Origin of the sequence: Veillonella sp. CHU110, from assembly GCF_003992255.1 — a bacterium.
Lineage (GTDB): Bacteria > Bacillota > Negativicutes > Veillonellales > Veillonellaceae > F0422.
Window position 1 is genome coordinate 1 of the sequence record NZ_RQVA01000010.1, and the last position, 57,671, is coordinate 57,671.

Below are 57,671 nucleotides of genomic sequence, written 5' to 3' on the forward strand. Positions count from 1 at the left end.
ATACAAAGGCATTAACAATTTGAGGGAACCAACTAACAAAGGAGACTTTAAAATTACTAAACTCTGGTAGATGACTGCTTTCTACTGCTTTTAACTATAATTATATGTACCTTTCTATTATTCCTCTTTAATTTTAAAGACAATTTCTGTATAATTGATGTTAGACATATATGACTCACCCTTTCTTAATTATGTGGTTACTTTTATGATACAGTATGAGTTTGTATATGTTTATTTTATTGCAATAAAAAATGTTGGTGACTACTCTTATATCAGTAGCTCCAACATTTAGTATGGAGCCTAAAATCATTAAGGTTGTGTTAGTCTAATATCTAGATGAGAATCGTAATGTTATAGAAGGTATAAATGATAATACAATAATGAAGCGAAAAATTGAGAGGATTGCAATGATATCTAAAATAGTTTTAAATGGGGTAGCAAGTTATAAAAAAGAGGCTGTGCTTGATACTGATAAAAAAGTAAACTTGCTGTATGGATTAAATGGAACAGGAAAGAGTACTTTTTCGGAATTCCTATATGATCAGACAGGAGCAAGATTTTCACAATGCAGTATAGAGGGACTTGAAGAAAACGACACGGTACTAGTTTACAATCAAAAATTTATTCAGGATACATTTTATGAACCAGCGGGAATACATGGTATATTCACCTTATCGAAAGGAAATGCTGAAGCTCAAAAGGTAATTGATATTAAAAGTGCTGAAGTAAACAAATTGACAGAGCAAAAGCAGAAAATTGAAGAAAAAAAGACAAAAAATGAGCAAAAGCACTTAGATGAGATAGAAGAATACAAGAAACAAGTATGGAAAATCAAGAGGGAATACACCGGAGGAGATAGGGTTTTAGAGTTCTGCTTAGATGGATTAAAAGGAAATAAAGATGCTCTTTTCAAACATATTATTTCTTTAGAAAAAATGGAAGGCGAGCTTGATTATTCTGTAGATGATTTAAAGAAAGAGGCTCAGCAACTTCAGGGTGAATCTCAGAGCAGGCAGCTTTTATCAAAATTCTTGATTGATGTTGAAGATATTGAACAATCAAAATTGTTGTCTAAGGTTATAGTTGGAAATAAGAATAGTTCGGTAGCCTCGTTGATTGAAACGTTAGGAAATTCGGACTGGGTTAATACAGGAATTAAATATGTTCATATAGATGGTGAAAAAGGCGTATGCCCTTTCTGCCAGCAAAAAACCATTACACAGAATTTTCTTAATCAGATTAATGCTTATTTTGATGAGAGTTATAATCGAGACAAATCTCAGATTGAGCAGATGATTTCTAGATACGATGCGGAAATAAAGAAAGCGATTGATTTTTTTAATGCTATTAAAGATGATTCTTTTCTCGAAAAAAATAAAGCGGAAATAGAAAGTCTTAGTGCGAACCTTACTTCTGTATTGGAGCATAATCTAAATACTTTGAAAGAGAAGGCAAAGACACCTAGCATTCAGGTTTCTCTGCAGCCAATTAATCAAATTATGGAATCTATAAACAGTATTATTGAAAATGCTAACAATGAAATTAGTCTGTATAATCAAAGAATTGCAGACATAAAAGGATCCAAGAATAAAATTAGGAATAGATTTTGGTGTCTTATGCGTAAAGAATATAATTCTGTAATTGAGTTATATACTGCAAATGAAAAGGCTTATAAGCAATCGGTTAAAAAAGCCAAAGAAGAGTTACAGATAAAAACATCCAAGATTAACACTAATACTGCACTGATAGAGGAAAATCGAAAGAAAACTGTAAATATTGATGAAGCAGTAGAGAATATAAAGAATGGACTGATAGATATTGGCATTACGGATTTTACTATAGAAAAATATTCCGAGGAGGAGGCATTATATAGACTAAAACGTGAGGATTTGGATGAAGATGTCTTTAAAACATTAAGCGAGGGCGAAAAAATGGTAATAAGCTTTCTATATTTTATTGAGTTATGTAAGGGGGAATCAATCGCTGAAAAAGCTTCAAATAAGAAGGTTGTAGTGATTGATGATCCTATATCCAGTTTATCACACATTTATGTTTTTAATATTGGAAGATTAATACATAATGAGTTTCTAAGGACCGAAAAGTATGACCAACTATTTATACTGACTCATAGTCTATATTTCTTTTATGAGTTAACTAATACCAACCATACACAACGAAAGGAAACCCAGAAACTCTTTAGAATATGTAAAAATACAGAGAGCAGCTATTTTGAAGATATGAAATATGAGGATATTCAAAACGATTATCAAGCATATTGGCATATTATAAAAGATAAAAAACAGTCTCCTGCACTGATAGCGAATTGCATGAGAAATGTAATGGAATATTTTTTCAATTTTGTGGAAAAACAGGACTTTGCTCAAGTATTCCAAAGACCAGAACTACAAGAGAATAGATACATGGCTTTTAATAGGTACATGAATAGAGAATCGCATTCAAAAGGTCAAAACATCTTTGATATTAAAGAGTTTGACTATGATAGTTTTCGAGATGCATTTAAAAAAGTATTTGAAACTGAAGGTTATATAGATCATTATAATAAGATGATAGCATTATAAATATAATAGAAATTTAACAGATGTGTCATTAGAAAGCTAAGTCTTAGTTTCATACTTGTATTATGCTTGTAAAAAGTCAGATAAAGAGAAATAAAACGGATAATAAGGCTAAAACCGATAATAAGGCCAAAACCGATATAAAAAACTTGATTTTATGACGTTTATACAAAACAGTATCAATGGACATATTGAGTGGGAATAAAATAGATAGACTGAAAGCCAGCAGAACCTAGGGACTGCTGGTTTTTGTGTTTTACACAAGAAATCCCATTGCATTTTCTCCTCATTAGTCCTATAATACATTGTATCGTATTTAATTAGTATATAAGTGCGAATTAGGTGGACGATGATGAAGGAGTTGAATGTCATGAGACCTGAACATACATTGCCAAGTTATAGCTTTGGCAGTCATGAAATTTTTGATACCATAGGAGCCCATACAAAACGAATTGGTACAAAAGCAGTAATTGTCGGTGGAGATACAGCGTTGTCTGTGGCGCTACCAGTATTACAGCCAGCCTTAGATCGTGATGGTATTGAAGTGTTAGAGATTATTCATTTTGGTGGTGAATGCGCCTTTGAAGTAGCGAAGGAGATTGCTAATAAAGAATCTGCCAAGCAAGCAGATTTTCTAATTGGTGTTGGTGGCGGTAAAGCCTTAGATACGACGAAATTAACTAGTATTGAGTTAGGGGATATTCCCGTAGTTACGGTTCCAACAATAGCGGCTACGTGCGCAGCTACATCAGAGGCTATTGCAGTCTATCATTTAGACCATACCTTTGCAGATGTGGCCTTTATGAAACGCCCTGCAGTACATACTTTCATCGATGCAGATATATTGGTGAAAGCCCCAAGTCGTTATTTCTGGGCTGGCATGGGTGATACCATAGCTAAACATTATGAAACGCATATGGCCACACGTGGACGTGATCTTTCCTATAATGTACAAGTAGGCCTATCTTTATCTAAGATGTGTGCAGACCCTATCTTTGCCCATGGTCGTGAAGCGCTGACTGCCAATGAACAAGGTGAACGCAATCGTGTATTTGATGAAATTGTGATGGCTGTGATTTTAACAACTGGTATTGTATCTGGATGTATGCCAGGAGATTTTAACAGTACCATTGCTCATGCTGTTTGCTATGGATGTGCGGAAGACCAAAAAACGGAAGAGGAACATCTACATGGTGAAATGGTGGCCTACGGACTATTAATTCTCTTTGCTGCAGATCAGCAATGGGATCAATTAGAACGTTGGTTGCCTGTGTACCGCAGTATCGGTTGGCCGACGAAACTTTCAGAATTGGGACTGACCACCGATGACATTCCGATGATTGTGAAAAAAGCAGCCTCTGTGCGAGATGTGGTGATTTGTCCATACGTAGTGACAGAAGATATGTTGACCGAGGCTATTTTGAAAGTAGAAGCGCATAACTAATTTGTGCGGTTCTAGGTTTCATAATATCCAGTAATAAACTAATCTGAATGGACATGGTTCGTATATCAGTCATCAACAGGTATCTTTAGTAGAAAGCGGTATCTGTTAGTAGAATGTTTTAAATTCATAGGATTGGCAGCTACTATAGTTAGATATATGGGACGAGATAGACAGTTTGTAGATGATTGGGATACTAAGTGTTAACAATGAGAAGACAGGAGTGGTGGTCGACTATGGAACGAATAGTATGGAATGACATAGATTTTGTAAAGGTAGGAAATGCTACGGACAACATAGGGAAAACGGGCTTGACCGTGTTGCGCTTCCCCTATGGTGCAACAGGAGGGATTCACATTAGCGGTGGCGGCCCTGCTGCCCGTGAAAGTGGCGTGCTAGATCCTACGACGGCGCCTACTCCTGTGAATGCTTTGGCGCTAGGTGGTGGATCTGCCTTTGGGTTAGGGGCTAGCGATGGGGTGATGCAATCCTTGGAGGAACGTAATATAGGATGCCCTACGGCCTATGGTGTAGTGCCTATCGTCTGTCAAAGTGATATTTATGATTTATCCTACGGAAATCCGAAAGCTCGACCGACTCCACAAATGGCCTATGATGCTTGTGAAGCAACGTTTAAAGGAACTGCTCCTATATCTGGAAATGTGGGCGCTGGTACAGGTGCTACTGTGGGTAAAATTTGTGGTATGGAACGGGCCATGAAAGGCGGTATTGGCTATGGGGCTGCTCGATTAGGAGATTTTGTAGTAGGTGCCGTAGTGGTGGTGAATGCCTTTGGTGATGTGTATGACCGCAAGGGGCAACCATTAGGTGGCGTTATGGATGCATCGCGGACACATATAGTAGATACGAGTCAGATTATGTATAACCAATATGTGAATCAGGAAAAGACGCATGCTATGATTGGTGGTAATACAACGATTGGTGCTATCGTAACCAATGCGCCGTTCAGTAAGGCAGAACTCACTAAAATAGCTATGATGGCTACCAATGGATATGCCCGTTCTATTCGTCCTGTTGGTACGCTGTCTGATGGTGATACAATCTATGCCTTTTCTTCACATCTAAAAGATTGTCGTATAAATGATGATATTCTTGAGGGTGGTACAAGTACTGAAAGAAGTTCTATGGCAGCGGATGTCAACTTAGTAGGTACTTTAGCAGCAGATCTAATGTGCGAAGCTATTGAGGATGCGATGCAGTCTAGTTATGTTACCGATGATGAGTTTTTGGAGAATCTTTTAAAATTTCACGAAGTGAAAATGGAAAAGCAATAAAAAAGACTTGCATTTTATGTGAAAGTGCTATATAATAACTCTTGTATTATTCCTCGATAGCTCAGCAGGTAGAGCAATCGGCTGTTAACCGATCGGTCGTAGGTTCGAGTCCTACTCGAGGAGCCATACAAGGCCCGTTGGTCAAGCGGTTAAGACACCGCCCTTTCACGGCGGTATCGGGGGTTCGATTCCCCCACGGGTCACCATATGGACGATTAGCTCAGCTGGGAGAGCGCCTGCCTTACAAGCAGGATGTCGGCAGTTCGATCCTGTCATCGTCCACCACAGTTAAGAACCATCCGATGGATGGTTCTTTTTTTATGTCGTCATTTATTTCGCTATGCAGCCTGTGGCATTTGTAATTTATTATGATAAAGGTAAGACCGCAACATACTCCTTCTCAAACTGATCCTACGGTAGGTTTGTTCAGGAGCATGTTGCGGTCTTTTGTGTTTGTCTAATTTGGATAATAAGGAATGCCACGAGGCTGCTACTCGTAACTGCACTCCTCAGGGGAGGTTGGATAAGGGGCCTTTGTGTTTGTCTGATTTAGATGATAGGGGGTGTCACAAGGGTGCTACTTGCAACTGTGTTCCTCAGGAAGAGGCATTGAATAGCTTTCTCATAATTTATAAAAGAGATATGATAATTATGTAAGATAGTTGTTATCATTTAAAATATAAAGTTAGAATTACACGTAATGAATAAAAATACTGTTATATATCAGTATATATTGAAAACATACTTATAAAATTATAAGTTTACACGAGGTTGTTATAAGGTTGGCTATCTTTATAATACTTTATATTATACTATTTACTGGAGTGTAACTGGAAAAATATGGGGGGAGTGTTTTAATCTATTATCTTCTGTTCATTATCTATGAATTAAAAGCATAATTATTTCAAAATTGGTATGGTTTATGAAGAAAATGTGAAGAAATATATTGCACAATCAAAAGTATAATGATAATATTTATTATATAAAAGATATAATATGTGTATCTTGGTAAGGTTTTTGTGTAGGAGTTATAGAATGAATAGCAAAACAAAAAAGCAATTGTTATCATTTGCAGCAGCAACAGGTGTATTGTTCCAATTAGGTGGCACTGCGCATGCTGTACAAGTTTTTGATCTAGGTGAATTTGTGGTGAAGGCACCAGTTAATGTAGCTACGGTTGAAACACCAGAGGTAGCGGTAACACCAACTACTGTAGAAGGTGCTTATGCAGGTGGTCAAGTAGCGAACAGTAACTTGATGGGTGTATTAGGTCGTCAAAGCTTTATTGAAACACCGTTCAATGTAACTGGATATACAAACGAATTGTTAGAAAATAAACAAGCTACAGAAATTACTGATGTAGTAAAAAATGATGCGTCTGTGAAAGATGTATCTTTATCTGGTGCATCTAGTTCTTGGTCTATCCGTGGTTTCCGTACAACACAGCAAGACATGCAATTTAATGGTTTGTACAGTATTGCCCCACGTTTCTACACAGGTACTGAAGGGTATGATCGTGTAGAAGTTATCAAAGGGCCAAGCGCATTATTAGGCGGTATGGCACCAAATGGCACAGTAGGTGGTACGATTAACTTTGTACCTAAACGTGCTACGGATAAAGCAATTAATAAAGTGAAACTTTCCTATGGTAATGGCAGTGAATTTACACAACACGTAGATGTAGGACATCGTTTTGGCAATAATAACAAATATGGTGTTCGCCTCAATGTATTAAATCGAAATGGTGGAACATCGGTTAAAGATGAAGAGCGTCAAACTAGTTCTGTTGTCATTGGTGCCGATGTACGAGGTGACAAATTCCGTGCAGCTCTTGACTTGGGTTATGTATATCATGCGACATTAAATCCTCAATACCGTGTACTCTTTAATAATGGTTCTTTGAAAAATACAACAAAAGAAAATCCTTTCACACCAGTTCATATTGATAATGATATGAAATATGGCGCTACTGACACATTCCGCCGTGTTACTGAAAAATATGGTGTAGTTAGTGGTGAATATGATCTTAATAAAGATTGGACTGCGTATGCGGGTATTGGTGCTCGTTATACATCTATGGACTACAAATATAATGAGTTCACAGTGACTAATTTAGCTAAGGGTGATGCGAATATTCGCTATCGTCATAACTACCAAATTAATAAAGGAATTTCTGCAGAAGCAGGTCTTCGAGGTAAGGTAGTGACAGGTGATGTAACACATCATATTGGTTTGGCCGCGACTCGTTTAGAACAAAAAGTATATACGCAGAATAATACCTTGAATACGGTATCTGGATTCAATTATTTGAAACAAGCAACAAATTGGGGGACTGCTACAGAAACATCTTGGGAATCTCCACTATCTAGTAAGCAAATTTTAACAGGCGTTTCCTTAACAGACCGTATTGTTACAAAAGATGAAGCATGGCAGTTCATTCTTGGCGCACGCTATCAGAAAGTAAGAAGCACAAACTATGGTGCAAAAGAAACTACCTATAATAGTCATGCTGTAAGCCCAGCTGTAGGTATTGTTCATAAATTCAATGACAAAGTATCTGTGTATGCGAACTACATGGAAGGTTTAAAAACCGGGGTTTCTGCTCCAGCTGGTACGAAAAATGAAAATGAATTGATGGCACCTGTTAAAGTTAAACAAATGGAAGTGGGCACAAAAGTAGATATGGGAAAATATGCAGCTACATTGAGTGCTTTCGAGGTGCGTAACCCATCGTATACAACAGATGTTGTCACTAATGAATATGGTTTAAATAGCGAAGTTCGTGCTCGCGGGTTAGAGTTAAATGTATTTGGTGAACCTGTAAAAGGCACTCGTGTATTAGGCGGTTTAATGTGGTTAGACTCTAAATATACAAAAGATACTAGCAGCACAAAACTGAAAGGTAATAAATTTGAAGGCGCCCCAACAGTGAATGCAACATTGGGTGTTGATCAAGACATTAAAGGAGTGAAAGGATTATCTGTATCTACTCGCTTGAACTATACAGGATCTGCCTATGCAAATAATACTAATACGGTGAAAACTAGCGGATACTTCACTTGGGATTTAGGTACTCGTTATACATGGAATGCAGGTAATACGCCAATGACATTCCGTGCTGACGTGTACAATGTGCTTAACAAATCCTATTGGAATGCATTACATAGCAATGGTGTAATGTTAGGAAATGGCCGTACATTCATGTTCTCCTTAACGGCAAGTTTATAATTTAAAATACTGGTGAAAGTAGTATTTCCCAAATGATAAGAGCTGTAACGAAATACGGGATCCCTGTATTTTGTTACAGCTTCTTTTTCCTACGATGTGAAAGGATACCTAACTAGCGTATTAAATACGTGGGAAGGGTTGAATACATTGGGGGAGCTACAAAGCAGTTATTTCTGCAATATAGTAGTTTTCAATATATACAAGAAAGGAGATACATGGTACGTAAAGATATATCTTTATCCTATACATCGGACAAGAATACCTCTTTCTTTGGAAAGTTTGCAGGTCAAATGCTATTGGCTTTACTTATCCTAGGATTAGGTAGTTTCGTGTTCTTGTCGGTAGGGGCTAGATCTATTTCATTGGAGATGATCTGGGCTAGTATTTGGAATGGAACCGGAAACATAGATGGGATTGTTATCAACACGATTCGTATACCTCGGTTATTGGTGGCTTTCATCTGCGGTATTCATTTTGCCGTCGCAGGGGCGCTCATGCAAGGGATTACGAACAATCCTATGGCAAGCCCGTCAATTTTAGGGGTGAATGCAGGGGCTAGTTTTGGCCTAGCCATCGCCATGATTGCGTTCCCTATGGCGAGCTTGAATATGACTATTCTATTCAGCTTTTTAGGTGCTGGGTTGGCGACGGCTTGTATTTTATACTTAGCCAATCGAGGTATGGCAAAGGGCTCTAAGGTCTACTTAGCCTTAGCAGGTAGTGCTATTAGCGCTATCTTTATGGCGGTTACACAAGCGCTAGTTGTCTTTTTTGATGTAGCCCAAGATATGAGTTACTGGACCGCTGGTGGTATCGGTGGTGTTCGCATGGAGCAAGTGCTGTTAGTGGCTCCGTGGACACTGATCGGCGTGTTAGTTGCCTTAGCCATTTCTAAACAAATTACCTTGCTTAGTTTAGGTGATGAGGTGGTTGTTGGTTTAGGTGGAAAGTTGACTCAAATTCGTCTGTTGGCGGGTCTTACAGTATTGCTATTGAGCGGTTCTGCCGTAGCCATTGCAGGACCTATCGGCTTTGTAGGCCTTATTGTGCCTCATATGGCTCGGTATATGGTAGGTCTTAGCTATGAAAAAGTGATTCCTTTCTCTGCTGTGCTGGGAGCCATCGTGGTCATCGTAGCCGATACGGTGGCACGTGTGGTGTCGCCTCCATTTGAAGTCCCTTTAGGGGCAGTTACAGCCATAGTTGGGGTTCCTTTCTTTCTCTATTTAGCGAATCGAAAGGGGGCTAACTAATGCATCAAGGTAGACGATTTGCTATATGGTCTATTGGGTTACTACTGGCTTTGGCATTGATGTTTGTGGTCCATTTAGGAACAGGATTTTCTGAGTTCTCCTATATGGACTTAGTGCGTATTATTGCTGGCTATGGGACCGAGTGGCAAGAGCGCATTGTCTTCGACTTTCGTATGGTTCGATCCGTGCTGGCTATTTGTATCGGTGCAGGTTTAGCGTTGTCTGGAGCCATCTTTCAGACCATTACTCGCAATGAACTAGCTAGCCCGAGTGTACTCGGTGTCAATGCAGGGGCCGGTGTAGCGGTGATGTTGTACGTCTATTTTGAACCAGCCAATGCAATCACTACGATTTGGAAAGCTCCATTATTTGCCATCATTGGCGGAGGGCTAGCGGCACTAATCATTTTCCGCATGTCCTATCGCAAAGGACGTAGTTTATCTCCTATGACACTGATTCTGAATGGTATTGCTCTATCTGCTGGGATTCATGCAGTGCAAATGGTGACCATGGTGACCTTGAGTCCAGATAAGTTTAATCAAATTAATACTTGGCTCATCGGTACGATTTTTGGTAACAGTTGGAACCATGTAATGGTGCTAGCGCCGATTGTAGCGATTGGAGCCATCGTACTATATTGTTATTCCACAAAACTGAATGTGCTGAATCTGAATGAAGAAACGGCTATCGGCTTAGGGGCACGCATCACGAAAGAGCGAGTAATATTCCTGTGCATCGCCGTAGCCATTGCGGCCTCTTGTATTGCGGTGGGTGGTAGTATTGGCTTTATTGGGCTAGTGGCTCCACATATTGCACGGCGCCTAGTGGGTGTGAACCATCACTATTATTTACCAGTTACCCTATTGTTGGGGGCCCTATTGTTGCTTTCAGCAGACTGGTTAGGACAAGTCATCATTGCTCCAGATGAAATGCTAGTAGGCATCATCGTGGCATTGGTGGGTGCACCCTATTTTCTATATGTATTGGCACGGACGAGAGGATAAACTATGGCATTTGAATTACAACACGTTTCTACTGGGTATGAACATAAGATTATCAGTAAGGATGTAGATATTAGGATTCCTTTGGAAAAGGTAACGGCCTTGATTGGATCTAATGGATGCGGTAAATCCACTCTGTTGAAGACGATTTGCCGAATCATTGCACCTAAAGGGGGTGCCGTTATTTTAAACGGTGAGGATATTCATAAAAAAGATACGAAAGAATTGGCGAAACAGTTGGCAATTTTGCCGCAGAACCCGATGGCACCAGGGTCATTGACGGTGCGTGACCTCATCAGTTATGGTCGAGCTCCGCATAAATCTGGTATTTTGCAACGTGAAAGTCAGCAGGACCGTGACTTAATCGATTGGGCTATTGACGTGACAGACTTGCATAATTTTGCGCATACACCGATTCAGAATTTGTCTGGTGGTCAACGTCAACGGGCTTGGATTGCCATGGCTATTGCCCAAGATACAGATATTCTATTCTTGGATGAACCTACTAGTTATTTAGATATTTCTCATCAAATGGATGTATTGGAACTAGTGGAACGATTGAACCAAGAGTATAAGAAAACGGTGATCATGGTTATTCACGAATTGAACCAAGCGGCTCGGCATGCGGATCATATCGTTGCTATGAAAGACGGCCATGTACACTTTCAAGGCACACCTCATGAGGTCTTAACAGAAGAGATGTTGAGTACTATTTTTGGAGTAGACTCCATCATTTTGAATGACCCACGAACCAATCGTCCGTACTGCATTGCCTACACCCACGCATCGGTGGAAAAAGCGAAACAAGCAGGTGGTGGAGTATGATGGGACGTCGTATAGGAACCTATCTTGGTTGGGTGGCAGTACTTGCTATCATTGGAGGCCTTGTATATGGGCTCGTGAGTGGGGCTTTCAGTACTTGGGGCGCCCCTCGTGTGGGCGAAGGTTCCGTGGTGAAAGAAAAACGGCTCGACACTGATGAGGCCATCACGAAAGAGATGAATGCTCGTTTCAAGAAAGTAAAGCAATCTGCAGAGAAGCTGATTACCAATGAAGATGGGAACATGGTATTGCATCATAAATATGGGGCCACAGTGATTCCTGACAAGCAGGATCGCATTGTGGTCATCCGTATGGAAGACCCTATGTATGCCTTAGGTGCGCCTATGGTAGGGGCTTACAATCGAGATAACTTTTACTTGCATGATGAACTAGAGGCGCAAGGTGTGCAGCACATTAGCATCAATGAGGAAACAAAGACCATCAATTTAGAGCAAATTGAAGCCTTAAAACCAGATTTGATTATTATGCGTGACTCCTTCACTCGTAGCACCTTTGATGCATTGAGTAAAATTGCACCAACCGCAGCGTTTGAACTGCAAGATGCGGAACGTGCCCTACTCACATTGGGCATGGTATTACATCGTGAGAAACAGGCAGAGGCACGATTGCATAAGTATTACGACCATGTAAAAGAGGCTCGTATAGCCATAAAATCTCGTATTGGAGATAGCCCTCTGGCCTATATTCGGGTTATGAAAAAAGAAATACGGTTGTATCCGTATTCCTCCAGTGTGAATAGTCGATTCATTTTTGATTTGTTGAACATTACGCCGGATACGGAATCTTTGGTATTGGACGGTAAAAGTAATAATGCCGTATCTTATGAGATGTTGCCAGATATTGATGCGAAATATTTATTAGTAAGTACAGCCTTTGGGGCAAGTACTCGAACTACATCAGATCAGGTAGGAAAAGAGCTTCAAGATATGCAGTCCATGGAGATTTGGCATACGATTCCAGCTGTGCAAGAAGGTCATGTACATATGGTGAGTAATCAAGTGTGGAGTTCCCATGGGATAATAGCTAAGGAGAGAGCTATAGACGAACTTCGAGCTTGGTTAGCTCCATAAGATAGCCTGACATAAAGCAAGGAAAGAATGCGACACATTCCTCCGCAAACTGATCCTACGGTAGGTTTGCTCCGGAACATGTCGCATTCTTTTAGCATTAATGTAAGAATAATCTTATGGAGCTGATTAGGGAATCTCAGGGGCGGTTCTTATTCCGCTATGTAGACTTATGACGGTTTTTATCCAAATATGATAAAGGGAAGAGCACGGAATACCCCTCACAAACGGTATTTCATAATGTTTGTTCGGGGCACACCGTGCTCTTCTTGCGTTTATATTATTTAGGCATTAAAAGAATGCCACAAGGCTGCTACGCATGACTGCGTGGCTTAAGATGAGTTTTGGCTATGCCGTGCTCTTTTGCGACTGTCTATATTAGCAAATCTTGCCCTATGTCGCTGACGAGGGCACTCAGGGCGAGGCTTGTTCCGCTATTTAGCCTGTGGCGTTCTGGTCTAATTCAGAGAAATGAAAGACCGCAACATACTCCTTCTCAAACTGATACAGTGGTTAGGTTTGTTCAGGAGCATGTTGCGGTCTTTTGTGTTTGCGTGATTTAAATAGAAAGGAACGCCAAAAGGCTACTACTCGTAACTGTGTTCCTCAGGAAAAAATGTTGAAAATTAAACGTATTGATAAAAATTATGTTATAATAAAGGTGTTGCCTACCCCAATCTGCAACAGAAAGGGGGTGTTCATATGGAGTTGCTCATTAACTTTTTTTGTTCTGTTGTGGCAGGTATAATTAGTAGTTATATCTGCAAATGGTTAGACAGAAGATTTAAAGGCAACTAACCCAAAAGAGTCGGCTTCTCTATAAAAAAGCAAAACCCCCATGGTGCCAGCCATGGGGGTTTGTTGTTCATATGTAGAACTCATTAACTTTATAGCAGTATTATAGCATATTTGTGTATAAAATGCAAAGTAATGAAAAAGCCTAACGAATAAGGTCTGATCCACCTTAACACGTTAGGCATTTTCTAGTTTCCGTTTTCTTGAGATGAGCCTAACGCCTTCGACACGTTGGTGGCTCTTCTTTTGTTATGTTTAGTATAGCACAGTCATTTATAAAATACAAAGTATTATTGGAATACGATGGAGAATCGTATTCTAGCAGGTAATGGGTCCCCAAATTTGTTGGTACCAGGTGCAAATGGCACGGTTGGTATATAGGCTGCGACCGCATTTTGTTGGGCTGCGTTGGCATCGCCAGAGACTTGAACTGATGCGACTTGGCCGCTTTCGTAAATATCAGCGGTTACGTACACAGTACCAGATTGTCCAGGTGTTGGGTTAACGGGCTGTACGTTACCTAACGGAGATGGAGGGTTGACAACTGTGGTCCTAGCTTCTTCTTCGGCAGCACGAGCGGCAGCATCTGCTTCTGCTTTGGCACGAGCGGCAGCTTCCGTGGCTTGTGACGAAGTATTAGAGTTTGTTGAAGGAGATTGCTTTGGCAAGGTACTTGGTTTTTGCTTTGGTACCTCTTGCTTTGGCGTGTCCTGTTTTGGTTGCTCTGCTCGAGGGTCTGGCTTCATGGCATCTGGAATTTCAGGGATAGCCACAGCTTCTTGAGGATCAGGGGGTTCACTTTCCCCTTGTGGAGGTTGTTCTTCCGTAGGCTGCGGCGATTCTGATGTTTGCTCCTCAGCGCTTTCAGCCATACTTACTTCATAGAACGTGGTTGTTGATTCATGAAACGGCTCCGTTACCTTGTTAAAGATAGCTGATGCCACTGGGATAAGAGCGATGTGTCCTGCCAAGGAGATGTAGAGGGCATATTTCCAAAATTTATCTTCCTTCACAGATTACCTCTTTTCTACGGCAATGGATAGTTTTTTCACACCTGCTTGTTTCAAAGCATCGAATGTTTCAATGACAAATCCATAGTTGACATCTTTATCACCGTTTAGAATGACTTGTAAATCAGGATTTCGTTGTAACTCAATCTGTACACGGCGAATCAATTGTTCTTTGTCGAGACTTTCTTTGTTGAAAGCAATATTGCCATTCGCCATAACAGTAATATTCGCATGTTGGTTCATATCTAATTGAGCAGAGCTAGCTTGTGGTAAGCCCACTTTGAAAGTATTTTGTTGTACCATAGTCATGGTGCTAATCATAAAGAATACAAGAAGGAAAAAGATGATGTCAATCATTGGGATGATCATTAACTTCGGTTCTTCTTGTACTTTCATACTCCGAAGTTTCATTAGGCATTCTCCTTTTTATGAAGGAAACGAACGATAGAAGCCATCATTTGTTCCATATCAGATACGATTAAGTTGACTTTACGAGAGAAAATAGCGTGTAACACAAGGGCTACTGTAGCTACACATAAACCAGCAGCAGTGGCTACCAACGCTTCCCCTACACCAGAGGTAATCGCCATCGGTTGACCGTTGGATAAATCTAACACACTGAAAGAATCAATCATACCCACAACGGTACCTAATAGACCTAAGATAGGTGCTAATGTAACAAATGTACTTAGTAAGCTCAAACGGTCTTGCAATACGTTGATGGTACGCATAGCTTGGGCTTCTAATGTTGGTTCTACTGCGAATCCATCTTGGTGAGCAGTGAGGCCTTCTGTCACTAATTGTGCCAATACATTGTCAGGATGCTCTTTTGTAAAAGCGAGAGCTTCTTTCACATTGCCTTGGGCAAATTTAGTAGCCATAGTTTCCTCTACTAGACGATTGGCCCCCGCTGTTTTTCGGTATACCAATACACGATCGATGCCGATAGCAATTGTGAGCACAGAAATAATTAGGAACAGGTACATTACCGGTCCGCCTTGATGGAAAATAGATAACATTTGATTCATTACAAACACACCTTTCTGTAATAATTTACACAAACCTTACACATAAAGAAAGACTACTTATATATAAGGGGAGAGTATAAAAAAGTACCTTGTATATAAAGTAGCCTTACCTTTAGTGATATATATTATCATTTTATAACCCTAGTAAAAAGATGTCAATTGAAATTATATTCATATTTTAGATAGAAGTATATAGGTTTTGCATGCTTAGTATCAGTGTATTTGCGTGGCCTATAATTTTTTGCAAACGTAGAAAAATTCATATACGTGTCAACCGTTACAGGTAATTGTTATCATAGTATTAAATGTGCAATAGTTTATGTGATAAATTTAATAAGATGTTTAACATGTAATTGTTCTAGTATAAAGTGAAAGCTGTAACACAATGTACAAAGGTACAATTGTATTACAGCTTTTAAATTCATTTATTCGAAAATATTACACATTAAAAAGAACATATGTTATACTATTAATGAAGAGTAAAACGTGGTTTAGGTTCATCTCCGAAAGGGGGTGATGCTATGTCAGTATTTGAAATACTTTCCCTAGGGATTAATTTCTTAATGCTCATAGTAGCGATTATCACCTTATATGTAATGCTACGACGTAAGTAGTGTTCCTATAAAAGAAACCGTGCCTAATGTAAAGAGAAGTATCTCATCACGTTAGGCACAAAAATCAATTTTTTGATGAGCCTAACGCGCCACACGTTTTGCTCTTCTTTGTATATAGGATAGCATATTTTGCAAAAAAGGTAAATGTAATCGTCTTTATATATGGTCAGACATGGTAAAATATAGGTAGTACAACCGAGAATAGCGGAAAATAGTAGAGAAAAAGCAAAAAGTTTTTGCTATATTTTGACCAAAGTATTGATAGACCCAATAGGGGTCGAAAAAGATACGTATTAAAAGGTGACTTAAACACTAATAACTAAGATGAAATGGAAACTGTATGAAAGACAAACGAACGTTACTATATACAATTGAAAACACGACAGCACTGACGTTAGCGGAATGGTTAGATACCCACCAATTTCCCCGAAAAACGATGAAAGATCTTTTTGCAGCAAAAGGTGTTCGTTTAGATGGACAACTGTGTACGGCGAAATCGGAACTTTCAGAGGGGATGGTATTAGAAATGATTCCTCTAAAAGAGCGTATCGACCACGATCCAATAGAAACTCCGTTAACAATAGCCTATGAAGATGAAGATATTCTCGTAGTGGACAAACCTTCGGGAGTGACGATGAACTCAAAAGGGCAAGTATCCTTAGCGAATGGGGTAGCTCACTATTTTAAAATACATAAAATTTACGGAAAAGTACGATTCTTAAATCGGTTGGATCGAGATACATCAGGACTTGTAGTGGTGGCAAAGCATGGTTTGGCACAACACTTTTACCAAATGCAGATGGATGACAATCGTTTGGAAAAATGGTACCGAGCGACTGTACGAGGGCAATTGGCACAACCCCATGAGGTACTAGAACTGCCCATCCGCAAAAGTGCAGATGGAATCCACCAAGAGGTACATCCAGAGGGTGTGATGACCAAAACGGAATACGAAGTGCTACACTATGATGCGATGCAAGATACAACAGATGTGCGTATTCGATTGTGGACGGGGAAGACTCACCAAATTCGAGTGACTATGGCGCATATAGGACATCCTTTGGTACATGACTCGTTGTATGCTGATGAGGAAGTGTTGGAATCCAAACAGAGTGCATGCGGGATAGATGATGCACAATGTCATAAATTACAACAAGAGGTAACTAATACAGCGAAAGGACAGATAGAAGACATAGACAAGACGTTTGCACTTAGGGCCTATCGCTTAGTGTGCTACCATATGCGAACCGGGGAACAAATTATTGTAGAAGTATAATAGCTGTGTATTGTTATAGCTGTAGTCACTAACCTAATTCTTACCAATGCTATAAACGATATAAAAAACGCGAAAAAGCACGAAAACTAAAATCGTGCTCGAAATCGCGTTTTTTATGTGCGCAAATATTAGAATCGTGCTTTTTTACTATATTTAGTTTTTATATCGCATTTAGTTTCTGTACATGATAGAAGAACTTGCCAGTTTTATACTGTATGAGATGACCATAGTACTAACTATTATTTATGGCAGGTGATGCAGACCCAGTTATTTTCTGTGGTGGTAGACAGATTGATAAATCCAACCGCTGAGGCTGCATCCATAAGAGTTTGTTCTTCGCCCTCTTGAATGCCACTCATAATGAATACGCCCTTAGGTTCTAGGCAACGGTAAGCATCGTCTAGTAAACGTAGCAAAATAGGCGTAATAATATTCGCCACGATGAGGGAGGCTGTTTCCGTCACGCCTTCTAATAAATTATTTGTTTGTACCGTCACAACGGATTCCAATTGATTCATTGCCACATGGTTACGAGCGTTGGCCGTGGCGGTTTCATCTAGGTCAAAGGCTGTCACAGAATGAGCGCCGAGAGCACCTGCAAATAAGGCGATGATGCCAGACCCTGTGCCTACGTCAAAGACGGTACTGTTAGGAGTGAGATGTTGCGCCATCGCTTGGATTGCCAATCTTGTGGTAGGATGATCGCCAGTGCCGAAGGCAATGCCAGGTTCAATGCGAATGATGTGTTCATTTTCGCGAGGACTATACTCCGCCCAATCTGGAATAATAGTAAGATTATCCGTCATAGGGATGGGTGGATATTGCGTTTTCCAATCGTCCCAACCCGATTCGTCCGCCATGGTAATGGACAGCGCGAGGGGGCCGAAATCCATGGTGAAAGTACTTTGTAATTGCTGGAGCTCACTTTTTATGAGAGTCTCTAATTGGTCAACCTCATATAGATTTGGGGCTATATAGGCTTTCACAGTGACGTCTGAGGAATCGTAGAGTTCTTCACGGTCCGGTTTGATAATGCCGAATCCATCGTCGGTCAATTGATCAAACTCATAAGGGTCCTCTGTGTAAACGCCTTCAGCGCCTAAAGCGAGCAATGTATCTGTAATGAGTTCAGACGCTTCATGCGTCGTAGTGAGTGTAATTTCTAGCCATGCCATTGTGGTACCTCGTTATTGTAAATTCTAATATAGTACTGTTATATATTGTATGAAAAGGCTGTTACAAACATGTAAAATTACATTTTGTTACAGCCTCTTATTGTGTAAAGTTATATACTGATTGTTATGTTATCTCCAATAGAATTCATTTGAGAAGCTATCGAAGAATCGTATATTATATACTTGGTGGAATGCTTTTTCTGCAGCTGGCAATCGTACTCGGCTAATCGATAATGGTTGATCAGGGTGTAGGTAGGTAATCGGGTAACCTGTATTATTGTTTAATAATAAAATCTCTGGTTTGTCGATGTTGTAATAAAATCTAAAGGGGATAACTCTAGAAATTGCTGTATTACCTTTATGAGCGTCTGGAACTACTGCAACGTTTACAGCCAATTGGTAATAGGGAGGGTTGTATAACATATTAACGACAGATGTACTATCGTAGTAGTAAGCAATTCCCATGTGACCATCAATTAATTTTAGGTTTTTATCTCCATTTAGATATGGTGGATATAAACTAGATGCGAATGAAACGCTCATGGTTAGGAGTAAGGTAGTTACAACAATGGCTAATAATCGAAATACTTTCATAGGGGTAGTCTCCTTTTAGGGTGCAATAGAATTTGTAAAATGTTCATACTATAATAGATGCATATATATCAAACACATAGATTTTTTGGTAGGTTAAAGAGATAGTATGCTTATTTATAATATTATATCATTCTATGAGGATTACAGGTAGTAAACTAATAGACTCTTTTCCATTGAAGAAAATTTCATTTGCAAAAAGTACGAAAATTTCCATTGAAATGACATAATAAAAAGGATAGCCGAGCATATGCTTAGCTATCCTTTTTGTGTTAGATATTATTTTTTCTTAAGTTTATACGCAATGTACAGAGCGCCAATCCACACGGGAATGATATAAATGGATGTGCGCATGGAATCCATGGTCAACATTACGCCTACTGCCATAGCGATGAACGCAAAGCAGAAGTAGTTTGTGAATGGATACAAGATAGACTTAAACTTCAATTCATCAAGGCGACCTTCGCGAGCAAAACGTTTGCGGAATTTAAGGTGTGTCACTGGAATGATGAACCATGCAATGATAAGGCCTGCTACGATGATAGCCAACAATTGCAAGAACACGTCACTAGCGCTTGGGAAGATGTATGTTAAGAATACAACGATCAAGGCTAAGGCTGCACAGAACAAAGTAGCAATTAATGGTACCCCTGTAGCTGTTAAGTTCTTGAAGATTTTTGGAGCATCACCAGATAATGCCATGCTGTGCAAAATACGAGAATTACTGTAGAGCAAGCTATTGTATACAGATAAGGCCGCGACCACAACAACGAAGTTCAAGATATGAGCTGCTGCTGGAATACCGATGTTGGTAAAGATTTGAACAAATGGGCTCGCTTGTGTGCCAAGTTCATTCCATGGAGATAATGCCATGATGACAGTCATTGTACCTACATAGAAGATCAGGATACGAGCTAATAATTCATTAATCGCTTTTGGTAATGTTTTTTCAGGATGTTCTGCTTCTCCTGCAGTGATACCAATCAATTCGACCCCACCAAAGGAGAACATAACTACAGCAATAGAGGCGATGAATCCATAGGCTCCATTTGGGAACAATCCACCATGAATCCAAAGATTGGAGAAGTTTTGTGGGAATGACCCCATATCTCCAAAGAAGATGAGGTATGCACCAAAGGCGATCATGGCGATGATGGCCACTACTTTAATCAAAGAAGCAAAGAACTCCACTTCCCCATAGGCACGAACATTAATAAGATTAATCACAGTGACCAATGTAATACAAGCCAGTGTAGTAATCCAATGCGGAATGCCTGGCAACCAGAAATCTAAGTACACTGAAATCGCAGCGAGTTCTGCCATGCTGGCAAGCATGTACACGATCCAGTAATTCCAACCAGATAAATAGCCTGCAAACGAAGACCAATATTTACTAGCAAAATAGGTAAAGGAGCCGGACACAGGTTCACGAACCGACATTTCTCCTAGCATACGCATTAAAAAGAAAATAAAGATACCAGTTAATAAATAGGAGAAAATAACACCGGGTCCTACTAATTGGATTGTTGGGGCGGATCCGTAGAAGAGGCCTGTCCCCACCGAGGCGCCTAAGGCAATCATTTGCATGTGTCGACTTTTCAGCCCCCGATGCAATGACGTCTTTGATTCATTGTCTTTCATACTATATAACTCCCTTCCCATATATGTTCTGAAATGATATATCTATTAGAATACCATAAACTATAGAATTTACCTAGTAAAAATTTAGTTTAGTAGAGAAGTAACGGAATATGTATGAAAATAATTTTTCAACCATATATAATTAGATATATGCGTAATTTGCATGAATATCTTGCGATTTTTAAAAGGAGTTTTCTTGTTTGTGTAGAATTATTTAAACAATAGACTGTTTTCGGCTGTAAAGGAGGACGATGTTCATGAAAGAATATACTAGTGATTTAATCAGAAACGTGGCGGTGGTCTCCCATGACGGGGCGGGTAAAACAGCATTGGTAGAGGCATTGCTATTGTCTTGTGGTGCTGTAGACTTTGTAGGTAAAGGACAAGATAATAAACATATCATGGACTTTGAACCAGAAGAAATCAAACGGAATGTGACGATTCAATTAGGTATGGCACCTTGTGAATGGAAAGGTCATAAAATTAACTTTATCGATACTCCAGGTTATTCTGAGTTCCATGGGGAGGTGCGGTCTGCTTTGCGTGCAGCAGACGGTATGCTCATGGTATTATCTGCTGGTACAGGCGTAGAAATCGATACCATCCGTGCTTGGGAATATGGTGTAGAATTGCAAATGCCTCGCATGGCTTTCATCAATAAAATGGACAGTGAAAAAGCGGATTTCTTTGGTACCTTAGAAAAGATGCGCGAGCTTTTTGGAAAGGCGATTATGCCATTGCAAATCCCTATTGGTGAAGGACCTACTTTCAAAGGTGTAGTAGATGTGGCGAAGCGGACAGCCTATGTCTATGAAAATGGGAATATGACAGAAGTGGACGTACCTGCTGAATTGTCTGCAAAAGTAGAAGAAATTCGTGAAATGACGGTAGAAGCGGCTGCAGAAGGTAACGATGCTTTATTAGAAAAATATTTAGATGGCGAAGAATTAACATTGGAAGAAATTCGCCAAGGGTTACGGGAAGGTATGCTGACAGGCCGTGTGTGTCCTGTGATGTGTGGTACGGCTTTGGGTCGTATCGGTATGGACCAAGTACTAGATCGTATGATTCGTTACATGCCAGATGCAACGAAAAAAGTGATGACTGCTATCGGTGTAGATTCTAAGGAAGAACATATCGTGGTGGCAGATAAACCGTTTACAGGGTTCGTATTTAAAACAATTTTAGATCCGTTTGCAGGCAAACAAAGTTTTGTTCGTGTCTTCTCTGGTGAATTGAAAGTAGGGGACAAGCTGTACAATGTAACCCGTGATGTAGAAGAAAAATGGGGCAAAATGGTGACTTTGATTGGTAAACAACAAGTACCAGTAGAAGTGGCAAAAGCCGGTGATATCGTGGTCATTCCTAAATTAGCAGAAACGAAAACAGGAGATACATTTGGTACTGCTGAATTTAAAGTACAATATGCGCCAATTCGATTCCCACAACCGTTATATCGTATCGCTATGGTACCTGAGAAAAAAGGGGAAGAAGAAAAATTAGCGAATGCTCTTGGACGGATTTCAGAAGAAGATCCTACATGCGAAGTGATAAAAGATGTAGAAGGGCGCCAAATGCAAGTGCGTTGTATGGGCGATGTCCATTTAGAACATATTTTACAAAAAATGGAACGTAAATATGGGGTCCGCGCGAAATTAGAAACTCCTTATATTCCGTATCGTGAAACGATTCGTGGTACAGTGGAAGTAGAAGGTAAACATAAAAAGCAAAGTGGTGGTCATGGCCAATATGGTCATGTGAAGTTGAGTATTGCACCACTATATGAAGGTGAGTTTGAATTTGTCGATAAAATCTTTGGTGGTGCCGTGCCTCGTCAATATATTCCAGCTGTGGAAAAAGGTGTCCGTGAAACCTTAGAAAAAGGATTGCTCGCAGGGTACCCAATGATTGGGGTACAAGTGACCTTGGTAGATGGTTCGTATCACACAGTGGATTCCTCGGAATTGGCTTTTAAAATGGCGGCAGCTCAAGCTTTGAAAAAAGGTGTGCCGGATGCAAAACCAATTTTGCTAGAACCAGTGTATAATGTGAATGTCATCGGTCCAGAAGAATTTATGGGCGATATCATGGGTGACTTGAATAGCCGTCGTGGTCGCGTACTCGGTATGGACCAAGGTGTGCGTGAAGGCATCACTATAGTAAAAGCTCAAGTTCCATTGGTGGAAATGTTGGATTATGTAACAGTGTTGCGTTCCATGACACAAGGACAAGGTGTGTTTAACATGGAATTTAGTGGATACGAAGAAGTGCCGCATAAACAAGCTGAAACAATCATCGCGGGATTTGCGGGGCACGAAGAGTCGTAACTTGTGATGCTATGAAGTTGGTGACGTTTTTGTTGTAAGAAAAATAGAAAAGCGTGGCATACTCCTCCACAAACTGATCCTACGGTAGGTTTGCTCCGGAGTATACCACGCTTTTCTGCATTAGTGTAATGTAATAAAAATAAGGACATCACCAACCTTCTACGTATAATGGCGTTCCTCAGAAGAAAATATTAACGATACGAGTAATTTTGTAGTATAATAGTAGTTGAAGAGTCAACGACGTGTTGTTGGGCTTATCTCTTCCTCATAAGGGAGGAGGTGGTACTATGAAAAAGTTTAGAAAAATCTATAGATTGATTTTAATTCTAAAGTTAATAGTACAACTCATTGATTTATTTAAATAATTAATGAGAAAGCCTAACGTAAAACGTAAGTATTGGTAGTACTTACACACGTTAGGCCATCGATTTTAATGATTTTGAGATGAGCCTAACGCCCCAGACACGTTATTGGCTCTTCTTTTGTTACTTTTAGTATAGCATAGTTTATAACAGAATAAAAGAGGGGGCAGAAATTGTGTTTGACCTTCTATGGTGATACGAGTATAGTTAAAGTAGATAGATACGATTCATGTGTTAGTGCCATAGAAATGTACGAGATGCATGGAGTAATGATAAAGGAGTCTGCCATGATATATCAAAGTATAGCTATAGATTACAAACAGTTTCACTATCCTAAGGCGGTGGAACGGGCGTTGGAGTTTTTAAAATCTCATGATTTTACGACTTTTATAGGGGGACGCTATCCCATTGAAGGGGATTTGATGTATGCCAATGTAGATATTGTGGATACACGTGTGTATGAGGAAACAAAGATTGAGGGACATAAGGATTACATGGATGTGCAATTCCTTGTCATAGGGGAAGAGCAGATGGAAGTCCTCATTCGTCAAACGGCACCAGATGTAGTGGAGGCCTATGATGACAAGGATTGTTATTTCTATGATCCAACCCAAGGAGGGACAGTAACGATTACTGTTCGTCCAGGGGATTATTGTATCTTTTATCCAGGAGAATTACATCGAACTTTGATTGCACCGCATGAGGTACAACAGATTCGTAAAGTGGTAGTCAAAATTCATAAAAGCTTGCTTAGAGAATAAGGAGAATATATATGAACCGCTATATGATGGAAGGTGTAGGGCTTACAATTTTAGGGGGCATACTATGGGGTTTTTCCGGTATGTGCTCACAGTTTTTGCAACAGTTTCGACATGTACGGGCAGAGTGGTTAGTTCCCATTCGGCTTTTGCTGGCAGGGGTTATCACATTGGGCTTGGCCTATTCACAAAAAGGTAAAGATATTTTCAATGTATGGCGTTGCAAACGAGATGTATTGGATCTTGTTATCTTTGCTGTATTTGGTATAGGCTTATGCCAATATTCTTATTTTAAATCGATTTATTATGCGGGGGCCGGTATTGCGACAGTACTCCAATATTTAGGGCCATCTTTTATTATTATCTATGTGAGTCTGCGATATGTAAAATGGCCTCGATGGATTGAAATGCTCAGCGTCATCTTGGCAACATTGGGGATTGTATGTATTGCCTTGCAAGGGCAATGGGATGCGAGCCAGATACAAAGTACCATCGTGTTTTGGGGGCTTATTTCGGCTGTGGCTGTAGCGATTTATAGCTATCAGCCCAATCGGATTCTTCGTACCTATGGAACCATGCCGATCGTAGGGTTTGCTATGGTCATTGGTGGTCTAGTAGGTTGTGGTGTCTTCGACTTGAATAACACTGAAAGCATATGGGATTTATGGACATGGTTAGCCTTTTTTAGCCTTGTTTTTTTAGGCGCAGTGGTTTCTTTCAATGCCTACCATGAAGGAGTACAGCGGATAGGAGCTGTTCGGGGCTCTATCTTGTCTTCTGTAGAACCAATTTCTGCAGCATTGTTGGGTTGGACTATATTAGATAATCATTTTACAAGTTATGATATTATAGGTTTTATTCTTATTATTATTACCATTTTTATGCTTGCTTTCGACGCCAATCGTCATACTGAAAGTGATTAGAGGAGTTATGAATTCATATATACTGAAAGGCATGTTGTATATTGTAGTAGGTGCCGTCCTTTGGGGATTTTCCGGTATGTGCTCACAATTTGTGCAGCAAGAGAGAAATATGCCTGCGGAATGGGTAGTAGCTATGCGACTGACCTTAGCTGGAGCCATTACGGTACTCGCTGCATTTTGGCAAGGGAGAGTATCTATTTTTAAAGTATTTACTCATACAAAAGATACGATACGGCTCATCATATTTGGCATCTTGGGAATGTGGCTGTGTCAATACACCTATTTTAAAGCCATTGCCTATGCAGGGGCAGGAATTGCCACGGTACTACAATATGTAGGTCCAGCTCTCATTATTTTATATGTGTCGTTACGACGTATGGCATTACCTAGGTTTGCCGAAGCGATAAGCGTGATCTTAGCTACCATAGGTACGGCGATTATTGCCTTGCAAGGAGAGTGGAATCTAGCAGCCTTAGATGATACCTTATTATTTTGGGGCCTTACATCTGCTGTGGCAGTTGGTATTTATACAGTGCAACCAGTTCCGTTATTAAAGAAGTATGGAACAGCTCCTATCGTTGGCTTCGGAATGCTGATTGGTGGCGTGTTTGCGTGGATAGTAACCCAACCGAGTGCAGAGGGAATCGTTTGGGATCTATGGGCCCATGGTGGTTTTTGGAGCATTATTATCTTTGGTACGGTAGTCTCCTTTAATGCGTATCTAGAAGGGGTGCGTCGTGTGGGCGCTGTTACAGGATCCATACTTTCATCCATCGAACCAATTTCAGCGGCTGTGTTAGCATGGCTAGTACTAGGGAATGAGTTTTCTCAGTGGGATATGATGGGTATGACGTTAATCATCATTACTATCTTTATTTTGGCCTGGGATAAGCGTCGAGCTACAGAATCGTAAATAATTCTATGATACACTATTCATTTGTCAGCGCTTTACAGCTGTACAAAACTAATATATTTTTATAGCATGCTATGTGGTTTTTAACTGTACAGCATGCTATTTGTTTTAAACGGAGGTAATACTTTCTAACTAAAGATAGGTACTTTCAATATAATGAAAGGTTGACCGCATAAGAAAATCATGGTAGAACTAGTAAATATAGAAGAACGGACTATGTCTATGACAAGTGCTTATATGCATCAAATAGACTAGTCGTAGCTAAGGAGCATTTGATTATCTGCATGGATACATATCCTCAAGGTGAGGAGTAGGAGGGATTCGATGACACGAACAGTGGGTATTATAGGGTTAGGGTTGCTAGGGGCATCTCTAGCAAAAGCATTACGAGTATATACAACATATGATGTCATCGGTTACGCTAGGCGTCAAGAGATTTGTGATGTGGCTCTAGCCGAAGGCTGTGTATCGCAAGCTTTCACAATGGTGGAACCTGTTATTACGGGTGCAGATATCGTTGTGTTTGCCTTGCCTCCAGAAATGAATGGTCGTCTATTTGAAGAAGTGGCCCATTTATTTCGTCCGGGGCAAGTGGTGACCGATGTATCGAGTGCAAAAGATGAGTTTGCCAGTACCGTGTACGAGCATATTCCAGAAGGTGTTCATTTTGTATCGATTCATCCTATGGCGGGCTCCGAAAAAGGTGGCTATACAGAAGCTCACCAAGATTTGTTTCAGAAAATGGGGTGGATTGTCTTAGAGCATGAGGCACAATTAGCCTATGATGCTACAGTGGCACGGGAGTTAGCTGACATGGGCCGTGCTGTGGGGTCTCGCATTGAATATGTGGAGATGGAGCACCATGATAAATATTTGGCCATGGTGAGTCATATGCCACATATGTTGGCGTCGATTATGATTACTACAGCGGGTGGAGATGAACTGGGTGATAAGCGGATGAGTTTATCTGCTGGTGGCTTGCGGGATAGTACGAGAACGGCTAGTGGGCTGCCTAGTATGTGGCAGGAAATTATCTATGGAAATCGCATGAATGTGTTGAAAGCCATTGAAAATGTAGAGCAAGAATTAGCTACTGTAAAACAGTTGCTTCATGCTAATGACAATGGAGGTAGTTTAGGGCAGTACTTGGAGCGAGCGAAACAGATACGAGATCGCTTACCAAGCTTGACTATCGATAAACAGTGATAGATAGCGTAGAGATGGTTGCATGGAGAATGCATATTGGCTAATATAATCAATATACAGTTTGTGATATAATAGAAGTATATGCAATTAGGAGATGTAGTATAAGGTAGCATAGTATCTAACGCCCATAGGGGAGTCTTTTAGAATGGTTCTAGATGCCCTTGCCTTATGGGGAAAAAGTATATAGAGTGGATAGATAGAAAGGAGCAATAGTATGATGGAAGTAGCGCAAACCATTGTGGATCAAGTGCTAGAGGAAGTACAAACTACAGAAGGGCCAGGGGTGGAGAATCCATTAGGCGTCGCTGAGCAGGCGTTACAAGAAACATTAGCTGCTAGTGTAATTCCTAGTGAGTATTGGAGTGAAATTATGTCCTGGATTTCTTCTACTGGATTAGATATAGTATATTTAGATAGTCATGATCGCATCGGTGCCTGGTGGGCAGCCAAAGAAGTTCGTTCTATGGGATATACGTTGAACTTTACTAAATGTGGTAAGGTTCCCAGTGAATGGTTTCCAGATGGGGTTCATTGGGAAGAAGCCGAAGCAGAAGCTAGATATTGTTTAGTGGCTAGTTGGGAATCTCTCGTATTAAATGGAGCTTTAGAAAAGAACGAATCATTATGAAAGTAACAAAAGATATATCCTTGTCGGTAGGGGCACTGAGTATCCCTATCTTTATAGAATTATTTTTGCAAATGCTACTGGGGAATGTAGACCAATTCATGCTCAGTCATTATGCAGAAACAGCGGTGGCAGCCGTAGCCAATGCGAACCAGATTATTAACGTTATCTTGTTTTTGCTCATTGTGATGAGTACAGCCACAACCATTTTGATCGCCCAATACTTAGGGGCGAAACGACCAGATAAAATTGATGAAGTCTACACCATAAGTATTGTGTTTCATACATTGTTCAGTGTCGTTGCTGGTGCAGTGGTGATACTTTTTCATGAGACGCTCTGCCAGTGGTTAGGTGTACCACCAGAGATTCTGCAAGAAACCAGCTTGTATATGAATATTGTAGCAGCCAGTATTCCTATCACTGGAATTTATACGACTTATGTGGCTGTATTCCGTGGGCATTCCATGCCGCGCATCGCCATGTGGATTGCCCTTGTCATGAACGTAGTTCATATCATTTTGAACTATGCGCTTATTTACGGATGGGGTCCAATACCAAGCATGGGTGTCCTAGGTGTATCCTTGTCGACAGTGATTAGCAAGGCATTGGGACTAGGTTTTATTATTTGGTGCCATCAATCTTTACTAACGGCTCGTCTGAAAGTTGAATATATACGGCCATTCCGATGGGATACATTGAGACAATTGCTCTTTATTTCTGTTCCATCTGGAGGCGAAACATTGTCCTATCAAATGTCACAGACTGTGATTATGAAAATGATCAACCTCATGGGGCTCGTAGTGATTACTACGAAGGTATATGTATATATCATTGCTACCTTCTGTTACATGTATACCATTGCGTTGGCCAATGCAGCACAAATTGTGGTGGGATTCCTCATGGGGGCAAAACGAGAAGAAGAAGTGTCGCGTCGAGTATGGATGACCACAGCAGCAGGTGTTTCTATTGGTGTGGGATTGAGTACGTTCTTTTACTTTGCTTGTGAACCAGTGATGCGTCTTGTGACGGATAATCAAGAGATCATTAAGTTGGCAAAAGATGTGTTGTTTATTGAAATATTTTTGGAAATTGGCCGTGGTGCTAACATTGTGTTGGTACAGTGTTTGCAAGCAGCGGGAGATATTCGTATCCCAGTGTTCGTAGGCGTCTTTGGTATGTGGATCTTTGCGGTAACCTTATCATACTACTTTGGCATCGTCCTTGGTTGGGGACTAGTTGGCGTATGGGTAGCTATGGCTATCGATGAGATCATACGGGCACTTATATTTGTGTGGCGGTGGCAGTCAAACAAATGGAAAGGTCGTTCGCTCATATCGGTTTAAATTCCATATCGTAAAAGTATGTGAGTGAAGTCCGCACACATTCCTAGAAAACTGCCCTACGTGAAAGTTTTTACGGAATGTATGCGGACTTCTTTATAATAAATTGGCTAATAGAAATTAACCCACTCCGAGCACTATAGCGACCTAGGGACTGCCCTGCGTGAAAGTTTTGACGAAACACACGGGGGCTCCTTGGCGTTTATCAGTGAGGGGAATTTAAACCACTCTGAGTAGGGGGCGACCTAGGGGGGAAGAGTGTGGTTTGGGCCCCGGAGTGGTTTTCTTGACAGGTAATTTATATATGATATAATGTAAGTAATGTATTACATGTATTACAAAAAGGAGGGAGATTTATGGCGACTACTATTTCTTTACGTTTATCTGAAGATGAGAGTCAAATGATTCAAGCGTATGTTGCTGCTAATAACTTAAATGTATCTTCCTTTATTCGTAATCTAGTGCTAGATACGATTGAGGATGAATTACAAATTAATGAGGAACGCATTTTAAAGGCAAGACGAGACCTTCATAATGAAAAAGTTTACGATCATGAAGAGGTTTGGAAGGAGCTTGGTATCTAGTGTTTTCGGTTAAATTTTCAGAACATGCTATAAAGCAAATTAAAAAGTTAGACCAATCTATAGCAAGGATGATAAAACATTGGGTTTTGAAATATTTAGTAGGTACATTAGACCCTAGAATCCACGGAAAAATGCTAACAGGAAATCTTTCTGGAGTATGGCGATATAGAGTAGGTGATTATCGACTATTTGCCGAAATTAATGACAAAGAAGTTACTATTTTTATAGTAGAAGTAGCACATAGACGTGAGGTATATAAAAATAAGTAACATCTTTTCCCCACCCTATTTTCCCTAGGTCTGTTTCAATTTTTATATCTTCATTAGTATTATCGTATGAGAAGCCCCACTATGTATCTTTAAAACTTTCACGAAGGGCAGTTTTTAAGATACATAGTGGGGCTTTCAGTGTATATAATAAGAATATAAAATTGAAACTGACCGAAAAATACTTTATAATGGAATCATCTTGGCATAGTCTAGGGCTATGCTTTTTTGTATTCTTATGATGGGTTTCACATAGGAGGACGTATGAGTTTATATGAAAGTACGTTGGCACGGATTGTGCCACGGAATAAAGAGATTGAACGCGCAATTGGGGAACAGTGGAGTAATGGGACTCCATATGGTTCGTATGGTAAGTTAGCGACGATGGTAGAGCATTATGCGGCGGCGACGAATCAACCAAATCCAATGGCTCCTAAGCCTTGTATGATCATCGCCTCTGGTGACCACGGTGTGGCAAAAATCGGTGTCAGCGCCTACCCACAAGAGGTAACGGTGCATATGACCATGAACTACTTGATTCCAAAAGGAGCGGCAGCCAATGCGTTGGCAAATTATTGTGGCGCTCAAATTGAAGTCATCGACGTAGGGGTGGCGGCGGATATGTCTGCTGTGCCAGGTTTACACCATCGCAAGGTAATGCCAAATGGTACGAATAACATGCTAGAAGAGCCGGCTATGCCTATGGACAAAGCTATTGAAGCCGTTGAGGTGGGCATTGCTTTCGTAGAAGAGAAGGTGAAAGAAGGTTTTAATACTTTCCTAGTGGGTGAAATGGGCATTGGTAACACTACATCCAGTGCGGTGATCACAGCGAAGTTCTCCGGACTTTCAGCGGACGAAGCAACGGGACGAGGCACGAATATTTCAGACGAACGATTAAAAGTAAAACAAAAGGTCGTTTACGATGCTCTCGTAAAATATGCAGATATCCCAGCCACAGATGGATTGGGCATTTTATCGGCCGTAGGGGGATTAGAGTTCGCTTGCTTAGTAGGTGTTATCCTTGGGGCGGCGGCGAATCATGCATTGGTGGTCATCGACGGGTTCAATACGACCGCTTGCGCCCTCATTGCGCATGCCATGAATCCGCATACTATGGATTACGTGATGGCATCCCATTTGTCTGCTGAAAAAGCTCACAAAGATGCGTTGAAAACATTGGGCCTCGAAGCCTATGTAGACCTTGGATTCTGCTTGGGTGAGGCCACTGGCGGATCCATGCAAATGCAAATGTTGAACTTAGCTGTGGACATGTTCCACGAAGTTGCAGGAGGTGAGCACCATGCGTAATTTTGTCATCGAACCATTGCACAAACCGTCCATGGAGGAATGTCGTTTGCGCATCGACAACCTAACAAAACCATTGTATTCCTTGGCGCGCTTAGAAGGGATTACAGAACGTATCGCAGGGATTCTGAAAAATGAAAAACCAAACCATCTTCGTCATGCTGTTGTTATCGCAGGAGCTGATATCGCTGTAGATGGACCACAAAACCAAACACATGGCGTAGAAAGTTTGAAAGCTATGGAACGATTGGCATCTGGTCACTCTGCAACTCATGGAGCTGCGAAGAAAATCGGGGCAGATGTATTTTTAGTGGATGCAGGTTTAGAATTGGATACCAATCACATTGAAGGCGTACGCCAACATAAATTAGCGAAAGGGTCTAAGTTTTTCCGCATGCATGCGGCTCTGACACCTGACATCGTAGAACAAGGTCTAGAAGTAGGTTTTGCCTTAGCTGATGAATTGAGTGAAAAAGGCTACCAGACTATCGGTATCGGTACTGTCGGTGAAAGAAGTTTACTTTCAGCGTTGGCGGTCACAGCAGCCATCACAGGATACCCAATGGCAGAATTGTTGACAGAGAATAATTGCACTTTGAGCATCCAAGAAAAGGCGAAACAATTGACGGCGAGCTTAGCAGAACATCAATTGCCTAGCCAAGACGGCGTGCATGTATTGGCTACCGTAGGATCTCCAGACGTGGTGGTCTTAACAGGACTCATCCTAGGGGCGGCTAGCCATCGTATGGCGGTGGTCTTCGATACCGCAGAAACAGGAGCAGCCGTATTAGCTGCGAAATGCATCAATGAAGCGGTTATGGATTACGTATTTCCTTCTGTCCATACAGGAGAACCAGTGCAAACAGCACAAATGAAATACTTAGGAATCAAGCCACATCTGTTCTATGGCTTTGAAATGGACGAGGCATTAGGCTCCACCATGGGGCTATCCGTTCTAGATGCGGGCATGTATATGCTAAATGATATGAAAACATTTGGTGAAGCTAGTGTAAATGTAGCTGTTGATGGACCAGGATCTGAACGGCAAGATGGAAGGTAAGTATTGTTACTTTCAAAATGTGTAGATAGACAATTCATATGTGGGGATAGGAATGGAAAATAAAAAGCTACTAGTAGATACCTTGGAGTTAATACATAAATTGGATGCATCAGTGGAACGATACAAAGGCCGAGATGAACACGGCGAATTACTGACTGATGATAGATGTATGGATGAGATGGTAGAAGATGGAATTGCTTGCAAATTGCAATTCGTTGGAAAATATCTAACCAGAACGTCAGAAGAGTTTAAAATGAAACATCAAGACGTACCTTGGAATCTGATTGCTGCCATTCCCTATCTTGTTTCCTATGAATACAAATTTGGTAAAAGACCAGTTTGGAATCTCTATTATGAGACACTGCCGGAAATTAAAGAACTGGTTATAGCCATATTGAAAGAGGAATATGGAGATCTATGTTAAAGGATGTGGACATCTCAAAAAAATCAGATTTTTTGAGATATCCACAGGTCTCAACGCAAAAAATTATGAAAATTTGAGATGTCCACACCCTATCATGTGTTTGTAAGAAATAATAGTAAAGGTTGTAGCGAAATATATGTATTATATATCGCTACAACTTTTTTGAACGGTGGATCGTAGAGAGATATATCTTCTGCTTGTAATGGAAAAATGGTCACAGGCTGTTTTTAGCTCAAAAAATAATTTAAAAAGTTGTTGACAAATAATAAAAGATTTTGGTATTATAAGTGAGCAGTCGCAACAAAGAAGAAACAAGGATTGCATACATGCGGAAATAGCTCAGCGGTAGAGCACCGCCTTGCCAAGGCGGGGGTCGCGAGTTCGAATCTCGTTTTCCGCTCCAGTTTGTTCATTCCTCGATAGCTCAGCAGGTAGAGCAATCGGCTGTTAACCGATCGGTCGTAGGTTCGAGTCCTACTCGAGGAGCCAACTTACTTTCGGTTAGTACACTATCATGACCCACTAGCTCAGTTGGCAGAGCACCTGACTTTTAATCAGGGTGTCCCGCGTTCGAGTCGCGGGTGGGTCACCACTTACACAACATGGCCCGTTGGTCAAGCGGTTAAGACACCGCCCTTTCACGGCGGTATCGGGGGTTCGATTCCCCCACGGGTCACCATATGGACGATTAGCTCAGCTGGGAGAGCGCCTGCCTTACAAGCAGGATGTCGGCAGTTCGATCCTGTCATCGTCCACCACACTAGGAACTATCTTCGGATAGTTCCTTTTTTTGTGTTCTCCAAATACAATGTGTTATAATAAAACAATATACATAGATTTATGAATCGGAGGAATCGCTATGGATGGATTAATAGAACTTTCATTACGATATACGCCCTATATAGTAATCTTAGGGATGATAGTATTATTTTTACTATGTTGTTACTTTTTGTTCCGAGATGGTAAAAGTAAACAGAAGCCTCGTAAACGAAATGATCGTGAGCATGATGAATACTATGATCAAATCAGACGTAACTTTCAGAATCCGTACACACAACGTGAGGAAGGAGAGTTAGAAGAGGAAGCGGTGCCAGGAGAGGCCGATGCAGTATGGGCGGAGTCAGATCCTAGTGATCACACGTTGCCGCTAGCAACAGCAGATGTGACAGATTGGAACGAATCGCAAGGGGTTGTATCCAAAGAGTTGGTGCGTGCCGTTAGCGAGCAACCATTAGAAGAGGCAGATGATGCGACACGAATTATGCCAAAAATTACAGAGGACCTTGTGCAAGAAGAGCCAGAGATAGAGCCAGCGAACGAAGAGGTGGCACCCTATACGTCCATCGTGGATACAGCGGTAGCTCAATACACAGCGGCATTTGGTATTTTGAACCCTAACTCTGAAGAGGATGCCAGATACATTACGGAATACGTATTTGCACAGGCAGCCATAGATTCTGAAGAAGTATTAATGGGCATGTTAGAATATATTTCCGTACAAGAGGCGTTGTTACAAGTGCAAAAAGCATACGTAACAACACCTACCGAATGGATGCGAGATGTGTTAACTGATGCTTTCTGTGATGTGTTGAAACAGCCACAATCTAGTACCCTATACTTGGTAGCGTTAGATGCATTGAAAAGCTTGGTAAGCTTGCAAAAAGGACATCTACAAGCCTTGGCAATCGCCTTGATCGTGCAATATTCCAAGAACTCTAACAATTATTCCTTGGACAATTTCCGACATTATGTAACGAAATATATAGAGCCATTGATTAGTGATTTGCCGACACAGGATGATATGTACCAACAATTAGAATACTTGCGTTGTACATCCGCATCAGGGGAAGTACGATTTGATCAAATCTTGAGAAGCTCCTATCCTCTTATGTTTGAATATCGTGGCTTTACCTATGAAGAATTGGAGTATGTTATGCAAAATACACCAGTGCGAACATCCATCACGGTGCCAAGCTTTAACTCTCCATTATTAAAATTGTGTGCCGTTGATGAGCAGATGCTACCAAGCTTGTATCAACGTGCAGGGATTACCGACCAGGGGATACAACAGGAATTAACAAAATTGGCTTGTAGCAAAGCCTTCGATTGGGAAAATATCTCCTTCGATGAGGTGCTTGAATACATCTCTCCAGTCTTGCTTGATTTCTGCAAAACCTATAATCGACTTCCATTGTGCTGCTTGAACCTAACATTACTGGGTTTATACCTAGGTCGTAGCATGGTGAAAGCAACTATCCACGAGGACTTTGACATCTCCCCTTGGTTTAGCTAATGACAAGATAATACAGTGAAAGATGTTCACCCAATACAGATGTAAGGTCTGGTTGGGTGAACTTTTTATATCTTGACACTCCCTAGAGGGGACCCTATAATGACAGTATAGGACGAGGTCAGCGCGCAAGAGCAGGCTGACCATTTTTTATAAGGACATAAAGATGAATCGATATATAGACACCGGCGTTGATACGAATGCGCAAGAGTTTAAAGAACTGGAGTTTGCTGTGTTCTGCATAGAAAATGTAGCAAAAGAGCTAGTAGTAGATGGAACGGCTGCCTACGACATGTTGGCAGTACAAACAGATATATTACAAAACTATATCATACCTTGCTATGACGTGTTACATACGCAGGGGAAGGAATATATTGTCAATGATTTGATAGACATGCTGAAAGCTAAGGGGGTTAGCTTATGAGGGTATATCATGGATCATATGTAGCGGTGACGAATCCAGACTTGATACATTCTCGAGAGAATGTAGATTTCGGAAAGGGCTTTTATACAACGCCTATCTATGAGCAAGCTGAACAATGGCTAGATTTCATTTTGCAATGTCGCACCTGTAAAGATACAACAGATTACGATATAGTGATAGGTGGAGTTGCCAATGATCGAGTGTTTAACACGGTAGAACTCTATTTTGATGGATTGATTGATAAAGCAGAAGCTATCAAACGATTGATGTATGAAGAGACCAATTTACAAATTACGTTTAGGACTGAAAAAGCGTTGTCGAAGTTAGAGTTTGAAAGAAGTGTGGAAGTATGAGAGCGCATCCAGTATTGTTACAGAAAAAGTATGCTAGAATTATAGCTTTATTGGCTGAAAGATTATCGATTACGACTATGCGCGCTTTGGACTTGTTTTATCACTCGGATACCTATGCACTGATGCGAGAAGGCGTTGCAGATATGCATTGTAGATCTGACCTATATTTAGTGGATGAAATTGTTGATGAGTTGCAGGGTGTAAGAATAATAGAATAGTGAAGTATAGGGAGTTCACCCAATGCAGATATGAGGTCTGGTTGGGTGAACTTTTTTGTTATCAATATAATTGTAAACGCAGTTGTAATTGTTAACGTATTCAATTGTTTTTCTTATAATTATCATAAGTTATATTAATAAATGGGGGGGTAAGAGGAGAAAGATGAAGAGAAGATGAAGGAAATTATATTTCTTCATCTTCTCTTCATAAAAGTAAATAAATAACGGAATTATAATTCAACAATTTGAAGTTTTATGCGATTTTTTAACGGAAAATGCTATAAAACTCTAGTGTTTTAGTGTATAATAAAAACTAATGATTAAAATATTTTTACTAGATTATGCTATGTTGCGTGAACGCATGATGATATATTTTCTTATAAATAGCAAATAATTGTTGGGTGAGTGTAACGACAAAGTTATGTATCGTATATCTACGATTCGTAACAGGTAGCATAGACGGAAACAATGGATACGATTCTCTAATCGTGGAAGTTTACAAAATTGTGAACACAAGTGTTAGAGTTGAAGGATAGTTATGTGCATGGAGGTTGTATGAAATCGAGCCAAATATTTTTAGAATGTGAACGCTTTCTGAAACGAGCATTAAAAGACAAAGGCCAGTATACCAAAGGGGCTGTTATTGCATTCTTGATTACAGGTGGCATTGGAGTTAGTGTGCCTAGTACAGTGCATGCGGTAATTCCGCCTGCTTTATTGGGGTTAGCATTTGAACAAGCTGGCAGGGCAAAAGGTGACCTGTATAGTACTGATACTAATGTGATAACTGAGAAAATTTTAAATAAAACACCAGGTGAGTTGAATCTTACGATACGTGATTTGTATAGTTTGTTCTATCATACACCGCTGGCAACAAAGTCAACTGACTTCTATGGAACGCAAGACCCAAACAATCCAAAGAGTAAACCATTGAACGTAAACCGTGGGTATGTGACCTATGAAGGAGCCAATATTACAGGTGGTGAAAATACCTTTGTTCGAGGTTCTGGAGCAATAGCACTAGGTGGTGCTTCAAAAGCTGACGGAACGGGTACCGTTGCGATTGGTCAATACTCAGATGCCTCATCTAAGATAAACGGATATGATAGCCAAAGTGGATATACATACGCACCTGGGATTTCAGATAATGTAGCGATTGGTTTTAGATCTGAATCTCATGCTGATTATACTGTTGCACTAGGTGCTAAAGCGGCAGCTAATGAATCGGGTAGTAATGCTCTTGGATATAATACACAAGCTACAGGTAAATCATCTCTAGCTATTGGTTATAATACATTTGCGAATACAAAGGCGAGTGCAACTAATAATTTAGAGAGTACAATTAAAGGCCTTACTGGCTCTCTTAGTCCTGAATCCATTACACAAGTCAATGAATATTATGCTAAATTGGCAGATTTTGTAGAGGCTCAAAAAAATTATGACGCGGCCGTTGCAGCGAAGGATACTGCTAATATACAAAAGTACTCTAATCAGGTGAGACAATATAGAAACGAGGTAAGCGCTAAAAAGACGGCGCTAGATAAAATTCCTGGTGTTAAAGATCTTATTAACTCTACAGGCGTTGAGAGTAATGACACAGAGTTAAAAAAAGCTCTTGAAACAGTAGGCGGCGTTTCTAATCTCATTAATAAATCTTTGAATGAAGGACTTGGAACAAACCTTAAAAATGACCCTAATAAAGCGGCTGAAAAATTAAACCTAGGTGTTCATAAAGATCATATTGCAAATCCTGCAGATCCTGCGAACGATTTTAGAGAGATTACTGCTAAAGATGGTGATAATGCAATAGCTATTGGTAACTATACATCAGCTACAGGGAATGCAAGTATTGCACAAGGGGTAGGCGCTTATACGAAAGCAGATGCAAGTATTGCTATGGGTTCGTTGGCATATGTTGCTAAAAACGCAGACCAATCTATTGCTGTTGGTACTGGGGCTCAATCGCATGCGGCAAATTCTGTTGCATTAGGGGTTCGTACCTCGACATATGGAGCAGGCGATGTAGCCATTGGTAACAGATCAACAGTATTAGGTGATGCATCCGTAGGCATTGGTTTTAATACCACTGTATTATCCAGTAGCGGTACCGCAATCGGTAAAACTAGCCGTATTGGGGGAGATTCTACACGGTCTATTTCAATAGGTGAACAAGCAAATGTTGGGAATAATGCGTCTAACAGTATTGCAATAGGGTATGATACCAATGTCAGTGATGGATCTAAAAACTCAATAGCTCTAGGGTCACAAGCAAAAGCTCTAGCAGAAAATAGTATGTCGTTTGGTTATAATGCTAATTCTGGGTTGGGCGCCGCTAACAGTATTACGATTGGTAATGAGGCTAACAACTATGCATCTAATGCTCTAGTATTGGGTACATCAGCAGGAGTTTCTACAGGCTCTGATGGAGGCATTTCTATTGGTAAAAGCTCTCATGTAACAGGCGTGAATACGATTGCATTAGGTACAAAAGCAAGTGTTACGGGTACAAATTCAATTGTTATTGGTAATAATGCTACAGGTGGTACTAGTGCTAAGGGCGTAGATAGTGCGGTTGTTATTGGTGAAAATGCCAAGGCTTCAAATAGTAACTCTATCGTACTAGGACATAACTCTACTGATAAATATGAAGGATCTACACCGAAATTAAAACCGGGTGTCAAACCATATGACGATTTACCACCAGAAGAAAAGTATGTATATAATGCCGATGGATCCGTCGTTTTAGAATATAAAAAAGATGCTATGGAGGTTCCTTCCTATTTACCACGTAATTCTGAGTTAGGAAAAACGTTAGCAGGCTTAGATAAGCAGGGGCTTGGTGTGGTGTCCGTAGGCGGTGGCGAAGTTGAGATTACTAACGCAGAAGGAAATAAAGTAACGGTACCTACTCTCCGCCGTATTACCAATGTGGCACCAGGTGCATTAGATACAGATGTAGTAACAGTAGCGCAATTACGTGCATGGCGTGATACAGATCCTCATTTCTTGTCTGTGAATAATATAGAAAAATTAAATGAACGTTCCACTGCAGAGGTCGGTTTAGCTGCGGATGGCGACACTATTGAAAATCGTAATTCGAACTATCAAAATGATCAAGCCTTAGCTTTGCAGAGTATGGCCTTAGGCAAATATGCAAAAGTTGATAATAAAGCACTTTCAGCAATTGCTATTGGTACAGGATCTGGTGCATATGGTCAATATTCTATCGGGCTTGGTTCGACTGTGTATGCTGGTGGGCAACAATCCATTGCGATAGGTTCAGTTGCGAAATCTCGTGGACAGAACTCTATAGCGATGGGGTTAAACGCTGAGGCTGTTGGCAAAGACGCCATGTCAGTAGGTGCATTATCTAATGCAAGACAAGAGGGGGCGTTAGCCCTAGGCGCTAATGCCGATGCGAGAAAAATGGAATCTATTGCTTTCGGACGAACAGCCTATGCTAATGCTACAAGTGGTATTGCTATCGGTAAAGCTGCAAAAATCGGCTTAGATATCGATGATAAAGGTAAAGATATTCCAGATGGCACTTGGACAGGAACCCGTACGGTTGCCATCGGTGACTCTTCACAAGCAAGAAGAGATCAAGATGTCGCTATCGGCTATAATACCGAGGCAAAAGCTGGAGATGGTGTAGCCATTGGCTCTGTGGCAAAAACAAATGGGGAAAACTCAATCGCTATCGGTTCTAATGCAAAAGTAGAAGTTGTAGATGGCAAACGAAGTGGAACTAATAGTATTGCTATGGGTCGTTATGCGAAAGCCTTAGAAAAAGAAGTTATTGCTATCGGTACGGAGTCTAAAGCAACAGCTGACAGCGGTGTTGCCATTGGTAAAAGCGCTCAAGTTTCAAGCTCCAACAGCGTTGCCTTAGGTAGAGAAGCAAAGGCTCAAGGTGGTAATAGTATTGCTATCGGTTATCAAGCTAGCACTGAATTAGATGGAACTAATAACTGGCAAGCTGTGGCTGTTGGTCAAGGTGCTAAGGCAAAACATCAAAATACAACAGCTCTAGGCGGATATGCACAAGCCTATGGTCAACATTCTACGGCAGTCGGTGTAAATGCTGCTGTTCAAAAAAGTGCAACAGGTGGTGCCGCTTTTGGTAAAGATGCCGCTGTATCTGCTGTGAATGGACTTGCATTAGGCTATGGCGCGAGTGCAACTACAGCAGGTTCCGTAGCACTTGGTTCTGAATCCGTAGCAGGAGCAGCAGCAGGCACAAAAGGATGGGACCCAGCTGCAGGCCGTGTGAATAATCATACAACTGCTGTATCTGGTGCGGCAGCCTCTTTGTCTGGCTTGGGATCTGTTTCTATCGGTGCTAGTGGTAAAGAGCGACAAATTACAAATTTAGCAGCAGGTTCAAATGATACAGATGCGGTAAACGTAGCTCAATTGAAAGCTGTGAACTTGCAAATTGCTGGTAATACTACAGCAACGGCAGGTGCTGACGTACGTTTGCATAACCAAACATTAAATGTAGTAGGCGATGGTACCTATCTAACATCGAATGCGGCTGGTAATACAATCACTATGGATTTGACGCAGTCTATAAAAAATAAAATCAATAGTATATTTGTTACTAGCTTTACAGGTGATCAAGGGTCTAAAGTAACACCAACCGCAACTAGTAATACCGTGAACGTAACGGGTAAAAAATTTACAACTAATTCTGAGCCTAATTCTATATGGGCAGATGGTGGCGTTCGTTATGAAACTGGTAATATAGGTACTTTCACTACAGGAAATACAGTTGCTATTGGAATGCGCCCTGAATTAAAATCGAAAAGCTTTACTGCTTATAAATATGACGGCAATAATCAAACTGGAGAAGCAGGTCCATCCATTTCTTACAATGGCATCAACATGAATGATAAGCCAATCACTAACCTTCAAGCAGGACAAAACCCTAATGATGCAGTGAATAAATCTCAATTAGATGCCATTACATGGAATTTAGGGGCTAAGGGTGCTGATGGTAATATCAACCGAGTGGCGCCAAGTGATGATGCGAATAAACGTGTTGACTTAGTAGGAACTGGAGGTATTTCTGTAACGGCTAATGGTAGCACAGTAACGATTAGTGGTAGCAAAATTTTAGATGCTATGCCAGTAGTGTACACAGATGCAGCAGGCAATCGTGTGTATAAACATACAGATGGCAAGTTCTATACAACGGAAAATCCTGTAGCTGGTAAAGATAAACCAGTAACAAATGTACAAGCTAGTCTAGTGAATACAAGTCCTGCAACGGGAAAAACCGATACTACAACTCCGACTGTATTTAAAAATGTAGGGTCTGTCATCGAAAACCAAGGTGTAACTGGTAATACAGCTCCAACATTCACGGACCGTTTAAATGTGGCAGCTACGAATAACCCTAATGCGGCTGTTAATGTAAAAGATTTGAACAGCACTGTGGCTGATTTAAAAAATAAAGAACTACATATTACGCCAATGGAGTATACTCCTGATACAAATGGCGATGTTACTATGTTATATTCCGATGGTAATGGAAGCGTTGTACCTAATACAACAGCGACTATCAAAGGTGTAGCGAAAAACGACTTATCTAACATTACAGATGCAGGTAAAAAAGTTATCACTGGTCTAGGCACAACAGTTACTGCTGGTAAAAATATTACGGTAACTGCAACTACAGATGACAAAACAGGTCAAAAATCCTATGCCATAGCTGCTGCAGACCAAGTAGAATCTGTTGTAAAAGCAACTGCAGCTACTGATGACGAAAACATTGCAGAAGTAAAACCAGTGACTGGCGCTCAAGATGCAGCTAACACAAAATATGGTGTAGGCGTATCTAAGAAAAAAGTAGCCGAAATCGCTCAAGGTGCAGTGGAAGTAAAACCTGCTGATGGCTCAGATAATGTTCATGTAACACCAGATACAACTACAACTGGTAAAACGATTTACAAAGTATCTGTAGATAAAACGAAGTTAGATACAGGTGTTAATACAACTATAACAGGCGCAGGTACACCAGCTAATCCATACAAAGTCAATGTACAAGGCGATTTAAATAAAATTACTTCCATTACAAATGAAGCAGGTAATGGTAAAGTAGCCTTCGGTACAGATGGCGTAAGTACTTTCAGTAGCGGAACTACTGGAGATAAAACGGTAACGATCAATGGCAAAGAAGGCAAAGTTGTTGTTGGCAATGGCGGAAGCCCTGTTACCATTGACGGCAGTGCAGGTCATGTGACTGGCTTGCAAAATACAGAGTGGACTGTAGGTACGACAACACCAGTATCTGGTCGTGCAGCTACGGAAGACCAATTGAAGCATGTTAGCGATGCCGTTGCTGGTAAAGCTGATAAAACTGCATTATGGGACTTAGGGGTTATGAAAAATGGAGCCTCTGAAAAAGTGGTTCCTGCAGATGTAACAAATGATAATAAACGCATCAACTTACAAGGTAAAGGTAATGTTACGGTTACTGCAACTGGCAATACGATTACTATTGAAGGGGAAAACCAAAATGGTATTGTTGTATACACCGATGCACAAGGTAATCGTTTGTATAAACGTGAAGATGGCAAATTCTATAAAACGAAAGAACCTGTGGCTGGTGAACGTGGTGTACTAGCTAATCAAGTACAATCTCGCCTAGTGAATGCGAATGGAGATAGCACTACATCACCAACGGTGCTTAATAATGTAAAATCTGCGATTCAAGCGCAAGGAGTGGGACCGGATAATCTATCCCCAACATTCTTCGACCGTTTGGAAGCGGCTGCAAAATCGACTAATAACCCTAATGCTGCGGTCAATGTAAGTGACCTTAAATCTGTAGTAGACGGGGGTATGAAATACGGAGCTAATATCTCCGAAGCTACTGGCGGTGCTAACCCTGTTACAAATAAATTAGGTAGTACTGTGGTTATCAAAGGTGGTGCTACCGAAACGGATGGTACTAATTTTGATGGAACCAACGTATTAACGACGATACAACAAGATGATGGCAATACGACTGTTAACATTAAATTGAAACGTGACTTGGGTAATATCAAATCTATCACAAATGCTGCAGGTAATGGTAAAGTAGCCTTCGATGCGGATGGTGTCACTACTTTCACAAGTGGTGCAACAACAGGTGATAAACCTGTTACCATCGATGGTAAGTTAGGTAAAGTTGTGGCTGGTACTGGTGATACGGCGGTTACATTGGATGGCGCAGCAGGTCAAGTGCTAGCATCTGGTATCCGTATTGGTAACCAAACGGCAACACCAACAGCTGATGGTGCGGCACCGGCTGCAGGACAACCGACTGGCCCTGCTGGTAATTTCATTACTGGACTTGGCAATACAACTTGGAATATCCAAAACCCAGCGTACGTAAGTGGCCGTGCTGCTACAGAAGATCAGTTGAAAGTTCTGAATACGGAATTAAATAAGAAATCCTCTACAGATTATCGATTGATTGCTAATCCAAATACTAATGATGGCGCATATACTGTAAGTAATGCAGGTGAAATTGATTTAACTGTAAAAGACGAGATAACAAAAGCTACTAATACCGTTAAGTTGAAAGATATTGCATCCAAAACTGCTTTAGACGCATTGGTAGACCGTAGTATCACATTAGGTGGGGATAGTAACTCTGCTACTGATAAACAAACATTAGCTAACGATGTGAAATTCAACATTACAGGTGATAATAACTACATTACAACTAACGCTAGTGGATCTAATGTAAAACTTACTTTCAACGATAGCGCATTAGCGAAAAAAGCTGATCTATGGAAGTTATCTGCTAATGGTGCAGAAGTGCCAGTAAAGAATGGTGTGGTTGACCTAGCAAAAGGCGATAACATCAACATTACTAGCGAAGCTGGTAAAGTAACTATTTCTGCTACTGGATTAGCGAAAGAAGACTTGTCCAATATCACGGATGCTGGCAAGAAAAAAATCACTGATTTAGGAACAGAAATTACAGCAGGCGAACGTATTACAGTAGGAGAACCTACCGTAGATGCTAAAACAGGTAAGAAAACATATACTATTAATGCAGATAAACAAGTAGAATCTGTTGTGAAAGCAACGTTGACTGATACAAGTGATGAAAATATCGCAGAAGTAACTGTTGTAGAAGGTACAAAAGATACGGCGAATGCAAAATATGGCGTAGCTGTATCTAAAAAAGCAGTAGAGAATATTGCTAAAGGTAAAGATATTTCTATCGCAAATAAAGAGTATGAAGTAACTGGCACTGAAGGTAAAGTTGAATTAACTTACGTAGATGGCAATGGTAATGCTGTTGCAGACCGTAAAGCAACGATCAAAGGCGTGGCGAAAAATAACTTGGACAACATTACGGATGATGGTAAAAAGGTAATCACTGGTTTAGGAACAAAAATCCAAGCCGGAGATGGTATTTCTATTGGAGAGCCAACTAAAGATGCTACAACTGGCCAAACTACATATACTATTTCTGCTGCAAAAACTAAATTAGTAGATGGTACAAATACAACGGTAGGTGGTACGGGTACAGAAGCTGATCCATATAAAGTTAATGTAAAAGGCGACTTAGGTAACATTACTTCTATTACGAATGAAACTGGATCTGGCAAAGTGACATTCGATAACAATGGTGTTGTGAAAGTAGATGGAGATCATCCAGTATCTATCGATGGCAAACAAGGTCAAATTACTGGCTTACAAAATACAACCCTAACTGCCGCAGATTTTGCTAAGGCTAATCGTGCAGCTACGGAAGAACAATTAAAAGAGGTAAAAGACATTGCTGATGCAGCGTCTACAACAGATTATCGTTTAATTGCAAATCCAGTAGAAGGTAGCAATGGTGCGTATAAAGTAGATAACGGAACCATTTCTTTAAAAGTTAAAAATACTAAACAAGCTGATAGTACTCCTGAAACAATTACGATCAACGATGTGGCATCCAAAGAAGCATTAGATACTGTAAAAGCAAATCAATGGGATTTGGCAGTAAAATCAGGTACTACTATCACGAATGTAACTCCACAACCTGGCGCAAAACCAACAGATAACAAACGAATTGCTATCGAAGGTGCTGATGGTGTTGAAGTAACTCAAACAGATGGTGTGATCAAAATCAGTGCACCAAGAGGTACAGATAACGATACGATCACAACTGTGAAATCTAGCGATGGTACAATTTCTGTTGATAATGTAGATGGAAATACACATGCATATGATATAAAAGTCAATGCTCAAAAACTGGGAGAAGCGCAAGCCTTAATTTTCGTAGATGACAAAGGTAAACAAGTATTCAAACAACCTGATGGTACTTTCAAAAATGCAGATGGCACTAAGTATGAAGGCACTGTACATACAAAAGTAAATACAGTAGCGCCTCAACGTGTAGACAACGTTGGTTCTGCAATTGACGGAGCAAAAGTAACTACTGATGCAGGTCAAGAAAAACCAAATGCAACCTACTTAGAAAAACTAGAAGTTGCAGTGAAAGACCCTGTAACAGGAAAAGCAGCGGTTAACGTTTCTGACCTTAAGAAGACATCCGATGCAAGTATTGCTAAAGCAGTGGAAGATTCCACAAACAAAGGCATGAAATACGCAGGGGATAACTACAAAGCAGCAGAAGGTACAACAGCTGAGCAAAATGGTATCACTAAGAAATTAGGAGAACAATTGCAAATCCTTGGCGGTGCGCAAGGAACATTGACCGAAAACAACATCGGCGTTAATGCTGTCGGTGGCAAGTTGAAAGTCCAATTAGCAGAATCTTTAACAGGTATCAATTCCATTGCAGGTAAAGGTACAAGCCCATTAACAATTTCCAATGGTGGTACAACATTGACTATCAATGCACCAGAAGGAACAAAACCTGGCACAATTTCCGTGGGTGGTGCAAAAGTTACTGGTGTGGCAAATGGTGAAGCAGAAACAGATGCTGTTAACGTGAGCCAATTGAAAGCAGTAGCAAGCAAAGAACTTCACATCAAACCAACAACAGATAAAGAAACATATACTGTAGATGAAAATGGTGATGTAACATTAACCTACGTAAATGGTAACGGTGAGACAGTAGCTAATACAAAAGCAGTCATCTCTGGAGTAGCGAAAAATGACTTGTCCAACATCACAGATGGTGGTAAAAAAGTTATCACTGGCTTAGGAACAGAAATTACAGCAGGCGAACGTGTTACAGTAGGAGCACCTACCGAAGACCCTAAAACAGGTAAGAAAACATATACTATTTCTGCAGATAAACAAGTGGAATCTGTTACTAAAGCAGATGCTGAAACTGGTGATGAAAATATCGCTACTGTAACAATGATGGATGGTACAACAGATAAAACAGCCAATGCTCGTTATGGTGTAGGCGTGTCTAAAAAAGCAGTAGCTAATATCGCTAAAGATGCTATTGGAGTAACAAGTGGTTCAGACAATGTTACTGTTACACCAGATACAACTACTACACCTGGTAAAACGATTTACAAAGTATCCGTAGCTAAAACAAAATTAGCAGCTGGTACAAATACAAATGTTGAAGGTGAAGGTACAGAAGCTAAGCCATACAAAGTTAATGTAGCAGGCAATTTAACTCAAATTACATCCATTACTAATACAGATGGCACTGGCAAATTGACATTCGATAACAATGGTGTTGTGAAAGTAGATGGAGATCATCCAGTATCTATCGATGGCAAACAAGGTCAAATTACTGGCTTACAAAATACAACCCTAACTGCCGCAGATTTTGCTAAGGCTAATCGTGCAGCTACGGAAGAACAATTAAAAGCGGTAAAAGACATTGCTGATGCAGCGTCTACAACAGATTATCGTTTAATTGCAAATCCAGTAGAAGGTAGCAATGGTGCGTATAAAGTAGATAACGGAACCATTTCTTTAAAAGTTAAAAATACTAAACAAGCTGATAGTACTCCTGAAACGATTACTATTAACGATGTGGCATCAAAAGAAGCATTAGATACTGTAAAAGCAAATCAATGGGATTTAGCAGTTAGCAATGGTACTGTTACAAATAAAGTAGAACCACAAGCAACTGGCACAGAAGGCGAAAACAAACGTATCGTCTTAAAAGGTGAAGATGGTGTTACTGTTAAGCAAAAAAATGGTGTCATTACAATCGGTGCTCAAAAAGGCATAGATAACGATACGATCACAACTGTGAAATCTAGCGATGGTACAATTTCTGTTGGTACTGTAGATGGAAATACACATGCATATGATGTGAAAGTCAATGCTCAAAAACTTGGAGAAGCGCAAGCTTTAATCTTCGTAGATGACAAAGGTAAACAAGTATTTAAACAACTAGATGGTACTTTCAAAAATGCAGATGGCACTAAGTATGAAGGCACTGTACATACGAAAGTAAATACAGCAGCACCGCAACGTGTAGACAACGTTGGTTCTGCAATTGACGGAGCAAAAGTAACTACTGATGCAGGTCAAGAAAAACCAAATGCAACCTACTTAGAAAAACTAGAAGTTGCAGCAAAAGATCCTGTAACAGGAAAAGCAGCAGTTAATGTATCTGACTTAAAACAAGCATCCGATGCAAGTATCGCTAAAGCAGTCACTGATGCTACAAACAAAGGCATGAAATATGCTGGGGATAACTACAAAGCGGCGACTGCTACAGAAGCTGAGCAAAATGGTATCACTAAGAAATTAGGAGAACAATTGCAAATCCTTGGCGGTGCGAAAGGCACATTGACTAACAACAACATCGGCGTTATTGCAGAAGACGGCGCGTTGAAAGTCAAATTAGCAGAATCTTTAACAGGCATCAATTCCATTGCGGGTAAAGGTACAAGCCCATTAACAATTTCCAATGGTGGTACAACATTGACTATCAATGCACCAGAAGGAACAAAACCTGGCACAATCTCCGTTGGTGGTGCAAAAATCACTGATGTGGCAGAAGGTACGGATCCTAAGGATGCGGTTAATGTATCTCAATTAACAAAATCTGTAGCTGACTTGAAAGCAAACCTTGGTTGGTACGCAACTTCTGATGTGGTAGATGGTGGTGAACAAGCCACAGGTTCTAACCCAACATCCGAACATGTTACAAACGATAATGAAGTAGCTTTCATCGCTGGTAAAAACTTAAAAATCAAACAAGATGGCAGAAACTTCACATATAGCCTAAACGATTCTATTACTAAGTTGTCGAAAGTAGAAGTGACAAAAGATGGAGAAGGCACGACGACTATTACTCCTGGTAAAGTGACAACTACTGACGGTACAACAACGACGGTAACAGGTCCAGAGGGCATCACAATTAAGCCGTCCGCAGGTACGACAACAACAGTTTCCTTGACGAAAGATGGCTTAGATAATGGCGGTAATAAAATTACCAATGTATCTAAAGGCGTAGGTGATTCTGATGCTGTTAACGTAAAACAATTGAACGATGAAGTTGGCAAAGCGAAAACAACTGTAACGGTTAATAATGAAGGTAAAGATGCAAACAAAAATCTTTCCTTAACTACAACTGCAGCAACTGATGGACATACTAACTATGATGTTCGTTTAGCGGACAAAGTGACATTAGGCACTGAAACAGCTAAACAAGTGACAATGGATGGTACAGCTGGTACTATCACAGCGGGCACTGGCACTAACATTGTGAAAGTTGATGGATCTAAAGGTCAATTGACAGCGGCAGGCGTTGTCGTAGGTAACCAAACGCTGAATCCAATTGCGGCGAAACCAACAGATGGTGTAACTCCAGCAGCCGAAACTGGCAACTATATAACAGGTCTTGGTAACACAACATGGAATGTAACTAACCCAACCTATGTATCTGGACGTGCAGCGACAGAAGATCAGTTGAAAGCAGTTAACGACGAAGTGAACAACAAAGCAGATAAAACTGCATTGTGGGACTTGGCGGTTAAAAAAGATGGTGTTACTACCAATGTAACTCCACAAGCTGGTGCACAAGCAACAGATAACAAACGAATTACTATCGAAGGTAAAGATGGTGTTAACGTAGAAAATAGCAATGGTGTTATTACAATCAGTGCACCAAAAGGCACAGATAATGATACGATTACAACTGTGGAATCTACTGATAAAACTGTTGATGTAACAAAAGTAGGCAACAATGAACATGCTTATAACTTGGCAGTGAATAAGCAAGCTGTAGTAGATGGTGCTCAATTACCTGTTGTATATACAACAAAAGATGGTAAAAAAGTGACTATCGACAAAGATGGTAAATTCCATACGGTAGATAATCCTACGGTAGAAGTAAAACCAGAAGACGTAGAAACACGTATTCAATCTGCTGCAAAAAATACAACAGCTGGAGATACAATCCTTAATAACGTAGGCTCTGCGATTGCAAATACAAAAGTTCCAGAAGGTACAGGAACTAAACAAAATCCATCATTCTTAGAACGTTTGGAAGAAGCTGCAAAATCGACAAACCATCCAAATGCAGCGGTTAATGTATCTGACCTTAAAAATACAGCTGATGCAGTGATTGGAAAAGTAACAGATACAGGCATGAAATACGGTGCGAACCTTCCTGCGACAGCTGGTGGAAAAGATGTTGTCACAAACAAACTTGGCTCTACAGTGAAGATTGTGGGTACTGCTAATTTAAAAAATGCTACTGATGCAGACAAACAATACGATGGTAACAACGTAATCACAACAGTTAGTCAAGATGCTACTGGCGACACTACTGTGACTGTGAAGTTGAATAAAGATTTAACATCTAAATCCTTAACAACAAATACAGTAACTGTGAAAGGCGAACCAGGCGCTAACGGTCAAGACGGCAAAGATGCAGTCGTGACTGTAGGTGAAAAAGGTGAACCAGGTGCTGAAGGTAAAGAAGGTAAACCAGGTTCTAACGGTACTATTGGCGTGAACGGTAAAGATGGTTCTGCGGTTGTGATCAACGGTAAAGATGGCACAATTGGCTTAACTGGTCCTAAAGGTGCTGACGGACAACCAGGCAAATCTATCAAAATTGGTATGAAAGATGGCTACGATGGTGCAGACGGTACAGATGGTGTTCCAGGCGTTCGTGGTGCGAAAGGTGTTGACGGCAAAGATGGTATCACTCGTATCGTATATACAGAAGGCGGTAAAGAACATCAAGTAGCTACGATGGATGACGGCTTACAATTTACTGGTAATAACTCTGACACTGTGAACAAACATCGCTTGAACACATTGGTGAACGTCGTTGGTGAAGGTGTGACTAAGGAAGCTGCGAAAACATTTGAGTCTGCTACTGGTAACATCTTAGTAGATGCTGATGGCAAAACAACATTAACTGTAAAAATGAACAAAAACCTTGCTAACATCAGCAGCATTACTAATGGTGCAAACTCTGGCAAAGTTGAGTTCCAAGACAATGGTGTAACTACTTTCAGTAGCGGTAACAACGGCGCTGGCGGTACAGACAAAGTTGTGACTATTAACGGTAAAGAAGGTACTGTTAATGCAACGACTAAGGTAATAGCAGCAGGCATTGTAGTAGGCAACCAAACGTTAAATCCAATTGTGGCGAACCCAACAGATGGTGTAACTCCAGCAGCCGAAACTGGCAACTATGTAACAGGTCTTGGTAACACAACATGGACTGTGGCTAACCCAACTTATGTATCTGGTCGTGCAGCGACAGAAGATCAGTTGAAAGTAGTTAACGAGGAAGTGAACAACAAAGCAGATAAAACTGCATTGTGGGACTTGGCGGTTAACAATGGAACAACGACGGATAAAGTAGATCCAAAATCTACGAACGTAGCAGGTGAAAATAAACGTATTACTATCCAAGGTAGTGGTGCCGTTAAAGTAACGCAAAAAGATGGTGTTATTACCATCGGTGCTGAAAAAGGCGCAGATAATGATACCATTACGACAGTGACATCTACAGATGAAAGTGTATTGACTGCCGAGGACACACCATCAAATGGTAACCATGCATACGCTTTAACAATCAACAAACAAGCTGTAGTTAACGGTGCTCAATTACCTGTTGTATATACAACAAAAGATGGTAAAAAAGTGACTATCGACAAAGATGGTAAATTCCATACGGTAGATAATTCTACGGTAGAGGTAAAACCAGAAGATGTAGAAACACGTATTCAATCTGCTGCCAAAGATACAACAAAAGGAGATACAATCCTTAATAACGTAGGCTCTGCGATTGCCAATACAAAAGTTCCAGAAGGTGCAGGAACTAAACAAAATCCATCATTCTTAGAACGTTTGGAAGAAGCTGCAAAATCGACAAACCATCCAAATGCAGCGGTTAATGTATCTGACCTTAAAAATACAGCTGATGCAGTGATTGGAAAAGTAACAGATACAGGCATGAAATACGGTGCGAACCTTCCTGCCACAGCAGGTGGAAATAATGTTGTTACTAACAAACTTGGCTCTATTGTGAATATCGTAGGTACGGCAGACGTAGCGAATGCGACAGAAGCAGATAAGCAATATGACGGCAACAACGTAGTAACATCTATTGCTCAAGATACTGACGGCAACACAACAGTCACTGTGAAGTTGAACAAAGATTTAACATCTAAATCCTTAACAACAAATACAGTAACTGTGAAAGGCGAACCAGGCGCTAACGGTCAAGACGGCAAAGATGCAGTAGTGACTGTGGGTGAAAAAGGTGAAAAAGGTGCCGAAGGCAAACCAGGTAAAGATGGTTCTAACGGTACTATCGGTGTAAATGGTAAAGACGGCTCTGCAGTTGTCATCAACGGTAAAGATGGCTCTATCGGATTGAACGGTAAAGATGGTAAGAACGGTCTTTCCATTAAAGGTGACAAAGGTGTAGTCGGTGTAGACGGTACAGATGGCGCTAATGGCAAAGACGGCATGACTCGTATCGTATATGAAACGAAACATACAGATCCTAAAACAGGCACAGAAACAACTGTGACACATCAAGTAGCTACGATGGATGATGGCTTACGTTTCACTGGTAACAATTCCGGTACAGAAAACAAACATAAGCTAAATACATTAGTAAACATCGTTGGTGAAGGTGTAACTAAGGAAGCAGTTAACACATTTGAGTCTGCTACTGGTAACATCTTAGTACAAGCCGATGGCAACTCCACATTGACTGTAAAAATGAACAAAAACCTTGCTAACATCAGCAGCATTACTAATGGTGCAAACTCTGGTAAAGTTGAGTTCGGTGCTAACGGCGTAACTACTTTCAGTAGTGGTGCAGCAACTGGTGATAAAGTTGTTACAATCAACGGTAAAGAAGGTACTGTTAATGCAACGACTAACGTAACAGCAGGTGGTGTGGTAGTAGGTAAACAATCTGTCACTCCAAGTACAACTGGCGTAGCTCCTACAACAGGTGCGACACCAACAGAAGGTAACTTTGTAACTGGTTTAGATAACAAAGAATGGAATGTAGCAAGTCCTAGCTATGTATCTGGTCGTGCAGCAACGGAAGATCAATTGAAAAAAATCTCCGATGCCATTACGGCTAAATCTGGTAGCGACTATCGTTTGGTGGTAAATCCAGCAGCTGGTTCTGAAGGTAAATACACAGTAGGCGATGACAATACTGTTAAGTTAACAGTAGAAGATGCTGCGGATGCTAATCATAAAACTGAAGTTACTATTGCAGGCATTGCTAAATCTAGTGATTTGTCAGACTTGAAATCCAAGGTAGACAACACCATTGCTCTGGGCGATGATACGGCAACTGGGTCAACAGCTGCTAAATCCTTAAAAGATGGTAACGTGAAATTCAACATCAAAGGTGATGGCAAATACATCAGTACAGCTGCTAAGGACGATGATGTAACGGTATCCTTGAACACGAAACAAGTGGCGCAAGACCAAGCCTTGATTTACGTAGATAACACTGGTAAGCAAGTATTCAAACAACCAGATGGCACTTTCAAAGATGCAGATGGCAATAAGTATGAAGGTGATGTTCATACGAAAGTAAACACGCCAAATCCTAAACGTGTAGACAACGTAGGTTCTGCTGTTGATACAGCTGTGGTGAAAGATGCTGCCGGAGCAGTTAAAAACGATGCAACGTATTGGGAAAAATTAGATAAAGCCAACACAGACACACCAAACGCTGCGGTTAACGTATCTGACCTTAAGAAAAACTCTGATGCAGTGATTGGAAAAGTGACAGATACTGGAATGAAATACGGCGCTAATCTTGCTGCAACAGCTGACGGTAAGAAGGTTGTCACAAACAAACTTGGCTCGACTGTACATATCTTAGGCTCTTCCAATGCTACATCTGATGAAGGTTACAATGATGAAAACGTAGTGACTACCATCGGTCAAGCTACTAATGGTGACACAACAGTGACTGTGAAGCTGAAAAAAGATTTAAAATCTGAATCCTTAACAACGAATACAGTGATTGTAAAAGGCGAACCAGGTGGCAATGGTCAAAGCAAAGATGCTGTAGTGACTGTTGGTGAAAAAGGTGAACCAGGCGCAGATGGCCAAGATGGTAAACCAGGTTCTGACGGTACTATCGGCGTGAATGGTAAAGACGGTGCCTCTGTTATCATCAAAGGTAAAGATGGCACAATCGGCTTAACTGGTCCTAAAGGTGCAGATGGTCAACCAGGCAAATCCATCAATATTGGTGTAAAACCTGGCTATGATCATGACAATGATGATAATACTCCAGATGTACGTGGTAAATATGGTGTAGACGGTTCTGATGGTAAGGACGGTATCAACCGTATTGTATATACAACAAAAGTTATCGACCCTACTACAAACACAGAAAAAGAAGTGGAACACCAAGTAGCGACTATGGACGACGGCATGAAATATGGCGGCGACAACTATAAACCAGCTACCGATGCAGCAGCTGAACAAAATGTAATCGCTAAGAAATTGAACAACCGTTTAGACATCGTTGGTGGCGCAGACAAAGATAAATTGACTGACAAGAACATCGGTGTCAATGCAGAAGGTGGTAAGTTAAAAGTTCAATTAGCTAGCGATTTAACAGGCATCAATTCCATCACTGGCAAAGGGACAAGCCCATTAACTATTTCTAATGGTGGTACAACTATCACGGTGAATGGATCAACGACAAAAGATGTGAATGGTGTGGCGACTCCAGTACCAGGTAATATCTCTGTTGGTGGCGTACAAATTAAAGGCGTAGCTGACGGTACAGAGGATACAGATGCTGTTAACCTAAGCCAATTGAAAAAAGTTGTGGCATCAAATGGTTCTACTGAAAAAGTGAAAGCTTCTACAGCAGACAATAATATTGCTACTGTGACTCAAAGTGATAATGCAGCATACGGTTTACCTAACAATGAATACGTAGTGTCTGTAACGAAAGAGGCTGTAGCGAATGTAGCGAAAGATACAGTGGTTGTGGAATCTGCCTCTGCGAATGTAACTGTAACGCCAGACAAAACAGCAACTGGTAAGGTGACTTATAAAGTAGCTGTGAAAGAAAGCAACTTGGCGAATGGTACGAATACAACAGTATCTGGCACAGGTACACAAGATGACCCATATAAAGTGAACGTAGAAGGGGCTATCACTAAGATTACATCCATCACTAACGAAGCAGGTAATGGCAAAGTTGAGTTCGGTGCTGACGGTGTAACTACTTTCAGTAGTGGCAACAATGGTGCTGGTGGTACAGACAAAGTTGTTACTATCAACGGTAAAGACGGCAAGGTAACGACTGGAGAATCTGTTCTTGATACAACAGGCTTGACTGTAAAAGATGGCACTAAGGAAACGACGGTGTCTAAGGCAGGTACTGTTGTCAAAGAAGGTGCTAATGAATCTAAAGTGACTAGTACAGGTGCTACTTTCACAGATGGTACGAAGACAACTAGCGTGGCACCGACAGTAGTTCGTGTGAACGGTACGAATGGTGCAAATGGTACAGTGACTGACGGTGTAGTGATTGGTAAACAATCTGTCACTCCAGTAGAAACTGTCCCTACAGCAGGTAAGGTTATCACTCCGGAAGAAGGAAACTACATCACTGGTTTGGATAACAAAGCTTGGGATGTAACAAATCCAACATTTGTATCTGGCAGAGCAGCTACAGAAGATCAATTGAAATCTGCCACTACTGGTTTAGTGGACAAAGGTTTAGTCTTTGATGCAAACACTGGTGGAGCGAAAACAAATAAACTTGGCTCTACTGTGAAAATCCAAGGCACTGCGGAAATTCCAGCAGGTGCTACGGATGCTGATAAAAACTATGATGGTAAAAACGTATTAACATCCATTGAACAAGATACGGCTACTGGTAACACAACAGTCACTGTGAAGTTGAACAAAGATTTAACATCTAAATCCTTAACAACAAATACAGTAACTGTAAAAGGTGACCCTGGCACTAACGGTCAAGACGGCAAAGATGCAGTAGTGACTGTAGGTGAAAAAGGTGCAGATGGTAAACCAGGTTCTAACGGTACTATCGGCGTGAATGGTAAAAACGGCTCTGCAGTTGTGATCAACGGTAAAGACGGCACAATCGGCTTAACTGGTCCTAAAGGTGCTGACGGACAACCAGGCAAATCCATTAACATTGGCATGAAAGATGGCTATAACACAGATGGAGCAAATGGCGTTCGTGGTGAAAAAGGTGTGGACGGCCAAGACGGCATCACTCGTATCGTATACACAGAAGGCGGTAAAGAACATCAAGTAGCTACGATGGACGACGGCTTACGTTTCACTGGTAACAATTCCGGTACAGAAAACAAACATAAGCTAAATACATTAGTGAACATCGTTGGTGAAGGTGTTACAAAAGAACAAGTAGATGGATTCCAATCTGCAAGTGGCAATATCTTAGTACAAGCAGATGGCAACTCCACATTGACTGTAAAAATGAACAAAAACCTTGCTAACATCAGCAGCATTACTAATGGTGCAAACTCTGGCAAAGTTGAGTTCAAAGACAATGGTGTAACTACTTTCAGTAGTGGCAACAACGGCACTGGTGGTACAGATAAAGTTGTAACTATCAACGGCAAAGATGGTACTGTTAATGCAATGACTAACGTAACAGCAGGTGGTGTGGTAGTAGGTAAACAATCTGTCAGTCCAAGTACAACTGGTGTAGCTCCTACAACTGGTGGTATACCAACAGAAGGCAACTTCGTAACAGGTCTTGCAAATAAAGATTGGAATGTAGCAACTCCAACATTTGTATCTGGTCGTGCAGCGACAGAAGATCAGTTGAAAAAAATCTCCGAAGCTATTACGGCTAAATCTGGCAGTGACTATCGTTTAGTGGCAAATCCAGCAACTGGATCTGATGGTAAATACACAGCAGATAATGATGGTAATATTAGCTTAACTGTACAAGATGCAGCAAATCCGAATAGTACAAATACAGTCACTATTACAGATGTAGCTAAAAAATCTGATTTAGATATTGTAAAAGGTCAAGTAGGAAATACAATTTCTCTTGGCGATGATACAACTGGTACAACAACGGCTAAATCCTTAACAGCTGGTGATGTGAAGTTCAACATCAAGGGTGATACAAACTACATCAGTACAGCTGCTAATGGCGATGATGTAACCGTATCCTTGAACACGAAACAAGTGGCGCAAGATCAAGCCTTGATTTACGTAGATAACGCTGGTAACCAAGTATTCAAACAACCTGATGGCACTTTCAAAAATGCAGATGGTACAACGTATGCTGGTGATGTTCATACGAAAGTAAACACGCCAGATCCTAAACGTGTAGATAACGTAGGTTCTGCTATTGACGGAGTAAAAGTAACTACTGCGGAAGGTCAAGAAAAACCAAATGCAACCTACTTAGAAAAACTAGAAGTTGCGGCGAAAGACCCTGTAACAGGAAAATCTGCAGTTAACGTATCTGACCTTAAAAATGCTTCTGATGCAAGTATTGCTAAAGCAGTTACTGATGCTACAGATAAAGGCATGAAATACGGTGCGAACCTTTCTGCTAAAGAAGGTGGAGAGAAGGTTGTCAAAAACAAACTTGGCACTACTGTACATATCTTAGGCTCTTCCAATGCCACATCTGATGAAGGTTACAACGATGAAAACGTAGTAACAACTATCGGTCAAGATGCAGCAACTGGTGATACAACTGTCACAGTGAAGTTGAAAAAAGATTTAAAATCTGAATCCTTAACAACGAACACAGTGATTGTAAAAGGTGAACCAGGTGGTAATGGTCAAACCAAAGATGCGGTAGTGACTGTCGGCGAAAAAGGTGAACCAGGTGTAGCAGGCAAAGATGGCAAACCAGGTTCTAATGGTTCTATCGGCGTAAACGGTAAAGACGGTTCTGCAGTTGTGATCAATGGTAAAGACGGTTCTATCGGCATGAATGGTAAAGATGGTGCTAACGGTCTTATTATGAAAGGCGACAAAGGTGCAGTTGGTTTAGATGGCACAGATGGCGCTAATGGTAAAGAC

33 protein-coding genes and 8 tRNA genes (1 of these 41 running past the window's edge) are annotated in these 57,671 nt (G+C 40.7%); 35 read left to right on the top strand and 6 right to left on the bottom strand.

Translation table 11 applies throughout. The annotated features are described in order from the left end of the window. The first annotated feature begins 380 nt into the window (after positions 1-380). The 11 genes from EO122_RS05405 to EO122_RS05455 all read left to right on the top strand — a co-directional run bounded on the left by EO122_RS05405 (position 381) and on the right by EO122_RS05455 (position 12,707). Positions 381-2,579, top strand: coding sequence for an AAA family ATPase (locus tag EO122_RS05405; RefSeq protein WP_240632666.1), 2,199 nt, complete (start codon positions 381-383; stop codon positions 2,577-2,579). 367 nt (positions 2,580-2,946) lie between these two features. After that, positions 2,947-4,020 (top strand): iron-containing alcohol dehydrogenase family protein, encoded by a 1,074-nt coding sequence (locus EO122_RS05410; protein WP_127009718.1) that lies wholly within the window; start codon positions 2,947-2,949, stop codon positions 4,018-4,020. A gap of 233 nt (positions 4,021-4,253) precedes the next feature. Then, on the top strand, positions 4,254-5,312 hold the full coding sequence (locus tag EO122_RS05415) for a P1 family peptidase (RefSeq protein WP_127009719.1): 1,059 nt from the start codon (positions 4,254-4,256) through the stop codon (positions 5,310-5,312). Between the two features lie 50 nt (positions 5,313-5,362). Beyond that, positions 5,363-5,438: transfer RNA gene (locus tag EO122_RS05420), tRNA-Asn, on the top strand. A gap of 5 nt (positions 5,439-5,443) precedes the next feature. Then, positions 5,444-5,518: transfer RNA gene (locus tag EO122_RS05425), tRNA-Glu, on the top strand. 3 nt (positions 5,519-5,521) lie between these two features. Continuing rightward, positions 5,522-5,597 (top strand) — tRNA-Val (locus EO122_RS05430). Between the two features lie 750 nt (positions 5,598-6,347). Next, on the top strand, positions 6,348-8,540 hold the full coding sequence (locus EO122_RS05435) for a TonB-dependent siderophore receptor (protein ID WP_164725967.1): 2,193 nt from the start codon (positions 6,348-6,350) through the stop codon (positions 8,538-8,540). 215 nt (positions 8,541-8,755) lie between these two features. Then, positions 8,756-9,793: an iron ABC transporter permease gene (locus EO122_RS05440; protein WP_240632667.1), complete on the top strand. Its 1,038-nt coding sequence runs from the start codon at positions 8,756-8,758 to the stop codon at positions 9,791-9,793. Next, on the top strand, positions 9,793-10,797 hold the full coding sequence (locus EO122_RS05445; protein WP_127009721.1) for an iron ABC transporter permease: 1,005 nt from the start codon (positions 9,793-9,795) through the stop codon (positions 10,795-10,797). The genes EO122_RS05440 and EO122_RS05445 overlap by 1 nt, the downstream gene beginning before the upstream one ends. 3 nt (positions 10,798-10,800) lie before the next feature. Beyond that, on the top strand, positions 10,801-11,619 hold the full coding sequence (locus EO122_RS05450; protein WP_127009722.1) for an ABC transporter ATP-binding protein: 819 nt from the start codon (positions 10,801-10,803) through the stop codon (positions 11,617-11,619). After that, positions 11,616-12,707, top strand: coding sequence for an ABC transporter substrate-binding protein (locus EO122_RS05455; RefSeq protein ID WP_206168514.1), 1,092 nt, complete (start codon positions 11,616-11,618; stop codon positions 12,705-12,707). The genes EO122_RS05450 and EO122_RS05455 overlap by 4 nt, the downstream gene beginning before the upstream one ends. A gap of 1,082 nt (positions 12,708-13,789) precedes the next feature. Here the strand turns inward: EO122_RS05455 and EO122_RS05460 are convergent. The 3 genes from EO122_RS05460 to EO122_RS05470 are packed head-to-tail and all read right to left on the bottom strand — an operon-like array spanning position 13,790 to position 15,537. Then, on the bottom strand, positions 13,790-14,512 hold the full coding sequence (locus tag EO122_RS05460; protein WP_127009723.1) for a hypothetical protein: 723 nt from the start codon (positions 14,510-14,512) through the stop codon (positions 13,790-13,792). A gap of 3 nt (positions 14,513-14,515) precedes the next feature. After that, on the bottom strand, positions 14,516-14,920 hold the full coding sequence (locus EO122_RS05465) for a biopolymer transporter ExbD (RefSeq protein WP_127009724.1): 405 nt from the start codon (positions 14,918-14,920) through the stop codon (positions 14,516-14,518). Continuing rightward, on the bottom strand, positions 14,920-15,537 hold the full coding sequence (locus tag EO122_RS05470; protein WP_127009725.1) for a MotA/TolQ/ExbB proton channel family protein: 618 nt from the start codon (positions 15,535-15,537) through the stop codon (positions 14,920-14,922). Before EO122_RS05470 ends, EO122_RS05465 begins: the two co-directional genes overlap by 1 nt. A 521-nt stretch (positions 15,538-16,058) precedes the next feature. Between EO122_RS05470 and EO122_RS08330 the strand changes: the two genes are divergently transcribed. Continuing rightward, positions 16,059-16,151 carry a putative holin-like toxin gene (locus tag EO122_RS08330; protein WP_231723418.1) on the top strand — a complete coding sequence of 31 codons (93 nt, stop codon included), beginning with the start codon at positions 16,059-16,061 and terminating at the stop codon, positions 16,149-16,151. Between the two features lie 340 nt (positions 16,152-16,491). Then, entirely contained in the window at positions 16,492-17,427 is a 936-nt protein-coding gene (locus EO122_RS05475; protein WP_240632668.1) for an RluA family pseudouridine synthase, read from the top strand. A gap of 239 nt (positions 17,428-17,666) precedes the next feature. Here the strand turns inward: EO122_RS05475 and EO122_RS05480 are convergent, their stop codons facing one another. The 3 genes from EO122_RS05480 to EO122_RS05490 form a co-directional block, all read right to left on the bottom strand. After that, complete coding sequence (locus EO122_RS05480; RefSeq protein WP_127009726.1) at positions 17,667-18,602, bottom strand: 50S ribosomal protein L11 methyltransferase; 936 nt, start codon at positions 18,600-18,602, stop codon at positions 17,667-17,669. Between the two features lie 129 nt (positions 18,603-18,731). Then, a complete protein-coding gene (locus tag EO122_RS05485) occupies positions 18,732-19,196 on the bottom strand; it encodes a hypothetical protein (RefSeq protein ID WP_127009727.1) in 465 nt (154 codons plus the stop codon). A 276-nt stretch (positions 19,197-19,472) separates the two neighbouring features. Continuing rightward, complete coding sequence (locus tag EO122_RS05490) at positions 19,473-20,834, bottom strand: amino acid permease (protein ID WP_127009728.1); 1,362 nt, start codon at positions 20,832-20,834, stop codon at positions 19,473-19,475. A 257-nt stretch (positions 20,835-21,091) separates the two neighbouring features. Between EO122_RS05490 and fusA the strand changes: the two genes are divergently transcribed. The 22 genes from fusA to EO122_RS05600 all read left to right on the top strand — a co-directional run. Next, positions 21,092-23,161 (top strand): elongation factor G, encoded by a 2,070-nt coding sequence (gene fusA, locus EO122_RS05495; RefSeq protein ID WP_127009729.1) that lies wholly within the window; start codon positions 21,092-21,094, stop codon positions 23,159-23,161. A 649-nt stretch (positions 23,162-23,810) separates the two neighbouring features. Beyond that, positions 23,811-24,284, top strand: coding sequence for a YhcH/YjgK/YiaL family protein (locus EO122_RS05500; protein WP_164725968.1), 474 nt, complete (start codon positions 23,811-23,813; stop codon positions 24,282-24,284). 11 nt (positions 24,285-24,295) lie between these two features. Then, entirely contained in the window at positions 24,296-25,204 is a 909-nt protein-coding gene (locus EO122_RS05505) for a DMT family transporter (RefSeq protein WP_127009731.1), read from the top strand. 7 nt (positions 25,205-25,211) lie between these two features. Continuing rightward, entirely contained in the window at positions 25,212-26,117 is a 906-nt protein-coding gene (locus EO122_RS05510; protein ID WP_127009732.1) for a DMT family transporter, read from the top strand. A 324-nt stretch (positions 26,118-26,441) separates the two neighbouring features. After that, positions 26,442-27,323 carry a prephenate dehydrogenase/arogenate dehydrogenase family protein gene (locus EO122_RS05515; protein ID WP_127009733.1) on the top strand — a complete coding sequence of 294 codons (882 nt, stop codon included), beginning with the start codon at positions 26,442-26,444 and terminating at the stop codon, positions 27,321-27,323. A 214-nt stretch (positions 27,324-27,537) separates the two neighbouring features. After that, the gene (locus EO122_RS05520; protein ID WP_127009734.1) at positions 27,538-27,951 is read left to right on the top strand and encodes a hypothetical protein; all 414 of its coding nucleotides are present in this window, start codon (positions 27,538-27,540) and stop codon (positions 27,949-27,951) included. Beyond that, entirely contained in the window at positions 27,948-29,291 is a 1,344-nt protein-coding gene (locus tag EO122_RS05525) for an MATE family efflux transporter (protein WP_127009735.1), read from the top strand. The genes EO122_RS05520 and EO122_RS05525 overlap by 4 nt, the downstream gene beginning before the upstream one ends. A 353-nt stretch (positions 29,292-29,644) precedes the next feature. Next, positions 29,645-29,872 carry a type II toxin-antitoxin system RelB family antitoxin gene (gene relB, locus EO122_RS05530; RefSeq protein ID WP_127009736.1) on the top strand — a complete coding sequence of 76 codons (228 nt, stop codon included), beginning with the start codon at positions 29,645-29,647 and terminating at the stop codon, positions 29,870-29,872. After that, complete coding sequence (locus tag EO122_RS05535; RefSeq protein ID WP_126937922.1) at positions 29,872-30,141, top strand: type II toxin-antitoxin system RelE/ParE family toxin; 270 nt, start codon at positions 29,872-29,874, stop codon at positions 30,139-30,141. Before relB ends, EO122_RS05535 begins: the two co-directional genes overlap by 1 nt. 261 nt (positions 30,142-30,402) lie before the next feature. Further along, positions 30,403-31,449: a nicotinate-nucleotide--dimethylbenzimidazole phosphoribosyltransferase gene (cobT, locus tag EO122_RS05540; RefSeq protein WP_127009737.1), complete on the top strand. Its 1,047-nt coding sequence runs from the start codon at positions 30,403-30,405 to the stop codon at positions 31,447-31,449. Next, positions 31,442-32,506, top strand: coding sequence for a nicotinate-nucleotide--dimethylbenzimidazole phosphoribosyltransferase (locus tag EO122_RS05545; RefSeq protein ID WP_127009738.1), 1,065 nt, complete (start codon positions 31,442-31,444; stop codon positions 32,504-32,506). Before cobT ends, EO122_RS05545 begins: the two co-directional genes overlap by 8 nt. An 82-nt stretch (positions 32,507-32,588) precedes the next feature. After that, positions 32,589-32,930, top strand: coding sequence for a hypothetical protein (locus EO122_RS05550; RefSeq protein ID WP_127009739.1), 342 nt, complete (start codon positions 32,589-32,591; stop codon positions 32,928-32,930). A 328-nt stretch (positions 32,931-33,258) separates the two neighbouring features. Beyond that, positions 33,259-33,333: transfer RNA gene (locus EO122_RS05555), tRNA-Gly, on the top strand. Positions 33,334-33,343: 10 nt separating this feature from the next. Next, positions 33,344-33,419, top strand: a tRNA-Asn gene (locus EO122_RS05560). A 27-nt stretch (positions 33,420-33,446) separates the two neighbouring features. Beyond that, a tRNA-Lys gene (locus EO122_RS05565) sits at positions 33,447-33,522 on the top strand. A gap of 12 nt (positions 33,523-33,534) precedes the next feature. Continuing rightward, positions 33,535-33,609, top strand: a tRNA-Glu gene (locus EO122_RS05570). A gap of 3 nt (positions 33,610-33,612) precedes the next feature. Beyond that, positions 33,613-33,688 (top strand) — tRNA-Val (locus EO122_RS05575). A 101-nt stretch (positions 33,689-33,789) separates the two neighbouring features. Then, positions 33,790-35,223 (top strand): LPO_1073/Vpar_1526 family protein, encoded by a 1,434-nt coding sequence (locus EO122_RS05580; protein ID WP_127009740.1) that lies wholly within the window; start codon positions 33,790-33,792, stop codon positions 35,221-35,223. A 163-nt stretch (positions 35,224-35,386) separates the two neighbouring features. Then, positions 35,387-35,644 carry a DUF3791 domain-containing protein gene (locus EO122_RS05585; protein ID WP_127009741.1) on the top strand — a complete coding sequence of 86 codons (258 nt, stop codon included), beginning with the start codon at positions 35,387-35,389 and terminating at the stop codon, positions 35,642-35,644. Next, the gene (locus EO122_RS05590; protein ID WP_127009742.1) at positions 35,641-35,997 is read left to right on the top strand and encodes a DUF3990 domain-containing protein; all 357 of its coding nucleotides are present in this window, start codon (positions 35,641-35,643) and stop codon (positions 35,995-35,997) included. Before EO122_RS05585 ends, EO122_RS05590 begins: the two co-directional genes overlap by 4 nt. Continuing rightward, complete coding sequence (locus EO122_RS05595) at positions 35,994-36,215, top strand: DUF3791 domain-containing protein (RefSeq protein ID WP_127009743.1); 222 nt, start codon at positions 35,994-35,996, stop codon at positions 36,213-36,215. The genes EO122_RS05590 and EO122_RS05595 overlap by 4 nt, the downstream gene beginning before the upstream one ends. 555 nt (positions 36,216-36,770) lie before the next feature. Then, a protein-coding gene (locus EO122_RS05600; RefSeq protein WP_127009744.1) for a YadA-like family protein crosses the window boundary here: on the top strand, positions 36,771-57,671 show its 5' portion. It continues 7,608 nt past the right edge of the window; the window shows 20,901 of its 28,509 coding nt (coding positions 1-20,901); the start codon lies at positions 36,771-36,773; the stop codon falls past the right edge of the window.

Bases quoted from the DNA above. Each gene is read 5' to 3' on its own strand.
- EO122_RS05405 (WP_240632666.1), top strand. From the start codon at position 381: ATGAAGCGAAAAATTGAGAGGATTGCAATGATATCTAAAATAGTTTTA.
- EO122_RS05410 (WP_127009718.1), top strand. From the start codon at position 2,947: ATGAGACCTGAACATACATTGCCAAGTTATAGCTTTGGCAGTCATGAA.
- EO122_RS05415 (WP_127009719.1), top strand. From the start codon at position 4,254: ATGGAACGAATAGTATGGAATGACATAGATTTTGTAAAGGTAGGAAAT.
- EO122_RS05435 (WP_164725967.1), top strand. From the start codon at position 6,348: ATGAATAGCAAAACAAAAAAGCAATTGTTATCATTTGCAGCAGCAACA.
- EO122_RS05440 (WP_240632667.1), top strand. From the start codon at position 8,756: ATGGTACGTAAAGATATATCTTTATCCTATACATCGGACAAGAATACC.
- EO122_RS05445 (WP_127009721.1), top strand. From the start codon at position 9,793: ATGCATCAAGGTAGACGATTTGCTATATGGTCTATTGGGTTACTACTG.
- EO122_RS05450 (WP_127009722.1), top strand. From the start codon at position 10,801: ATGGCATTTGAATTACAACACGTTTCTACTGGGTATGAACATAAGATT.
- EO122_RS05455 (WP_206168514.1), top strand. From the start codon at position 11,616: ATGATGGGACGTCGTATAGGAACCTATCTTGGTTGGGTGGCAGTACTT.
- EO122_RS05465 (WP_127009724.1), bottom strand. From the start codon at position 14,920: ATGAAACTTCGGAGTATGAAAGTACAAGAAGAACCGAAGTTAATGATC.
- EO122_RS05470 (WP_127009725.1), bottom strand. From the start codon at position 15,537: ATGAATCAAATGTTATCTATTTTCCATCAAGGCGGACCGGTAATGTAC.
- EO122_RS08330 (WP_231723418.1), top strand. From the start codon at position 16,059: ATGTCAGTATTTGAAATACTTTCCCTAGGGATTAATTTCTTAATGCTC.
- EO122_RS05475 (WP_240632668.1), top strand. From the start codon at position 16,492: ATGAAAGACAAACGAACGTTACTATATACAATTGAAAACACGACAGCA.
- EO122_RS05480 (WP_127009726.1), bottom strand. From the start codon at position 18,602: ATGGCATGGCTAGAAATTACACTCACTACGACGCATGAAGCGTCTGAA.
- EO122_RS05485 (WP_127009727.1), bottom strand. From the start codon at position 19,196: ATGAAAGTATTTCGATTATTAGCCATTGTTGTAACTACCTTACTCCTA.
- EO122_RS05490 (WP_127009728.1), bottom strand. From the start codon at position 20,834: ATGAAAGACAATGAATCAAAGACGTCATTGCATCGGGGGCTGAAAAGT.
- fusA (WP_127009729.1), top strand. From the start codon at position 21,092: ATGAAAGAATATACTAGTGATTTAATCAGAAACGTGGCGGTGGTCTCC.
- EO122_RS05500 (WP_164725968.1), top strand. From the start codon at position 23,811: ATGATATATCAAAGTATAGCTATAGATTACAAACAGTTTCACTATCCT.
- EO122_RS05505 (WP_127009731.1), top strand. From the start codon at position 24,296: ATGAACCGCTATATGATGGAAGGTGTAGGGCTTACAATTTTAGGGGGC.
- EO122_RS05510 (WP_127009732.1), top strand. From the start codon at position 25,212: ATGAATTCATATATACTGAAAGGCATGTTGTATATTGTAGTAGGTGCC.
- EO122_RS05515 (WP_127009733.1), top strand. From the start codon at position 26,442: ATGACACGAACAGTGGGTATTATAGGGTTAGGGTTGCTAGGGGCATCT.
- EO122_RS05520 (WP_127009734.1), top strand. From the start codon at position 27,538: ATGATGGAAGTAGCGCAAACCATTGTGGATCAAGTGCTAGAGGAAGTA.
- EO122_RS05525 (WP_127009735.1), top strand. From the start codon at position 27,948: ATGAAAGTAACAAAAGATATATCCTTGTCGGTAGGGGCACTGAGTATC.
- relB (WP_127009736.1), top strand. From the start codon at position 29,645: ATGGCGACTACTATTTCTTTACGTTTATCTGAAGATGAGAGTCAAATG.
- cobT (WP_127009737.1), top strand. From the start codon at position 30,403: ATGAGTTTATATGAAAGTACGTTGGCACGGATTGTGCCACGGAATAAA.
- EO122_RS05545 (WP_127009738.1), top strand. From the start codon at position 31,442: ATGCGTAATTTTGTCATCGAACCATTGCACAAACCGTCCATGGAGGAA.
- EO122_RS05580 (WP_127009740.1), top strand. From the start codon at position 33,790: ATGGATGGATTAATAGAACTTTCATTACGATATACGCCCTATATAGTA.
- EO122_RS05585 (WP_127009741.1), top strand. From the start codon at position 35,387: ATGAATCGATATATAGACACCGGCGTTGATACGAATGCGCAAGAGTTT.
- EO122_RS05590 (WP_127009742.1), top strand. From the start codon at position 35,641: ATGAGGGTATATCATGGATCATATGTAGCGGTGACGAATCCAGACTTG.
- EO122_RS05595 (WP_127009743.1), top strand. From the start codon at position 35,994: ATGAGAGCGCATCCAGTATTGTTACAGAAAAAGTATGCTAGAATTATA.